The organism is Endozoicomonas sp. ALE010, assembly GCF_049310165.1.
GTDB lineage: Bacteria > Pseudomonadota > Gammaproteobacteria > Pseudomonadales > Endozoicomonadaceae > Endozoicomonas.
This window is the reverse complement of record NZ_JBLYNV010000008.1, coordinates 57,672-115,342: the sequence shown is the minus strand read 5'-3', so window position 1 is coordinate 115,342 and position 57,671 is coordinate 57,672. Positions and strand designations below refer to the sequence as shown.

Annotated in this window: 42 protein-coding genes (2 of these 42 cut by a window edge); 17 read left to right on the top strand and 25 right to left on the bottom strand. The window is 48.8% G+C overall.

The genetic code is table 11. From position 1 onward, the window contains the following. The 3 genes from ACO6UY_RS05885 to ACO6UY_RS05875 form a co-directional block, all read left to right on the top strand. Window positions 1-6,735 carry the 3' portion of an AAA family ATPase gene (locus ACO6UY_RS05885; RefSeq protein WP_422489361.1) on the top strand. 1,182 nt of this gene lie to the left of the window's left edge, so 6,735 of the gene's 7,917 nt are visible here — the last part of the coding sequence; its start codon lies beyond the left edge, outside the window; it ends in the stop codon at window positions 6,733-6,735. A gap of 349 nt (window positions 6,736-7,084) precedes the next feature. Continuing rightward, window positions 7,085-12,097, top strand: coding sequence for a hypothetical protein (locus tag ACO6UY_RS05880; protein WP_422489359.1), 5,013 nt, complete (start codon window positions 7,085-7,087; stop codon window positions 12,095-12,097). Window positions 12,098-12,360: 263 nt separating this feature from the next. Beyond that, entirely contained in the window at window positions 12,361-12,741 is a 381-nt protein-coding gene (locus tag ACO6UY_RS05875; protein ID WP_422443899.1) for a hypothetical protein, read from the top strand. 108 nt (window positions 12,742-12,849) lie between these two features. Here ACO6UY_RS05875 and ACO6UY_RS05870 read toward each other — a convergent pair whose 3' ends face one another. From ACO6UY_RS05870 to ACO6UY_RS05860, 3 genes are read right to left on the bottom strand one after another with little or no spacing between them, the layout of a single operon-like run. Continuing rightward, complete coding sequence (locus tag ACO6UY_RS05870; RefSeq protein ID WP_422443897.1) at window positions 12,850-13,167, bottom strand: DUF3780 domain-containing protein; 318 nt, start codon at window positions 13,165-13,167, stop codon at window positions 12,850-12,852. A 30-nt stretch (window positions 13,168-13,197) separates the two neighbouring features. After that, a complete protein-coding gene (locus ACO6UY_RS05865; RefSeq protein WP_422443895.1) occupies window positions 13,198-13,614 on the bottom strand; it encodes a hypothetical protein in 417 nt (138 codons plus the stop codon). Window positions 13,615-13,617: 3 nt separating this feature from the next. After that, window positions 13,618-13,761: a hypothetical protein gene (locus tag ACO6UY_RS05860; protein WP_422443893.1), complete on the bottom strand. Its 144-nt coding sequence runs from the start codon at window positions 13,759-13,761 to the stop codon at window positions 13,618-13,620. A gap of 736 nt (window positions 13,762-14,497) precedes the next feature. Between ACO6UY_RS05860 and ACO6UY_RS05855 the strand changes: the two genes are divergently transcribed. The 5 genes from ACO6UY_RS05855 (at window position 14,498) to ACO6UY_RS05835 (ending at window position 19,342) form a co-directional block, all read left to right on the top strand. Further along, window positions 14,498-15,271 (top strand): hypothetical protein, encoded by a 774-nt coding sequence (locus ACO6UY_RS05855; RefSeq protein ID WP_422443891.1) that lies wholly within the window; start codon window positions 14,498-14,500, stop codon window positions 15,269-15,271. Between the two features lie 145 nt (window positions 15,272-15,416). Then, window positions 15,417-15,821 (top strand): hypothetical protein, encoded by a 405-nt coding sequence (locus ACO6UY_RS05850; RefSeq protein ID WP_422443889.1) that lies wholly within the window; start codon window positions 15,417-15,419, stop codon window positions 15,819-15,821. A 74-nt stretch (window positions 15,822-15,895) separates the two neighbouring features. Continuing rightward, window positions 15,896-16,588, top strand: coding sequence for a hypothetical protein (locus ACO6UY_RS05845; protein WP_422443887.1), 693 nt, complete (start codon window positions 15,896-15,898; stop codon window positions 16,586-16,588). Window positions 16,589-17,068: 480 nt separating this feature from the next. Further along, on the top strand, window positions 17,069-17,860 hold the full coding sequence (locus tag ACO6UY_RS05840) for a hypothetical protein (protein WP_422443885.1): 792 nt from the start codon (window positions 17,069-17,071) through the stop codon (window positions 17,858-17,860). Between the two features lie 126 nt (window positions 17,861-17,986). Beyond that, a complete protein-coding gene (locus tag ACO6UY_RS05835) occupies window positions 17,987-19,342 on the top strand; it encodes a hypothetical protein (protein WP_422489357.1) in 1,356 nt (451 codons plus the stop codon). 151 nt (window positions 19,343-19,493) lie between these two features. Here the strand turns inward: ACO6UY_RS05835 and ACO6UY_RS05830 are convergent, their stop codons facing one another. From ACO6UY_RS05830 to ACO6UY_RS05800, 7 genes are all read right to left on the bottom strand, one after another. Then, complete coding sequence (locus tag ACO6UY_RS05830; RefSeq protein ID WP_422443881.1) at window positions 19,494-19,856, bottom strand: helix-loop-helix domain-containing protein; 363 nt, start codon at window positions 19,854-19,856, stop codon at window positions 19,494-19,496. A 346-nt stretch (window positions 19,857-20,202) separates the two neighbouring features. Continuing rightward, window positions 20,203-21,756 carry a hypothetical protein gene (locus ACO6UY_RS05825; RefSeq protein ID WP_422443879.1) on the bottom strand — a complete coding sequence of 518 codons (1,554 nt, stop codon included), beginning with the start codon at window positions 21,754-21,756 and terminating at the stop codon, window positions 20,203-20,205. Between the two features lie 100 nt (window positions 21,757-21,856). Then, entirely contained in the window at window positions 21,857-26,629 is a 4,773-nt protein-coding gene (locus ACO6UY_RS05820; protein WP_422461281.1) for a hypothetical protein, read from the bottom strand. Between the two features lie 117 nt (window positions 26,630-26,746). Beyond that, a complete protein-coding gene (locus ACO6UY_RS05815; RefSeq protein ID WP_101748170.1) occupies window positions 26,747-27,391 on the bottom strand; it encodes a TetR/AcrR family transcriptional regulator in 645 nt (214 codons plus the stop codon). A gap of 256 nt (window positions 27,392-27,647) precedes the next feature. Beyond that, the gene (locus ACO6UY_RS05810) at window positions 27,648-31,976 is read right to left on the bottom strand and encodes a hypothetical protein (RefSeq protein ID WP_422461279.1); all 4,329 of its coding nucleotides are present in this window, start codon (window positions 31,974-31,976) and stop codon (window positions 27,648-27,650) included. Between the two features lie 397 nt (window positions 31,977-32,373). Beyond that, on the bottom strand, window positions 32,374-32,568 hold the full coding sequence (locus ACO6UY_RS05805) for a hypothetical protein (protein ID WP_422443873.1): 195 nt from the start codon (window positions 32,566-32,568) through the stop codon (window positions 32,374-32,376). Next, the gene (locus ACO6UY_RS05800) at window positions 32,547-33,818 is read right to left on the bottom strand and encodes a transposase (RefSeq protein WP_422489355.1); all 1,272 of its coding nucleotides are present in this window, start codon (window positions 33,816-33,818) and stop codon (window positions 32,547-32,549) included. Before ACO6UY_RS05800 ends, ACO6UY_RS05805 begins: the two co-directional genes overlap by 22 nt. 174 nt (window positions 33,819-33,992) lie before the next feature. On the opposite strand from ACO6UY_RS05800, the gene ACO6UY_RS05795 reads away from it, so the two are divergent. After that, window positions 33,993-34,184: a hypothetical protein gene (locus ACO6UY_RS05795; RefSeq protein ID WP_422489353.1), complete on the top strand. Its 192-nt coding sequence runs from the start codon at window positions 33,993-33,995 to the stop codon at window positions 34,182-34,184. A gap of 19 nt (window positions 34,185-34,203) precedes the next feature. Here the strand turns inward: ACO6UY_RS05795 and ACO6UY_RS05790 are convergent, their stop codons facing one another. Further along, the gene (locus ACO6UY_RS05790; RefSeq protein WP_422489351.1) at window positions 34,204-35,496 is read right to left on the bottom strand and encodes a metallophosphoesterase; all 1,293 of its coding nucleotides are present in this window, start codon (window positions 35,494-35,496) and stop codon (window positions 34,204-34,206) included. Window positions 35,497-35,820: 324 nt separating this feature from the next. Between ACO6UY_RS05790 and ACO6UY_RS05785 the strand changes: the two genes are divergently transcribed. Further along, on the top strand, window positions 35,821-37,254 hold the full coding sequence (locus ACO6UY_RS05785) for a hypothetical protein (protein WP_422489350.1): 1,434 nt from the start codon (window positions 35,821-35,823) through the stop codon (window positions 37,252-37,254). Between the two features lie 421 nt (window positions 37,255-37,675). Beyond that, the gene (locus tag ACO6UY_RS05780; protein ID WP_269672392.1) at window positions 37,676-38,053 is read left to right on the top strand and encodes a NirD/YgiW/YdeI family stress tolerance protein; all 378 of its coding nucleotides are present in this window, start codon (window positions 37,676-37,678) and stop codon (window positions 38,051-38,053) included. A gap of 26 nt (window positions 38,054-38,079) precedes the next feature. On the opposite strand, the gene cysQ is transcribed toward ACO6UY_RS05780, so the two are convergent. Then, window positions 38,080-38,904, bottom strand: coding sequence for a 3'(2'),5'-bisphosphate nucleotidase CysQ (gene cysQ / locus ACO6UY_RS05775; RefSeq protein ID WP_422443861.1), 825 nt, complete (start codon window positions 38,902-38,904; stop codon window positions 38,080-38,082). A gap of 40 nt (window positions 38,905-38,944) precedes the next feature. Continuing rightward, a complete protein-coding gene (nudE, locus tag ACO6UY_RS05770; protein WP_422461277.1) occupies window positions 38,945-39,523 on the bottom strand; it encodes an ADP compounds hydrolase NudE in 579 nt (192 codons plus the stop codon). A gap of 200 nt (window positions 39,524-39,723) precedes the next feature. Between nudE and ACO6UY_RS05765 the strand changes: the two genes are divergently transcribed. Further along, the gene (locus ACO6UY_RS05765; RefSeq protein WP_422461275.1) at window positions 39,724-40,056 is read left to right on the top strand and encodes a hypothetical protein; all 333 of its coding nucleotides are present in this window, start codon (window positions 39,724-39,726) and stop codon (window positions 40,054-40,056) included. Between the two features lie 183 nt (window positions 40,057-40,239). Then, complete coding sequence (gene hslR, locus ACO6UY_RS05760) at window positions 40,240-40,629, top strand: ribosome-associated heat shock protein Hsp15 (RefSeq protein ID WP_269672396.1); 390 nt, start codon at window positions 40,240-40,242, stop codon at window positions 40,627-40,629. On the opposite strand, the gene pdxA is transcribed toward hslR, so the two are convergent. The 3 genes from pdxA to ACO6UY_RS05745 form a co-directional block, all read right to left on the bottom strand. After that, window positions 40,623-41,699 (bottom strand): 4-hydroxythreonine-4-phosphate dehydrogenase PdxA, encoded by a 1,077-nt coding sequence (gene pdxA, locus ACO6UY_RS05755; protein WP_422443852.1) that lies wholly within the window; start codon window positions 41,697-41,699, stop codon window positions 40,623-40,625. The two genes, hslR and pdxA, sit on opposite strands and share 7 nt — an antisense overlap. A 45-nt stretch (window positions 41,700-41,744) precedes the next feature. After that, window positions 41,745-42,239 (bottom strand): hypothetical protein, encoded by a 495-nt coding sequence (locus ACO6UY_RS05750; RefSeq protein ID WP_422443850.1) that lies wholly within the window; start codon window positions 42,237-42,239, stop codon window positions 41,745-41,747. A 116-nt stretch (window positions 42,240-42,355) separates the two neighbouring features. Continuing rightward, the gene (locus ACO6UY_RS05745; protein WP_422467207.1) at window positions 42,356-42,868 is read right to left on the bottom strand and encodes a hypothetical protein; all 513 of its coding nucleotides are present in this window, start codon (window positions 42,866-42,868) and stop codon (window positions 42,356-42,358) included. Between the two features lie 135 nt (window positions 42,869-43,003). Between ACO6UY_RS05745 and ACO6UY_RS05740 the strand changes: the two genes are divergently transcribed. After that, a complete protein-coding gene (locus tag ACO6UY_RS05740; RefSeq protein WP_269672400.1) occupies window positions 43,004-43,156 on the top strand; it encodes a hypothetical protein in 153 nt (50 codons plus the stop codon). A gap of 154 nt (window positions 43,157-43,310) precedes the next feature. Here the strand turns inward: ACO6UY_RS05740 and ACO6UY_RS05735 are convergent, their stop codons facing one another. From ACO6UY_RS05735 to xdhA, 5 genes are all read right to left on the bottom strand, one after another. Continuing rightward, window positions 43,311-44,072: a DeoR/GlpR family DNA-binding transcription regulator gene (locus ACO6UY_RS05735; RefSeq protein WP_101748183.1), complete on the bottom strand. Its 762-nt coding sequence runs from the start codon at window positions 44,070-44,072 to the stop codon at window positions 43,311-43,313. Window positions 44,073-44,359: 287 nt separating this feature from the next. After that, window positions 44,360-45,283, bottom strand: a complete 924-nt coding sequence (locus ACO6UY_RS05730) for an acyltransferase (protein ID WP_422443846.1) — start codon at window positions 45,281-45,283, stop codon at window positions 44,360-44,362. Between the two features lie 24 nt (window positions 45,284-45,307). Then, entirely contained in the window at window positions 45,308-46,171 is an 864-nt protein-coding gene (xdhC, locus tag ACO6UY_RS05725) for a xanthine dehydrogenase accessory protein XdhC (protein WP_422489348.1), read from the bottom strand. An 8-nt stretch (window positions 46,172-46,179) separates the two neighbouring features. Further along, window positions 46,180-48,513, bottom strand: coding sequence for a xanthine dehydrogenase molybdopterin binding subunit (gene xdhB / locus ACO6UY_RS05720; protein WP_422443842.1), 2,334 nt, complete (start codon window positions 48,511-48,513; stop codon window positions 46,180-46,182). Further along, entirely contained in the window at window positions 48,506-49,978 is a 1,473-nt protein-coding gene (xdhA, locus tag ACO6UY_RS05715; protein WP_422489347.1) for a xanthine dehydrogenase small subunit, read from the bottom strand. Before xdhA ends, xdhB begins: the two co-directional genes overlap by 8 nt. Window positions 49,979-50,307: 329 nt before the next feature. On the opposite strand from xdhA, the gene ACO6UY_RS05710 reads away from it, so the two are divergent. The 3 genes from ACO6UY_RS05710 to ACO6UY_RS05700 all read left to right on the top strand — a co-directional run bounded on the left by ACO6UY_RS05710 (window position 50,308) and on the right by ACO6UY_RS05700 (window position 54,413). Further along, entirely contained in the window at window positions 50,308-51,654 is a 1,347-nt protein-coding gene (locus ACO6UY_RS05710) for an NCS2 family permease (RefSeq protein WP_422489345.1), read from the top strand. A gap of 616 nt (window positions 51,655-52,270) precedes the next feature. Further along, window positions 52,271-53,215 carry a Gfo/Idh/MocA family protein gene (locus tag ACO6UY_RS05705; protein ID WP_422443836.1) on the top strand — a complete coding sequence of 315 codons (945 nt, stop codon included), beginning with the start codon at window positions 52,271-52,273 and terminating at the stop codon, window positions 53,213-53,215. Between the two features lie 100 nt (window positions 53,216-53,315). Continuing rightward, window positions 53,316-54,413, top strand: coding sequence for a DegT/DnrJ/EryC1/StrS family aminotransferase (locus tag ACO6UY_RS05700; RefSeq protein ID WP_422443834.1), 1,098 nt, complete (start codon window positions 53,316-53,318; stop codon window positions 54,411-54,413). A gap of 56 nt (window positions 54,414-54,469) precedes the next feature. Here the strand turns inward: ACO6UY_RS05700 and ACO6UY_RS05695 are convergent, their stop codons facing one another. The 4 genes from ACO6UY_RS05695 to hutW all read right to left on the bottom strand — a co-directional run. Beyond that, the gene (locus tag ACO6UY_RS05695) at window positions 54,470-55,063 is read right to left on the bottom strand and encodes a hypothetical protein (RefSeq protein WP_422443832.1); all 594 of its coding nucleotides are present in this window, start codon (window positions 55,061-55,063) and stop codon (window positions 54,470-54,472) included. 175 nt (window positions 55,064-55,238) lie between these two features. Further along, the gene (locus ACO6UY_RS05690) at window positions 55,239-56,120 is read right to left on the bottom strand and encodes a hypothetical protein (RefSeq protein ID WP_422489343.1); all 882 of its coding nucleotides are present in this window, start codon (window positions 56,118-56,120) and stop codon (window positions 55,239-55,241) included. 236 nt (window positions 56,121-56,356) lie between these two features. Continuing rightward, complete coding sequence (gene hutX / locus ACO6UY_RS05685) at window positions 56,357-56,857, bottom strand: heme utilization cystosolic carrier protein HutX (RefSeq protein ID WP_422443828.1); 501 nt, start codon at window positions 56,855-56,857, stop codon at window positions 56,357-56,359. Next, on the bottom strand, window positions 56,854-57,671 hold the 3' portion of the coding sequence (gene hutW, locus ACO6UY_RS05680) for a heme anaerobic degradation radical SAM methyltransferase ChuW/HutW (protein ID WP_422489341.1). The gene runs 562 nt beyond the window's last position; the window shows 818 of its 1,380 coding nt (coding positions 563-1,380); the start codon falls outside the window, past its right edge; its stop codon occupies window positions 56,854-56,856. The genes hutX and hutW overlap by 4 nt, the downstream gene beginning before the upstream one ends.

Sequence of the window (57,671 nt, the reverse complement as noted above, 5' to 3'; positions counted from 1 at the left end):
CAGGGTTATGCCGTCCCCAATAACCTGCTGGAGCAGCAGATCCGGGCCGGTGGTGCGGTTATTGTCACCGCCCCCCTCAGTACCACGCTCTGGTTCCGGCTATTGGGTGCTTTGCAGGGCATCTGGGAGGCAACGGGGATAAAACCGGTACTGCAGGTTGCTGCCCCACAGTGGCAATCGGAATTACCGGGCAAGTCAGCGAGCACCAGACAGCAAGCGTTACTTGCCGCGCTCACCGGGAACCGGTACTGCGCCACCGTGCTTTACCAACAAGCCCCACAAGCCATTGCCTGGCTTGCCGCTCAGCCGGAACCGCCACTGGTGATTCAGGTCAACGAACAGACCACCCTTAGCCAGCTGTTTGACAATATCCACGTTACTTCAGAGCAACAGGCCCGGTTTGGTCGTTGTCCGACCCGGTTGCACAGGGCCTTGCAAGCAGGAACTCCCGTAGTCTTTCGAGGGCTGGCCAGCAACCCGGAGCTGCTGCAGGCGCTGGAGCCACTCTACTGCGTGCAGCCCCAGCCCCTGTTGGTGAACGGCGAGCTGCTCAGCTACCCGAGAGCCCGCATCACTGTGCTCTGGTCGGCGTCAGACAGTAGTCCGTCACCCTTGCTCAGCGCCGCACTGGCCAGAGCAACGCCGTGTCCCGAGCCGGATATCTGGGCCATCTGTGCCAGGCGGCACGACATCAACCGCGCCGACCTGCCTGAACAGACCATCACCAAACTCTACGAGGCGTTCAGGACGATCCCCCGTACTCTGTGTGAGCCATTGCCCACCCTTACCGAAGGCCTGCTGAACAGTCTGATCCTGGCCGCCCGGCAGGCGCAACACCGGGATAATGCCTCTGCGCTGGCACCCCGGCACTGGCGCAAGGGCATTGACAGCCTGTTGACCCACCGTACCCGACAGACGGCCTCCGTGCGTGATTTCATCAAGGTAGCCTGCCGACGGTTGCTACCCGATGCTGACGGGAACCACTGGGTAGATCCCGGCCGTTTGCAGGGCGTTATTGCCAGTGCCCGGCCACTGGACCGGACGTTTGTCAAAGATCACCTGTGGCAGCTGGCCAGAGCCTTTGGCCCGGCACTGCCTGCCCCCGGTAAAGCTGGATTGTGGTCATTATCCTTTGACGAACCGCTGGATTCCGACTCCGAACAGCAAGTACTTGACCAGTTCTGCGCTCTGCTGGTTGCCCAGGCACCTCAGGCACAGCAACAGGCGATGGCCTGCCAGTTACAGATCAACCCCGGGGACTTTTGCACCCACAGCAACTTGCCCATCCGGCCATCGGCCCAGATCAAACGGCTGGAAGATGCCCTGACGGCGGGCTGGTCTCTGCCTCTGATGTCCGGGCAGACACGCTCTGATGCCATCCACACCCTGGCAAAAGACTGCTTTACCCTGGCCCGGGCGGCAGGCCCCAGCGAAGCGGCATCAGCGCGTATCAGTGAGCAGTTAAGCCGGTCACTGGTTTGGCAGGGTTCCACAGCAGAGCCCTTGCAGGCACTGGCCAGTGATCTCTGTCACGCCCGAACCCACCAGAAGGATCGTGAAAGCCGTCGTCTGGCGCGATTACGGACACGGTTGGCCGAGGCACCGGTGATTTTCCTGCAGGGTGAAACCGGCACCGGCAAAAGTTATTTTGCAGCTAAGATGGCCAGGGCTTGCGGCCCAGTCCGGGTGCTCTCCCTGGGACCCTCGGACAGTGAGCAGACCCTGATGAAATGCTGGCAGTGGCGGCAGCAACCGGACAGTAATGACCGCTTTATGGAGCAGCAGGATCAGGCACTGATGGCGTGGGCCAACACCAAGCCCGGCGCTGAAGGGGAGTATGTTACCCTGGTGCTGGACGAAGCCAACCTGGCCAGAACCGGCCTGCTGGCGGCACTGAACGGATTATGGGAGCCGACCCCCTGTGTCTATGTCGATGGTCATCCGGTCACCGTCAGCCTCAACCACCGGGTGATTCTCACCGGCAACCCGGATCACTACGACGGACGACAGCTGGACCCGACCCTGAAAGCACTCATGCCCACGGTTTACTACCCGCCTCTGGACCGGGCTTTTCTGCGCGACCGGGTGGTGGCCCCTGCCTTGCTGACCTCGCTGCAATGGCATCTGCCCGAAAGCCAGGCAGAGGCGCTGGCACAGCAGGCCGCCGACAGTGTCATGGCTCTCTGGCAGTATTACCCGGAGCTGCTGCCGGATCACGAGTTTACCCCGAGGGACCTGACGGATATCTGCGCCTGGGTGAGTTGGTATCTGGATCAGAGCCAGCCGGTAACCTCCGGACCAGTTACCCCTGCCCAGCTGCACGGGCTGGTCTTGCAGGGCTTCCACGATGTGCTTGACCCGGCCATCAGCGCAACCCACCAGGATGCCCGGACCGCCCTGGCGATCTGGTTTGCCAGTCAATACCCGGTGGACAAGACCCTGACCGAACAAGTCAGGGACAAAACCCTGACTGACATCAACCGGACATTTACCGAGACAGTGGCTAAGTTCAAACCCGAATTTGATACATCCGGGGCTGCCGTTAGTGAACTGGTGCATTGCCTGGGGCAGGATCTGAGCCGTTGCCAGCAGGCGAACCAACAGCAACGGCAACACAGCGGGCGTCTGGCCACCTTGATTGAGGGACCGGCCGGCCGGGGTAAAGATGTTATCCTGCAACTGTTGATCAACAGTTACCGACAGCAGTTAAGCGCACGCCAGCAAACCCTGCCTGAAGTCCACAGCCTGAACGCCTGCGATTGCACCTGGGACGACGTGCGCAACGCTATCGACCGGGCAAAAATCCGCGGTGAGATCGTGGTCATTGCCGAACTCAACCGGATCGGCAGCCAACATCTGGAAGGTGAGCTGAATGATATTCTGGCCGGTGATGCCCAACCGGGCTTTCATCTGTTTGCCACCATCAACCCGCCGCACTACGGTGGTCGCAAAGCCCTGTCACCGGCATTGGCAGGGCGATTCCGCTATCTGCCCATCCGTCAGTACCAGCCAGCGGAACTGCAGGCGATTGCCGGTAAAGTGCTGCCGCAGACCGCGACAGCTGTGGCCGCGTTACTGGCCCGGTGGCACTGTCAACTGCGGTCATGCCTGGAGAAGCAAAAGTTGGCGTTGCGCCCCACCAGCCTGGATCTGCAAAGACTGGCCAGGGCCGTTGCCGAAGGTGGCGACTTCAGCAACAGGGCAATCAGGCAACAGTTCAGCCAGCACTACCAGCTCTATCTACTGGCAGCAAAAACGACACTGGACAAATTATCGGGCCTGCCGGTGGCAACAGAGTATAAAGGTACGGTTGAGCCAGCCCTGTGCACCTGGCTTAATACCACCATACCCAACCTGGAGCGTCCCTGGCTGGTTCGCCTCGGTGCGTGCACCCTGCTCAGGGAAGATCGCCATGAGATCACTGTCCACAGGGATCTGGATGGCACGCAGGCCCGGCAGGCAATCATCGCTCTGCTGGCCCGGGCGCAGTGGCAAGCGTCCGGCCTGTCGTTGGCACCGGATATTACCGACGATGTCCTGACCCAGGCCTGTTACCGATACTGGCAACAACAGTGGTTTAACCACCGCTTCGGGCATACCGGCATGGCCCCGGACACCGCGTTTCTATTAACATCCGCCCAACAACAAGCCATGGCAAAAACAGGGCAGGGATATCTGCCGCATGCTGACCGGTTGATTGCCCATCACGGTATACAGCCGGTTCATCTGTGGCCCGCTTGTTGGAAAGAGCTGCGACAACTGCTGACTCGTCCTGTCAGCCCGCCATCTGATCAGGTCACGCCAGAGACGGTTTTAGCCGCTGGGAAAACCGGAGATAAAACCAAAGACGCACAACCCAGTGGCCATTGCGGACCGATCAGTGAAGCATCAATCTCGGAAAAACAAACCGTCGAAGCCGCTTGCCAATCAGCCCGCAGCCGTCATGCCGGATCCGGAAAAAAGTCCACATTATCGCGCATAGCAGGGGCCTTGACGGTTTTAGCCGCTGGGAAAACCGGAGATAAAACCAAAGACGTACAACCCGGTGGCCATTGCGGACCGATCAGTGAAGCATCAAGCTCGGAAAAACAAACCGTCGAAGCCGCTTGCCAATCAGCCCGCAGCCGTCATGCCGGATCCGGAAAAAAGTCCACATTATCGCGCATGGCAGGGGCCTTGACAGCGAGGCTCATTACCGGTCAAGACAAGAGAAAACGAAAACGCAGAGACAAAATATTGTTGGAATCTTTGCAAATCACACAAGAGCTATTGAACTTAAACACCGATTATGAGCGCCGAATCAAGGCAGACCGGGTGATTGGCAGCTACTTTGCTGACAGCGAATACCATCCAGCAGAGTATCGATTCCGTTGCCTGGATGTCATTGTCTCGGCTGACGGTTCCATCATCATTAATGATTTGCCCCCAGTGCCGGTTAAGGTCACGTTACCCAGGCATCCGGCCAGTGGGAAAAATATGATGACTGGTGTTAATCAAAGCCAGGCACATATCCGCCTGAAAGCGGTCAATGGCCTGTTCAGGCTCCCGGGTCTGAGTGCCCATGAAGACATTATCGATATGAGCCTTGAGCCCGACCTGCCATTCCATCTGCGCAGAGACGACTATTCCGGGCTGCACAGCGTAGTGGTACCTGCTGCCAAAAGAAACGAAACCATAGCCTTTACTTACGTGGTTCAACGACAGTCAAGTAAACGCCATACGTCGCTTACTGGTAAGCAGCTTGTGAAAGACTGGACAGATCGTCCGGAAACATGCTGTTCAAGCACCATAAAAACCAGCATTGATCCCCTGTTTGAGAAAATTCAGGGATTTCCGGAAGGGCTGCGTAAAGACTTGGTTGCTATTCAACAGGCAGAGTCTCCCAGGCAACGCATTGAGGCAATTGCCAATTATTGTCAACAGTTTACCGGTAAGGCCAAACCGGAGCAGAGTAAAGGCTTCTTCCAGTATCTCTTGCAAAATCGGCAAGGGGCTTGCGTGCATCGCTCCGTGATATTTGTAACGTTTTGCCGCTATTTTGGCATTGCCTCCCGATTGGTAAGCAATACCGTCCATGTATTTCCCGAGTACTCCCTGGATGACGGTCGCAGCTGGCAGTCGAGGCAGGATTTGGGTGGTGCCCCTACCCAGTTGGAAATATTAGAGCCCGATAAACCGATTCAAAAGGCAACGCCAAAGAGTTCTCAAATCGAAGAACTGTGCGATCAAGAGGACTTAACCGGGCTGCTCGACAGTGATGCTCTACTGAAACAAATGGCTGCGCAGCTTGGCAATGACATAGTACGTAAGCTCTTTTTCGAAGATGAAGCGGATTTATCTGGTGGGGGAAAAAGGGAAATATTGGCAGATACCTTGCACTCCGGCTTGCACAACAGCATCAAGGACATAGCAGATGGTCAGATTATAAAACGACTCATGGATATCAAAAAACTGTTTATAAATGGTAATAGTGACATTAACGATTGGCTTTCTGCTTTAGACAAAGCACTGGAAGGCGCTGATTTCTCGAAGCCTTCGACTATCGATTTTGTCCGGGAGGCGTTGGCATCCGGTTTACTGGACCCGGACACAGCCTATTGTCGAAACAAAAATGAAATACCGGCGTATAACAACCCTATCCGCTTTCTAAACGGATATCACACATTCCTGGATTGTCTGGAGGGCGTTGATGAACTGAAGCCTTACATAGCCGATGCCCGGAAAAAATGGTACACGTATCTTTATGGCTATGAAAAAACGGGCAAGTCGAATGACCAGGAAAAACTTGAGGCCTTGGCAGAACCCGTTTTGGTTACCCACGGCCACAGTGGGCATTCAGATTCCTTTGAGTCCTTGATCACCTGCTCATCGCTGAATGATTCCTGGACCAATAATCCAACGGGAGTTCCGGATATAGGACGCATGTTGGCACACAAGGCCGCCTTTCCCATGATGCGGGCTGGAAAAAACCATCAGCGCCCAGTGATTATGATCGGTGAACCAGATTGGAATAAAACTAACATTTTTGATATGGCCAACGCCATTTTGCCACGGGTATTTCGGGATAGTTCGGAGTTTGACGAGCTGAGACAAAAGCAGGTGATATTTCATGATCTTGAAATACATCGGAAAGCCAGACTTTGGAACTTGAAAAATAAAGATGAAACGAATGGACTATCGATCTTAAGCGATTTGCAGATTCATGCAATAATGGAAGAATCTGTTATGTCTATTCAGGCTTATCTTGAATTACCTTTGCAAGCAAAAAGATTTCTGTACTCCGTCCATCCCGACTGCGAATGGCCCGACTGGGAATGGAGGCACATGCAAATCTCAAGTGAAGAGGAACAGAAGCTGAAAGATTTGAAGAAACATTGTTGGCAATCTGTCGAACAAGCATTTTTTCAATATCTGTATCACAAGACCAACGCTAATGGTGGGAGCCTGACCGTCTGCTGGGAAGCCAGGAATGGCGATACTCGACTTGGTGATGATCAATTAATACAGGGCACCCGTAAGTTATCTTCTCCAAAGGAACTGATTGGCATAACAAACGTGACAAAAGATGCACGTGTTAAATTATCTCATTCTGATCGCTCCTGTTTACAGCAAGCGCTGAACCTGAGTAATGCCTTGGTGCTGACATCAGCTGAGCTGACAACGATGGCCCGGGAGTTTTGCTCTTCGCTGGATCCGGATTCACTGGCTGCAGAATTGAGCAGGGCAGATAAGTAGTTAACCAAATGAAATCCTGAATCGTGGTAATTGATCCAAATCAACAGAAAGCTTGATTTCTTAGTTTCATGAACAACGAAAAAAAGCGTGAATTCAATAAATGGCATAAACGTCAGTTTTCAGGTAATCGCTGAACCCTTCAAACAGCCGCAGGGGGACCAAAGCAGCAACCGACCGGTGGGGTGCCCAAGTTGCTGGGAATTCGCAAGCAGAGCGACACTTGCAGCTATAGCATTAAGTGCAAGACAAGGTACTCAATACTGTTTCGATGGAACTTTTTCTTTACCTGATGATCAGAAAACGTACAAGTTCTTTAATAACAACAGTTTATAAGTATAAGTATATGTTTATGTCAACAGGTCTTTATTACGTTAGTACCAATATCAGCAATACGGTGGCCGCCAGCAGCGCCAACAATGATCATCACAAGCTTGAGGAAGCCAGAGCTTTCGTCAGAAAAGTTGGTACGGAAAGAGATGTAAAGTCCCTGTACGCCGATCTTTCCAATAATGCTGCCGAAATTAACTCCTCCTTTGGGGGCAAAGCCGGGCATAACAGAACGGTTATTGCTACTGAGCCAGATATCGCTGTGGATGGCCTCAAAAGGTCGACAACCCATACTGTTGGCGACCAGTCGGTCAGAAAAGCAGGCATCATGGAATCGTCCGGGTTATCAACAGACAGCAAGCTCGACAGACAGTGGATCAAAGCCACTGAGACACCAGTAAAAACGGCACTGCTCCAACCTTACAGGCCCGGTGCGACCAGTGGCCAGGAGATTGCCCGGCTTCATCACGGCCTTCAGCACAGCTGCCGGACAGCCACCTGGGCACTGGCAGTACTGCAGCTGCGTAAAGAGCAGCAAGATCGCCCGGCACTGGCATTTCCCGATCGCATGGTACCGCTGCTGGTCAAGGCCTGCCTGTTCCATGACTCCGGCCGTGAGGATGATGGGGAAGACCAGACTGAGTGGGAGCGGGCCAGTGCTGACAACCTGATGGAGCACCTGCGTAATTGTGGCATTGCCCAGAACCTGGCCTGGCAGTGCGGCGAAGCGGTTCGCAATAAAGATTATCCGGATGCCTGTAAGTATCTGCCTGAGGAGATACAGACCCTGCGCAGTCTGCTCCACGATGCCGATTGCCTCGATGTGATGCGGGTAAGAAGCTGTTTTTTTATGAATAAGCTGGACTGTTTTGCTACCTGTCAGAATGAACACGGCCGAAAAGCGTGGCGCCAGCTGGCTGAGGCGATTTGCCAGGTGATTGCCAGCCAGGGTGATTTGTGGCACTCCATATCCCTGAGCGACAGTGCAAAAAAAGGCAGGGGATTTTTCCGGATACAAGGAGTGACCGGGAGTGAGCGCATCAAAAAACAGTTTGAGCACCATCCTTCGCCATTGTGGTATCAGTTTTCCAGCATTGTTGAGGAGTCCGCTGTTATCGGGGGGCTGATCACTCCTTTCATCAACCATCGGGCAGGGCCAGAGCCGGCCTTTTCCCTGAACCAACTGCAGCCGGGCGTGGCAGTGGCAGGATGCCCGCAGTTACAAACACGGTTGGACCCGGTGAGTAACCGGCATTTTTACCTGAACCCGGCACCCTGTGAGCTAAGTGCCTGCAACCAGGTACTAATGGCTAACATCGCCAGACTCCTGGGCATGAACGTACCCGACACCTTTGCCCATCAGGAAGCGGGCCAGTCTTACGTGGTCAGTCATGTAGCCAGTGACTGGCTGGGTAACCTGAAAAGCGCAAAGGAACATCAGCAATCCCTGTCGCCAAAGCAGTGGGCCAGATTATTGCTGATCAATGCCATTGTGGGTAATGAAGATCTCACCTGGGAGAACATGGCACTGACCTCGGAAGGGGAGCCGGTGGTGTTTAACTGGAATCACGCCGGACTGGCCACCCGTTACCCCTGTGCCCACAAACCAGAGCCAGCGCCTGGCGAGGACGATTTTTCCTCCATGCCGTTGCTGTTGAACAAACTGCGGGACCCACAAGTCCCGGCAATGAACTCCCACCCTATTGCCAGTCCCTGCGTCGATAGTATGTCTAAACTGGACGACAACCTGCTGGGTCAGACCCTGAAAGAGCTGCTGCACCAGTTTGACTGGCAGGCCCTGGGCCAGCTGATTGAACAAAGCGGTTATCTGGCCGGTGACCGCAGCTGGTTACGGCAAACTATCCATGATCGCATAGCCTGGCTCACCACCCGCTTGCCAGACACGCTAGAGCCGGGTGAACGGGTATCCATGGCGGAATACCAGGCCATAAGGGCAGCAGGTATCCGTGGGGGCTGGTTGCAGGTTAAAGGCCAGGACATCCGCACTGGCCAGGTCTGCCTCACTCAGTTGCTGGATCAGGATGGTCAGCCAATAACCCGGATGACCCTCAGGCTGTCACGGGATGCAGGCAACAGAGTGGCTGACAATCTGGCGCTGGAGCGAGGGTTGTACCATCTGAGCACCTGGAGCGAATACGTCAGTAAGCATCTGAACGGCAAATACTGCGACTGGCGCAGTGACCTGACCAGTCTGGCCGATGAGTGTGAAAAACAGGCACTGCAGTTGACTCAGGATATAGAGCGGTGGCAAGAAACGGATCGTCAGACCATCATAGATGTTGTAAACAATCTGCACTGCATTACCAAAAGGTGTCGTGCATCTTTAACCGCAGACCAGCCGTCTATTGAAACACTGCCACCAATTCAGACCCCGCTACCTGCACCAGCCTTGCCTGCAAGGGTTAGCTCAAGGCTTGGTGAAGAGAGAGAAGCGCAAGTGCGCCTGAGCGAATTCAGCCACGGTTTTGCCAAGTTGACCGGTGAGAGCGTCAGTTATGTGAATCAGAAACAGCTTGAACACGCCAATCTGACGGCCTCACCGGTGCGAGTGATTGAACTTGCGCCGACCTTCATCGAGAAAGGCAGTATTGAGTTTTATCCCGAGCGTGACCCGAATGCCCGAACCTTTGACCATAAGATGGTGCTGACCGCTCCCGGTCACGAAAAAGCGGTGGTTGAGGCCCTGTTCAGGGAGCTGGCGGAGCTGGGCATCGACCACGGGTGCCCCGATGCTGTTGACCTGGAAGAGCGCTGGCTGGACTCCCTGGCCGACTATCACCGCTGCCTTGGTGACATGAACCGCGCCGTGGCAGCAGCTGGCGATGCGGATGTGGACGCCCGTGTTGTTCGCATCAATGCAAAAAAAACCTTTCTTGCTGAACGGCTGGGATTGAGCCTACGGCCTTGGTATGAAAGTTATCGTATACATGCCGGACGCCTGATAGGTTACCTCCCCGGTCAGCCCCACGGCGTTTCCGGGAGCCCGGCCCGGGGATTTTGCCCGGTACACGGTTTGAACTATACGGCCCTTGGGCAACCAGTGACAGGAATTGTGGCTGGTATGCTGAACAATGAGAGAGCCCTGACTTCCTTCGTACGACGTACTGACATTGGGCTGGAGCCCTTCCAGGAGACTGCTACCACAGCCAATCGGTTTAAATGCGCTATTGGCCATGATGTATATACCCGTATCCAGCCCTGCAGTGAATTCGCCCATAGTCAATACGCGGGGGCATTGTCCATGACGTTCAAACCAGCAGCACTGATGCGCCTGGATGCAGATTTTTTTCTGAAAGTCCGTTCTTTGGACGTTTCTTACCCGGGCCTGAAAGCCATCCGGCCTAATGAGAAAGTCATTGTGCAGTCAGCCGGTGACTACCAGCAATTAATTAAGTGTTGCACTAGTCAGGAGACCCTCTTTGCCCTCCCTCTGTCGTTACCTGATGAACTGGATGTTTTCACTATAGGCTCTGCCAAAGATCAGCTGCAACTGTTGTACATACTCCGTAGGCGCTATAGCCACTGGCCAGACGGTCGCCCACTGGAGCAGATTTTTCTCCACTCCTGGTTAGTCTGTTACCTTGAGCTAACCTCTGGACACAACATGGGGGTTCCAGAAAATGTCAAAACTCTTGTTCAAGCTTGCGGTAAAAAAGGTATCCAGCGCCTGATGCAACAAAATCCGCAGCTGCTGGAGGGAAAACTCAAGTCGCTGGATGGTTTGGAGATTGCTGTGCAAAATCACAATCATGAATTGGAAAAATTGGATTTCAGCGATTGCTCAATGAATGGCACTGTGTTCAAAGCAACCCAATTCAGGGAATGTAAATTCAATATGGAGCCGTTAAACAGTGCGAGTTTTGAAGATGTCAGCTTCATCAACTGCGGTTTTGCAGGGAAGTGCTTTTCACCATCGGTGTTAAAAGGTGCGAAATTTTTTACCTGGGTTGGGAAGCGGAGTCATTTGTCTCAACTTATCTATCAGTCGTGTTTCGCTCAGCAAAGTGATGGCTCTGTTGCCGTTAATGGCATAAATACTGTTGAGACTCGCACTGTTAATCCGGAGCAATGGCTGCAGGTTATGATAAAGAATGATTTTCTGAGAATCTGTAGCAGTGACTCTCTGGATGGTTTTAGTCAGGAAATCCTGGATCAACATCTCAAAAAAATGATTACATCAGATTCTGATGCTCATGTTCTTATTAGGGAGGTTTTGGGATATCAGTTTGAATCCATTTACGGTTCATTAAACTTCGTAAAAAACAACCCTGATTTCCATAGGCAGAAATTTAATGATCTGAGTTTTTTATATTTTGATTTCAAACGTAAATTTTACAGTAATCAATTTTCGTGTGGTATTTTATACTTTTTACAATGCAACAATAGAGGCAAATTATCTGGGAAAGCTACCCTGACTTTGCTTTTAAATTGTCTTGAGTTCATGATGTGGCCAGAGGGCAAAAAATCATACATAGAGTATGGGAATGATTCAAAAATTACGAAGAAGGGAGATAAAAAGCATTGCAAAAAAACTGATCCAGACGAACTTACAGCAGAGAAACTGTCATATATGGAATTATCATCTATCAATAAAAAGTTACGCCTTGAGATGGGCTGCTTTGATGAACTGAACCGCGATTCTCTTAAGCGATTTCTGGACAAAAGTCTGGAAGATTTCCGAGCTGATTTCCATAAATACTGGAAGGACTGTTCAAAAAAGGATCAATTAGCAATAGCTAAAGACTGCCTGGCAACGAATAACATAGCCGTGAGTTACGTGACCACAGTGGCATTTATGAAACTGCTCATTGATAATGGGAAAGGAGCAAAGTGGCAGTCTGCCTTTGTTACCAATATAGCCAGGCATAAAACAAGTAAATACTTTAACGACCTTAGTGACAAAAGAGTAAGTCGGTATTATTGGCCCGCTGCTGATCGTATTGATTTAGATACAGCATTAACTTCTTTGAACCCGGGGCAAAAAAATTGCATGTTGATGTGTAATCTTTTTTGATTTATATCAGTAACGCTCCTCTCGACGCTGGGTGTCACTGGCCGTCATATTCGAACGGGTAACAGACGAGGTTTTCACCGGCATCCCTATTATTTCATTTCCGCCCCCTGCAGGTGTTCCGCCAGAAAGGTTCTGTCCAGTTGGTGGGTGCGGGAAGAAAAGCGTTTGATCACGGTGGCCTCGTTGGTAAAGGGTTATTGCCGGTTTGTCGGCATGAACTTCTGCTATATTCAACGCCCAACCAATAAAAATGAGAAGCTGTTATGAGTCTGGAGAAACGGGTAGAACGGCTGGAATCGCACGTTGACTCTCTTGACAGTGCGGTTCGCAGCCTGGTCAAGATTACAGGCGAAACGCACCAGATTGTTCTGGAAAACCAGCGTGAGAACCGAGTGCGTTTTGACCTGCTTGAACGCAGGCTGGATCAGCAAGACTGCAGGCTGGATCAACAAGATCGCCGTATGGAAAAAATGGAGTTCAGTATTACTGCATTGGCGGAAGCAACACGAGCCGGGTTTGAGCGAGCCGATAAACGACACGACGACTTTGTCAAAGAAACCCGGGAGCGCTTTGATCAACACGATAAGCGCTTTGACCAGCTGGAACTCCTGATTCGCCAGCTGCTTCCCAATGACAGCAACTAAGTAATTAACCTTAGGCTATCCCGACATATTGTACTCACTCCGTTCATCCTGAGCGAAGTCGAAGGGTGACTGGTACAAACTATCATACTGTTGTGATGGTAGTGCTGGTCATGCCAGCCGCAAATTCCGCAACCGACCGGTCAGTATTTCCGCCGCATCCCGCACATCACGGTCCAATGCTTTATTGCTGATAAAGTGGCTCAGGTCCATCAGACAGCGGTCGATCATGGCTGCGTGTTGGTCTTGTGCCTGCATGCCCAGTTGTTCGGTAATCAGCACGGCACCGTGATTCTCTTTCGGGATGATCACCTGCAAGTGATGGGGATTGGCAGGCACCCCGAACCCCAGCGTCGGGTGGGCAAAACGGGATTTGCCCGTCTCGCCTTTGGAAGTTCGCTTGCCGGTGGTGGATGCATTGTCGATCATGAATTACCTGCCATTGGTGCAATCATTGAACTATTGTACATCCTGAATAATATCACCGGGCTTCAGTACCACTCCGCCCAGCTCTGCAAACTCTCTGGCGGCAAACCCGTTATCAAAGCTGACGCCGCTGCTGATAATAATGCTCACCGGTGCCTGCTCCTCTTTCAGCAGGGAGCGCAGGCTGTCGATGGCGTTGGCAATAATGGCCGAGGTGACCTCCCGTTCCGCAAACCGAACACTGACGGTATTTTCCCCGTCACCAATTTCCACCCGGCCCCCTTTCAGGCGCACGTTTTCCCGGTCCCGGAATTTGTTCAGGACACTGAAGACCTTGTCGGTGGAATCCAGGGACACCCGCTTGTTGTCGGCGATACGAGCGGGCTTGCTGTCGTCGATGATGGGGTCGTCGGCAAAATCCCGCAGTACTTCCAGCAGTAACGGGGTCATTTCCTATTGATGGGCGATAACCTGGCGGATAGCTTCCGCCGGGAAGGTGTCGGGTTCAAGGTTGAGAAAGGGCTTTAGCAACGGATGATCGGCAAACACAGCAGTACTCCGGCTCTCTGAATGTTTGGGGAATGATGGTTCAACCATAGCACCGGCAGAGTGCTGTTGGGGTGGTGGTTTACGTTAATCCGGATATTCGAGTAATCAAAAAGTCACCAATGTCTGGCCCGCTTTCAATACGATACCTTGTCAGGGGGAAAAATCAATACCATCAACACCGGCGTCTTTGCGCATGATGTTCTGGATGGATTTGATCACGGAACTGATGGACATAGTTTTTTCTTAAAAGCTGTTTGAACTTTTATATGAAAGAGAGGTCATAGTATGAAACTCAATAATTCAATAATTCAATAATTCAATGAATATGCCTATCTACTTTGCTGGTTTTAATATAGCTGCAGATCACTTTTCTTATTTTCGAGATAGTGCTTATTCGCAGTCTGCCACATCCTGTCAGGCTTTCTTTCGTGAAGTTGTGGACGTAGCAAATTTTCAATGTGCTATGCGTTCTGATGAAACTGTTAAACACCGTCTCCAGCAGCCAAAGGTGCTTTTTAATGATCCATCAGGTGATCCCCGGCTTGAAAAAAGGTCGATACTAATGGTTAGTAGCCATCTTCAAGAAGACCATCCATTTTACTTACCTGTCAGAATACAACCTCGGAATAATGATCATGTTCCCAAATATATTCCTGGTAATGAACGTTTTTCGATCCAGTCTATTTTAGGGTTAGAGCAATCAACCTCACAAAACACATTAGTTGCTAATCCTCAACTGGATAGTGAACAGCTGCAACGAGATACATCGCCTGCAGGAAATGAGTTGGATGATAAAGCTACGGTTTCCGGCTCTGATGAATCTCTGACCAGCACCCATGAGGATGACTGTGAGTCCGAGGAATTAAAAGCTGTCCGGAAGGCGTACGCACAGTCTGAGCGAAAAAAGGCTTATCAGAGGGCTTACCAGAAGGCTTACCGTCAGTCCGAAAAAGGGAAGGCTCGCAGACGAGCATGGGCGCAGTCTGAGAAAGGGAAGGCTTGCGCGCGGTCCTGGAAACGGAGAGCCTACCAGCAGGCTTATCGTCAGTCCAGCAAAGGGAAGGCTTACGAGCAGTCGGAAAAACGGAAGGCTTACCTCAAAGCCTACGAACAGACCGAGAAGCGGAAGGCTTACCTCAAAGCCTACGAACAGACCGAGAAGCGGAAGGCTTACCGAAAGGCTTACCTCAAAGCCTACGAACAGACCGAGAAGCGGAAGGCTTACCGAAAGGCTTACCTCAAAGCCTACGAACAGACCGAGAAGCGAAAGGCTTACCGAAAGGCTTATAATCAGTCCGAGAGAGTGAAAGCTTTCCAGAAGGTTTATCAGAGGGTTTACCAGAAGTCTTACCGTCAGACCGAGAAGTGGAGGGCTTACCAAAAAGCTTACCGTGAGTCTCCGCAAGGACGTGCTTACCTGAAGGCTTACCGTAACGCTTATAATAAGGTTTTAAGGGTTACCGGTGATATTGAACAGGCAAGAATCGCTGGTAGGCAAGCTACCGTCTTTTTAAAAGAATCCAATAAAGCAAACAATAATGAGCCTTTTAGAGAGTAAACAGGTTCTTGATCGTCAGCCAGGAAAAATATTGCACGACAAATGAACTATTGTTTATCCGTGAGTTGCCGACTTTTAAGCAGTTTATATCGCTATGTCAGGCTTTCTCCCGCCAAGTTTCAGAAGTAGCTCTGCTCTATATACTATGCATGCTGATGATACGACTGAAAGCCGCCTTTATCAGCCAATGGCATCTTTTCAAAATATATTTGATGACCCCCGGTTTGAAAAAAGATCGATAGCCATTGTCGATAACGATACTGAAAAAGATCAGCCACTCTACTTACCGGGCAGAACAAAAATGCAGAAAAATGATCATGCCCCCGCCTATATTCCTGATAAAGAGCGTTTTTCTATCCAGTCTATTTTAGCATTAGGGCAATCAAACACAGAAAGCTCATTAGTTGTTGATGTACAAAATCCTTGTGAAATTACTGATCCTCAACTGGACAGTAAGCAGTTGCAACGAAATAGATCACTTGCAGGAAATGAGTTGGATTTTAGCGGTTCTGCTTCTGGCCCCAGTGATGCTCTGCAACATAAATATTAAATGTTGTTGCGTCAGGCCGGAACTTTTATAAGAAGGAGTTGTCACAATAAATAATTCAGTAATTAAACAATTCAATGTCTGATCCGCATTCTAACTTTTATCCCTTGTATTCGGAATTTCAGAAAGCGTATAAGTCTGTTATGTCGAACAGGGGATCGGCTTTTACAGCAAGGGTACAGCAACATGGATCAGTATTCGGGCTGCAAGTTGGTCAAACTGCAACAAGTAATTATATGAATTCCTTCATTCCATATGGTGAAAGCTTTCATAACCCATTAAATGACTCCCGTTTTAAAAAAATGCCAGTCAGGGTTATTTATTCTCAAGAATATGAACAAAGTAAACCGTTAGACTTATCATATAGACTCGGGGCATGCCAGGGGGCTGGTCGAAATACCAGAACTCCTGCCAGCCAGCCGGAATTAAGAACTGATCGGGTTTGGAGTATGGCTGGTGAAAGTTCTGATCCATTGCCTGCTGGTAATGAGTTGGACTTTACAGCTTCTGCTGCAAAATCCGACGAATCTCTAACCATCATTATTGATAATGCTCATGAACAGGACGAGAAACGGAAGGCTGCCCGAAAGGCCTACCAGAAGGTTTACCGTAACTCCGAAAAGGGTAAGGCTGTGCGGAGGGCTTACCAGAATGCCTACTATAGGGCTTTGAGGGATACCCGTGATTTAGAACAGGCAAGATTTGCTGGCAGGCAAGCTGCTGCTTCTATAAAAGAGTCAAATAAAGCAAAAAATAATGCGCTTGAATAAACCTTTAAGTGCCAGGTTAAATATTAAGTTTGGTCTGTCAGATAGGAACTTTTACAGGAAAGCACAGTCCTAATCATGAATTCAACAATCTTATAATTCAACAAATCAATGACTACTCCTTATTCTAACTCACACTCCTTGTATTCAATATTTCAGAAAGCGTATGAAACTGTTGTGACGGGCAGTGGATTGCCTTTTCACGACCGGCCGCAGCAAAGTGGTTTAGTATTCGGGCTGCGAGTTAATCAAACTGCACCAAATAATTATGTAAAACCCTTGATTCCATATAGTGAAAACTTCCATAACCCTTTCAATGATTCCCGTTTTAAAACAGTGCCGGTCAGGGTGGTTTATTCTCAAGAATTTGAACAAAGCCAGCCGTTAGACTTCTTACCTAAACCCAAGGCACAACCGGAGGACGACAAAAATAACAGAATTCTTACCAGTCAATCAGATTCAAGAACTCATCAGGTGTTGGGTATGGCCGGTGAAGCGTGTTCTCACTCATACTTTGTAAATACTGATCATCCTCCACTTACCTCAGCGTTGAGAGAAACTGCTGAAAATGGTTTGGATGCTGAAGCTCCCGCTTCAGGATCTGGTGAATCTCTGGCCGTAGTTCCTGATAAGGCTTGCACACAGTCTGGGAAAGAGAAGGTTCACCATGAATCCGAAAAGGGGAATGCTTCCCGGAAGGTCTGTGAGCAGACCGGGAAACGGAGGCCTCCGAAAAAACGAACCTGGGATCGGTCTGAAGCAGGGAAGGCTTACTATAGGGCTTACCAGAAGGCTTACGTGAAGTCCGAAAGAGGGAAGGCTTTCCTTAAGGCTTATGCACAGAGCGATAAACGAAAAGCTTCCCGGAATGCATACGAACAGACCGACAAACGGAAGGTTGCCAGACGAGCCTGGTCTCAGTCCGAGGAAGGTAAGGCATACCATAGAGCTTACCGGAAGGCTTACCGTCAGTCTGAGAGAGGGAAGGCTCTCCGGAAGGCTTACGATGACTCTGAGAAAGGGAAGGCTAACCGGAAGAATTACCGTGAGTCTGCGAATGGGAAGGCTGCCAGACAGGCCTGGGCAAACTCCGAGAAAGGGAAGGAGTCTAAACGGATATGGAGAAATTCAGAGAGGGGTAAGGCTTACCAGATGCTTTACAGAAGGGCTTACAGTGAAGTTTTCAAGAATACCGGTGATAAAGCGCAAGCAAGAATTGCAGGCAGGCAAGCTACCGCCTTTATAAAAAAATCAAATAAAACAAAAAATAAATGAGCTTGAATCAACCTCAATTATTGATAGCTATGCCTGGCTGACATAAATATGGAGTAGTATCTTTCAGGTAGGAACTTTTATAAGAAAGCATAGTCCTAGTCATTAATTCAATAACTCAATAATTCAATGTCTACTCCGTATTTTAATTCACACTTTTTGTATTCGGGATCCCGAAAAGCGTATGAGTCTGTTATGTCGGGCAGTGGATTCACTGTTAAAGACTGGTCGCAGCAAAGTGGTTTGGTATTCGGGCTGCGAGTTGATCAAACTGCACCAAATAATTATATAAACCCCTTGATTCCATATGGTGAAAACTTCCATAACCCTTTCAATGATTCCCGTTTTAAAAAAATGCCCGTCAGGATTATTTATTCGCAAGAACCTGAAAAAATCAAGCCGCTAGACATATCACATAAACCTGGGAAATATCAGGAGGCCGAACAAAATAACAGAATTCTATCCAATCAATCAGAAATAAGAATTGAGCAGGTTTGGAGTATGATCGATGAAGTGAGCTCTCACTCATACGGTTTAAGTAATCATCCTCCTCCACTTATCACAACGTTGAAAGAAACAGCAGGAAATGAGTTGGATGTTGAAGCGTCTGTTTCAGGAGCTGGCGAATCTTTGAACATCGATCATGATAAGACTTACGTACAACCTCAGCAACGAAGGGCTTCCAAACGAGCCCGTACTGAGTCCGAAAGAGGGAAGGCTTACCGTGAATCCGAGAGAGGGAAAGCTGTCCGGAAGGCTAGCCAGAAGGCTTACGCAAAGTCTGAAAAAGGGAAGGCTAGCCAGAAGGCTTACGCAAAGTCTGAAAAAGGGAAGGCTTGCCAGAAGGCTTACGCAAAGTCTGAAAAAGGGAAGGCTTGCCAGAAGGCTTACACACAGTCTAAGAAAGGGAAGGCTTCCAAACGAACCCGGGCGGAGTCGGAAAGAAGGAACGCTTACACAAAGGCTTACCGTCAATCCGAGAGAGGGAAAGCTGTCCGAAAGGCTTGGTTTCAGTCTGAGAGAGGGAAGGCTTCCCAGAAGGCTTACGCACAGTCTGAGAAAGGGAGGGCACGCCAGAAGGCTTACAAACAGTCTGAGAGAGGAAGGGCTGCCAGGAATGCCTGGTCAAAGTCTGAGAGAGGGAAGGCTTGCCGCAGGGCTTATGCACAGTCTGAGAGAGGGAAGGCTGTCAAACGAGCCTGGGAACAGTCCGAGAAAGGGAAGGCTTACCGTGTGTCTGCGAAACGGAAGGCTACTTACCTGGCCTGGGCACAGTCCGAAAAAGGGCAGGTTGTCTTGAAGTCTTACCAACATGCTTATCATAAGGCTTACTATAAAGTTTTCATGAGCACCGGTGACAGGCAACTGGCAAGAAGCGCTGGTCAGCAAGCTGGCGCTCTTATAAGAGTGTCTGACAAGGCAACAAAAAATGAGCTTGAATCAGATTCTGCTACTTCCGTCTTGCCTGCTTTTAAAACTGACTGATAAGTCAGTAGCAGTATGATATTGGTTAACTGCTTAATTTCTAACCTGATTGAGCTGCCCGGGAGGCTATCCGAGAATAGACTGCCCTACTGCAGCGACAGCAAATTGGTCTAAAAATCCGATTTTATAAGACTAAATGTTGTTTTATAGGTCAGCCTCCAAGTTGGTCTTGTAATTGTTGAATGTATGCCGTGGCTTGTATCAAAATCTCTATCTTTGTTAATTGTTGATTGGATGCTCCGGGAATTTTATTTCGAAGTGCCTGGTAGGCTTGATTCATGGTTTTCCTGCGTCTTTTTTCATTATCGGCGCGCCTGTTTTTTCGTTCAACATAACTACGTCGGGGGGGATTTGTACTTTCCTCTGTGGTTGGTATGGAGTATTGGAATTGAGTGTCAATTTGCTGGACATTAAACTGATTGAAAGTGCATACTGCGGCAGAATTGATTCGACACATGCCATAAGGATTATCCCATGGCATACGAGACTGCATCGGCGCTATTTTAAAGTTCATCTGATGTCATACCTCCTGCAATTTGAACAAGAAACCTTGAGTTCAACATGTGCAAAGTCAAAATAGTCAGCGGCATTGGATTCCTGAATATCGCTTACCTTCTTTTTCTGACAACTTATCAATGGCTTTCAGGTGGCATTGAGGGTTATCGGCGCAATAAAAGAGAGTGAAAAAACGCATCTTGTTCTGATCAAGTGGAACCATAAGGCAAGCCAATTGCTCCGGTAATTGAGCAAGGCCACATATTTCGCAGGAACCAAACTGCAAGAACTGGAAAGTGTTTGACATAACCTGGCCTGAGACAGAAGGTTGAAAGATTCTGATTGAGTTACCGGCGATCAAATATTCAATGAGTTGAGTCTATCCGATGTAGCTCAGGATGCATCATCTTTAACAGTGATGTGATAAATTCCACCTTCTTGATCTCGAAGTCACTTACATGCGGAACCGTCGATAGCCAGCAGGAAACTCTGCATTCAAAATCACTGCGGCAAATATGCCTGCTCAATTTCCTCTGCAGAATCGCAGCAAGTGTACGAAGGCGCTGTTGTTGCGCTTGCAGCTGGCCGTCAGGCTCTTCTTCAGCGAATATGGAGATAAACTGCCTGGCTTTATCCAGGGTAAGCAGCGCGCGAACAAGCAAGCCATAAATACGCTCTTTGCCGTTTTTTGGGAAGCCAAAAAGAATGGTGCGAGGTAACTCAAACGCTGCCCCTTGATTCAGTTCAACTGTCAGCGGGTTAAGGTTTCCTATGAGGTGTTCCAGTGTATCGTTCAGTAACCGGGTTTCTTCAGCAAACGACAAACACCATAACGGCCTCTCAACGCCAGGAACACGAATGGCCAATGGTGCTGAATGTCCATTGATGACTCTGCCGTCAACACTGACCATAAGCCCCGGACCCGGGATGTCTGAGCTGGTGTCTTTAAGATGAATAGTGTAAGCATTTGGTAGTTGAATCGCCCGGCATCCGGGTATTGGGAGGATGAAGAAGTCGTCGTTGGCACCTAAATCCCGGTCAATGTCAAGTGCTTCCATAAGCGCTTGCATCTTTTTAAAGAGTTTCATGGCCGAATCTTCAGTCGAGCAGATAATGTCAATACCTTTGAATGATGCACGACGGTTCTGTAAAAAACGCGCGTATGAACCGGTAACCAGAATGGGGGGCGTGTTATAAGACTCATTGATTTCCTGGATCATCTCCAGTGCTCTGCGAGTTAGCACATTTAACTGCGGAACCTGATTGTCTGATAAGGGAAGCGCTCTTCTAACGGCAGCAGAAGCCTGATGCTGAAAGGTAGAGGCTGCGTATCCTTCAGGATCATGACCCGGGTCGACCTGACGATCAGTATAACCATTTAGATAACGTTTGGTGTTGAAGAGCGTTATCTCCTCGCTGCCAGCCGGACTCTCCATGAAGTCCTTATACACTTCATCCGGTGTAACCTGCTGGCCATTCAACGGCAGCCCCCTCAGGCAACATTCCGCTTTGAAGCGTGCGATGGCTAATTTGTACTCATCGTTTTGATCTGGCTGTCGGTTGAACTCCTGAACGACCTGGTCCGGGGTTACTTGTCGATTGTTATGGGGAATGTTTCGCAGGCAGAGTTTTTGCAGGAAGACGCCACTTCTAAGGGATGTTGTATCATTTCCATAGGCGTTAAGTACCACAGCCGGGGTAATTTGACGTCCTTGTAATGGTTTGTTTTGCCAAAAGGCAATCTCCATACTGATGCGTTCATATGCAGTGGTGGCTGTTCGTCCGCAAGACTCAAGGGTTGATATTTCCATACCGTTAAAGGTGCTTGCAGATCGGCCAGATATCTCGCCTGAACCGGCTCGTTGGTCAACATAGCCAGCGGACTCTGGGGGGGAGAAGGTTGAGGTAGTTGGCTTCATAATATAACCCTGCACACCTGAACGAAAAACATTCCCTTTGACTGAAAAATGATCATTAAGTTCCATTTGGCCAACTACTTAACAATACCGATTTGAGTTATTAAGCGTGCATCATCGCCAGCAGTGCCTGGATAAACTCTTTCTTATCGGTCGGACAATCATTAACAGACTGAGTTGTCGATAGCCAGTTGTTAATTCTGTGCTCAAAATCATTACGGCAAACATGGCTGGTCAATTTCATGTGCAGATTCTCAGTCAGTGCATAAAGCCGTAGTTGTTCTTTTTGCAGCTGATGACTGCGGCAGTCCGGTTTCCCGGGATTGCCTGCACAGTTCAGGGTGATGAATTGCCTGGCTTTATTCAGAGTAAGCAGGCAGCGTAACAGCAAGCCATAAATACGCTCATTGCTGTTTTGAGGGGCATTAAAAAGAATGGTTCGTGGTATTTTAAATACCTCCCCTTTTTGTAGCCTTACGGTGAGCGGATCAAGGCTCTCAGCGAGGTATTCCAGCGTATCGTTCAGTAATCGGGTTTCTTCAGTAAACGACAAACATTGTACAGGTCTCTGAACACCGTGGACGTGAACGGCCAATTGTGGGGCATTTTCATGGACGACTCTGGCATCAACACTGACCTGAAGCCCCATGGCTTTTATCCCGAAATCACCGTCTTTAAGATGAATATTGAAGCCATTTGGCAGTCTGATCTCCTGACACCCCGGGACTTCCCAGATGACAATACTTTTGGGAATGTCTGTACCCTTGTCTGTGATCAGTGCCCGCAGCTTTTCACAGAGTATTCTGGCCGACTTTTCTGTCGCGCAGATAATGTCAATGTCATTAAATACTGAACACATATTCTGCAAACAACGTGCGAAAGAACCGGTAATCAGAATGGGGAAGTCGGTACAGGAAATATTGATTTCCTGAATAATATCCAGTGCTTTAAGTGTGAGTGCGGTTAACTGCGGAACCTGCTTGTCCAAAAAAACCGGTCCATTTGGCCATAGCTGCCGGGTGTGCGCTACACCGGCGTTTGTTGCCTGAGTGGCTACGTATCCTTGTGCGCTGTTACTCCCCGGAGTAAAAATATTTTCCTTTTGAAGCAGTAGATTACCCATTACATCGGCTTCGGATTTGCATTGCTCAAACCAGCAGCCTAAAGCATGTTGCAGTTTGCTGACTTCAGTAAAACTCTGTAGGCACTCCAGAACCTGATCCTTTTCGATTTGATGTCCATTAACCCCATGGCTGGTGAGATAGCAGTAGGCCAGGAAGAAGAAATGCAGCCGTGCTTTCTGAAATGAGTGTCTCAGGGTGTTGATGGATTGCAATACCTGCTCTGCCGACACGCTCTGTTGATCAATGGACAGTTCATGCTGCATAGCCATGAATTTCAATATACATTGCAGTCGGTGTTGCTCATCCCCTTTGACTGATGCGTTGTTCAGGATTTGCCAGGCCTCTTGCAGCAAATCCTGAGCGTCGTTGTTTTCATCCCACCACTGAGAGTGTTTCAGCCTTTCAATCAGGTATCTGGTTTGCCTTGCCGATTGATCCCCGGGGACTTGATTAAACGCTTCCAATACGTCCTTGTTACCCAGATAACGGCCATTCAGTTTTTTCGCATTCAATGCCAGCTGAGCATAAAAAATAGCGATTTCCAGCAATCTGCCAATGCGTTCAAAATCGTTGACTACCGCGTCCGCCGTCACCAGCTGGCCATTCAACAGCAAACCCCTCAGACAACATTCCGCTTTGAAGCGCGCCACCCCCAACTGGCCTTCAGGACTATCCGGGAAGCTCTTAACCACCGCATCCGGTGTGACTGGCTGGCCTTTCAACGCCAGGCCCCTCAGGCAACATTTTTCCTTAAAGTGCGCTATCCCCAGTTTGCCTTCCGGACTGTCCGGAAAATCCTCAACCACCCTGTCCGTTGTAACCTGCTGGCCATTCAACAGCAGGCCTTTCAGGCAACACAGTTCCTTGAAGTGCGCTATCGCCAGTTTGCCTTCCGGACTGTTCGGGAAATGCCTGACCACCTCATCTGATGTGAGCTGCGGGCCTCGCAGAGTAATGCCTCTCAGGTAACATTTCTCCTTAAATCGTGCGATCCCCAGTGTACCTTCCATACTCTCCGGGAACGCCTTTACCACCGTATCCGGTTGGATTGGCTGGCCATTCAATAGCAAGCCCCTCAGACAGCATTTTTCCTTAAAGTGCGCCAGTTGCAGCGTTGCTCTGACTGCCTTATAGCCCTTAACCACTGTATCCGGTGTCAATGGCTGGCCATTCAACGCCAGGCCCCTGAGACAACATTTTTCCTTAAAGCACGCTATCCCCAGTCTGCCTGCGGTACTATCCGGGAAACCCTTCACCACAGCATCCGGTGTGACCGGCTGGCCATTCAACAGCAGGCCCATCAGGCAACACTGCTCCTGAAAGCGCGCTACCCCCAGTTTGCCTTCCGGACTATCCGGGAAACCCCTGACCACCGCATCCGGAGTGGCCTGCTGGTCCTTCAGTGACATGCCCCTGAGGCAACATTCCTCCTTAAAGCGACCCAGCTCCAGTGTTGCCCTGGCTGCCTGAAGATCCTCAATCACCGCATCCGGTGAGACCGGCTGGCCATTCAACGCCATGCCCTTCAGACAACATTCCGCTTTGAAGCGCGCTTTCCCCAGTTTGCCCTCCGGACTATCGGGATACGCCTCAACCACCGTATCCGCTGTGACCTGCTGACCCTTCAATGCCAGGCCCTTCAGGCAACACAGTTCCTTGAAGTGTGCCAGCTCCAGTGTTGCCCTGGCGGCCTGAAAATCCTTAACCACTGCATCCGGTGTGACCGGCTGGCCATTCAATGCCAGGTTCCTGAGACAACATAGTTCCTTAAAGCGTGCCAGCTCCAGAGTGGCTCTGGCTGCCTGAAAATCCCTGGCCACCTCATCGGGTGTGACCTGCCGACCGGCTAATGCCAGGCCCATCACGCAACATTGTTCCTTGAAACGTGCCAGCCCCAGTGGTGCCCTGGCGGCCTGAAAATCCTTAACCACCGCATCCTGTTTCACTGGCTGGCCATTCAACATCAAGCCTGTCAGGCAACATTGTTCCTTAAAGCGTGCTATTCCCAGTTTGCCATCGAGAGTAGTCGGGAAGGCCTTAACCACCGCCTCTGGCGTGACCGGCCGCCCATTTAACAACAAGCCTGTCAGGCAGCATTGTTCCTTAAAGCGAGCCAGCTCCAGTGTTGCCCTGGCGGCCAGATAATCCTTAACCACGGTGTCTGGTATGACTGGCTGGCCATTCAATGGCAGACCCTTCAGGCAACATCGTTCTTTAAAGAGCGCCAGCTCCGTTGTTGCTCTGGCTGCCTGATAGTCATTCACCACTTCATCCGATGTTACCCACTGGCCATTTAACCTCAGGCCCTTCAGGCAGCATTGTTCCTTAAACCGGGTCAGCTCCAGTTGTGCATTGGCAACCTGATAACCCTTAACCACCGCATCCGGTGTGACCGGCTGGCCATTCAGCATTATGCCTTTCAGGAAACATTGCTCCCTGAAACGGGACAGCTCCAGTGTGGCGCTGGCCATCTGATAATGCTTAACCACCACCTCCGGTGTGACGTGCTGGCCATGTATCGGCAGGCCTGTCTGCCAACAGAGTTCGGTAAAGCACGCCAACTCAAGTGTTGCGTTAGCTGCCTGATAATCCTTAAGTACCGCCTCCGGTGTGATCAGACGACCATTCAATGTTATGCCTTTCAGGCAGCAATGTTCCTTAAAGCGCGCCAGCCCCAGGGTTGCTCCGGCGGCCTGAAAATCCTTAACCACCGTTTCCGGTGCAACCAGCTGACCATTCAATGTCATGCCTTTCAGGCAGCATTGTTCCTTAAAGTGCGCCAGATCAAGGAGGACGCCGACTGCCTGAAAATCCTTAACCACCGCCTCCGGCGTAACCGGCTGGCCACGCAACGGCAGGCAATTCAGGCAACATTCCGCTTTGAAGCGTGCTATTGACAGTTTGCTTTCCGGGGTACCCCTGAACCCCTTAATCACATCATCCGGTGTAACCGGCTGGCCATTCAACATTATGCCCTTCACGCAACACAGTTCCTTAAAGTATGCCAACTCCTGTGTTGCGTTGATTGCCTGATAATCCCTGGCCAGCGCCTCCGGTGTGACGTGATGGCCATTCAACAACAGGCCCTTCAGGCAACACATTTCCTTAAAGCGCACCAGTTCCAGTGTTGCATTGGTCACCTGATAATCGTGAACCACCGCCTCCGGTGTGACCCGCTGGCCATTTACTGTCAGGTCTTTCAGGCAACATTGTTCTTTAAAACGCGCCAGCTCCAGGGGGGCTTTGAGTGCCTGAAAATTCTTGACCACCGCATCCGTTGAGACCTTATGACCATTTAGCGTCAGGCCCTTCAGGCAGCATTCCGCCTTGAAGCGTGCTATTGGTAATTTGTGCTTATTATATTGGCCTGGTTGCCGGTTGAATTCCTGAATGACCTGCTCCGGGGTAACTTTTCTATTGCCCTGTAAAATGTTCTGTAAGCAGAGCTTTTGCAGGAAGAAGCCACGTCTCAGAGAAGTCCTGTCATTTCCATAGGCTCTGAGCACTTGAGCCGGGGTGATTTTTCGTCCTTGTAATGGTTTATTATTCCAGAAGTCGTCTTCAAGTTGCTTGCCATGATCCGTGGTGGAGGCTTTATCTCTATGGGACTGCAGTTTTGATACTCTCTGACCATTAAATGTACTTGTGGAGCGGTTTGGAATTCCACTTGATCCGGCTTGGTGACTAACCCGGCCAGCAGGCCTTCGATGGGGGTGGCTTGATGGGGATGCTTTCAGAATAAAACCCTGCAACTATAAATACCGCAGTTTGACCTCAAAATGATTATTAGGTTCCTCTTCTGGCTTTCAATGATATCAACCTTTCATCGCTGGAATGAGGAGAGAAAAGGTCGATGTTGCCAGTTAGGTTTAACGCTGGTTTGGAGTAATACCCAGACCTTTCAGGACTATCCGGGTTAATGTCTCTGTTGCCTGGTCATAGTCAGACTGCTCAAGCGTATCTTTTCCAATGGCCCGGGCTATCTGGTAAGAGAAGTCTGCATAATGCTGTGTGGATGACCAGAGCAGAAAGATAAGATGCACAGGATCGACCGCATCCATTTTTCCCTGGTCAGACCATGCCTTGAACACCTGTGCCCGTCCCCGAAACCACATCTGATAGTCCTCGCCAAAATACTCTGTCAGGTGCGGACCGCCATTGATGATTTCCTGGGCAAAGAGTCTGGAGGCCAGGGGATTCTTCCGGGAGAACATGATTTTGGTATGGATGTAGGCGGCCAGCGCCTCTTCCGGGTCATCCTCAGGACTGAGGCTGTTAAAGCTCTGATCCCATAGCTTGAGGATATGCGACAGAACGGCAGCATAGAGCGAGAGCTTATTGCTGAAGTAGTAGTGAACGTTGGCTTTGGGCAGGTTTGCCCGTTCCGCGATGCGCTGCATGGTAGTGCCTTTGAAGCCATGGGTCACAAACTCCTGTTCGGCAGCGGCCAGAATGCTTTTTTTATTATTTTCCCGGATTTTCCCGGGACGGTATTTTTTCGCAACTGCGTCCATATGCTCATTCAATCCTGTTCGTGGTGGTAACCTCAGGTGATTGAGAGAAGTATTATTCCTGATACCGGCATGGCCCTCAAGGAGTTAGACGTCCTGTCGGACTTAAGACTGTCCTACGCGGCAACTGCTCCGAGCTCCTGCATCCATGCAGTCGTGCGGTTGCGAAATTGGTCTAAAATCCCTGCTTCTTCATTAAATAGCCCCGCTATTCTCCTCAGAATCTGAAATTTTTAGGCTCAATTTCTCGCAATCCTCGCTACAGATGCTTAAGTCTGACAAGCTCCCGGGAATTATTATTGAAAGGAAAACTATCTCTGGACTTTGGCGATGCGGGTTGGTCAGGGACTGGTGCGTTAAATATAGGCTCTACAGAGGACATATCGTCTAAATCAGTGATAATGCCAAGCAGGGAGGGAATAGATTCAAAGTTCCATGGTGTGTCAGCATCTGAAGTGCGAAGGGATGTGGTTTCTAGCCTGGGGAATGGTAATCCGGAGGTATTTAAAGCTGACCTTCTGTATTGTAATTCGTTGGTATTTGGGGCTGACCCGGTGCTCTCCTGCACAGGAGTGCTCATCGATATAGTTGAGAGTTGTCCTCCGGGTACGGGCCACTGTGAACCTGAATTGAAAGTCCCCGGACCACACATTGATAGTTGTTGAGGTGTGACTGTTGCCACTGCTCGTGCTGACTCTGTACCTGCTGAGGTCAATGGTGGCTGAACGATGTCAGGCTCAGATGTCGGGTTTTCGTCTTGCAATAATTGTTGGCATAGGACAGAAAATGCAATACCGGTTTCATTACTAATGCCAGTAGGGCTATTCACCTTAGCTGGGTTGGTGCTGGTCCCGACAGGAACAACGGCCTCAGGATTTAACGGTGCCAGTTGAGAAGGCCCGGGTTGGATTTTTGCTGTCTGTGCATTTGCAGCCAACATCTCATGTAATAGATCAATGGTAATATCTTTCTGCCTGAGGAGTGTTTCCATTCCCGTTTGGTAGTCCAGTAGTTGATCAGGCGTCATCTGGAGAATATTGAGCTGCTGATTAACAGTATGATTGATTGCAGGAACATTTGTTTTCAGGTTATTCATTTCTTTCTTTAATTCATCGACTTCACGACATTTCGCGTCTGCCAGAGCTTTTGTGCAAATGAGTTCTCTCTGTACTTGTTCTAAACGTTGGTCTTCATCCAGCAGTAATGCCTGTTGCTGGATAAAAAGGATGTCCTGGTCTTTCAATTGGCTGTTTTTATCTTGAGTTCTTTCCAATTCATTTTGTGTATGGCTAGACTCTTGACGTATTATTTTAATGAGTTCTGTTTGCTTGGTCAGTGCATCTTGGGCAAGACTCAGGTCTTGCCCAACAGCTTCTTTTTCCAATATTGACTGTTTAAGATCTGATCTGATCTCAGTCAACCAGGTATTAAGTTTTTTATTTTCTGTACTTAAACAATCTTCATGTCTTTTCAGGGAAGTGACTTCTGTTTGCAGTTGTAAAATACTTGCTTTACTCTCTTTCAGGCTATCTATCAGATTATTTTTCTCTATTAGCTGTTCACGTTCATTTGATTCTTTATTGGTAAGCTCAGATTTAATATTTTCTAATTCAGACAAAAGAGAACTTTGTTTGTCTTTTAATGTTTTTAAATCACTCTCATATGCTTTAATACGTCTTTCATATTCCTTTTTCAGGCTACTTACTTCCGATTGTGACTGTAAAGCACTTACCTCAGTCAATTTCAATTTATCTTCTAGATTCTTTTTTTTTATTAGTTGTTCACGTTCCTCTGTTTCTTTTCTGGCTAGTTCGTGTTTAATATTTTCTAATTCGGATAACAGAGAGTCTTGCTTGTCTTTCATTTTTTTCAAATCACTCTCATACACTTTGATGCTTTCCTTAGAACTTAATAGCTCTTTTTTAAGGTGATTGATTTCGGATTCAAACTTGATTTTTTCATCCTGGTTGCTGGATTCTCTGAGTAATTGACAAAGAAGTTCTCTCTCTTTTTCTAAAGTTTTAATATTGCTTTCCAGAACATTAACTTTACCTACTAATTGTTCTGAGTTTGTTCTGTGTTCTGTAATCTGGTCTTTTATAGATGTCAGCCCTTTATCTTTCTCTTTAATATCTTTTTCTTTTTCTTTGATCTTTTTTGAGAGTTCTGTGATTTTATTCCTTAAACTTTTGTACAAAATATCATTGTTTCTTTTTAATTTTGAATTTGCTTCATTGAGATACTGTTTCAGGTTTTTTAATTCATCCTGGTTTGTTTTTTTCTGCTTTTTAAGGTTGTTGATTTCTTCTTCCAGATGATTTATTTTTTTGGTGTAATTTTGTTTTAGTTCTTCTATTTTTTTTGTTCTTGTTTTTATTTCATTTTGATGGTGAATTTTTAACTCCTTTATCTTTGTACTGCTTTCAAGTAATGTATCATTGGAAGCTATACTTTCTTCTCTTGCTGATTGGATCTCCTTTTCCAGTTTTTTAATCTGTTTTTCCCTGTCAGAAAGGGTATCTCTAAATGATTTTGCTTCTTTAATTGACTTTTGGCTTGTGATTTTTTCTTTCATTAATTTTTGTTGCAGATAGGCAGCCTCTTCCTGTGTTTCTCTTGTTATCAAGCACATGGATTCTACCATGTTTTTCATTGATCTTAATGGGGTGGGCGGCTCTTTATCTCCTGATTTATTTTTTTTTGTTTCTTTTTTTTGCGGGTATATTTCACTTATGTTTTTCTTGCATTGTTCTTCAATGCTTTTATGTTCTTCTTCAAGTTTGCCTAGTTTGTCTTTTAGAAATCCTATGGTATCTGTCAGTGATTTTACTTCACCCTCTAACGATATTGCTGACTCTTTTGATAGTTTTAGCTCTTCTGTCAGGTGTTGATTTTCTTTAGTTAATGTGAGTTTTTCTTTAATTTCCTCTTCTTTTTTTAACAGTAATTGATTGGCTTCTTGCAGTTTTTCTTCTGTTGATTGTATTTGTTTTTTATATTCAGAGATTTCTTTCTTGTGATTTTGTAGTTGATCAGTTAATTTTTTGTTTTCATCTTTTATGTCTGTATTATCTGAAGAAAGTAACTCTATTTTTTCTTCCAGATATTTTTTTTCGTTTATAAGATTTGATATATTTTTTTCAGAGTTAGTAAGTCTTGATTCAAGTTCAAGATTTATATTTTTTACTGTGGATAATTCATTTTCTGAAGAAAAACAATTTTTTAAAGCATCATAATTTATATCTTCTCCAATTTCAGGATTTTCACTGCTGGGTATAGAGCTAACACCTGGTTTAAATGAAAGTAGAAAAGGAAAAATACTATGGTACTTATGCTCTTTTTTCCATAATTCATCATTTCTAAATTCTTCTTTACTGGTGTTTCTGGGGTCTACCACGATAAAGTAGTAGTGCTTTAAATTCATTACCGCCGCTAGCAGGAACTCATATTTCTCAATATCCTTTGTCATCAGATCGTATTTTTCAGCATGAATAAATGGATAGATCAATGTAGCAAACGTTTGTTCAGAATTAAGCTTATTAGCTGATGAACTTATGTTAAATTCAGTCGTTGCGATTGTCCTTCTTATAGGCGCTCCAGTTTCAGGATGAAGATCATCTACTTCATCCATACCGGGCATTTCTGGCATTATCTGAATAAAGTCTTTTAATGCCTGGTGGAAAATATCATGAACCTCGGGTGTACAGTTTTCCTGTTGGGATGGTCTATAACCATTGTAGGATGTTGCAATCAGTTTAGTGATTGCTCGCCATTGATATTTACCAAAAAGCTGCAGACCCTTGCTGTCAATGTCTTCAGGTTTGAGAAATTGGTCACAGTGTCTAATACTGATTTTTTTCTTGTCTGATTCGGTTGGCTTTGGGTCTTTCAACGATGAAGTCAGTTTCTCTCTGAGCAATGCTGCTGATCCTTTCCATCCTTTCCGGCTTATGAATTGTGTTAAAAATATGTCCAGACATTCCCATGCAGTTATTGGTTTTTTACCGGTTTTGTATTCAGTTTCATAAGAGAAGTAATTTACACCTTCCTTGATGCCTCGTAAAACCATATTCTTTGCCTGATCCCAAAAATAATTAACCGTTGTGATTTTGCAATAACGATCACCCCAGACAATTTTGACTAACTTCTTGTCATTTTCTCTGGTTATATCTTTGCAGGGCATCCATGCTGCCAGGATATTTTCTTCAATTATGGGGGTATCATCACCATGGTATTGGTTACAGAATGCATCCAGAATACTTTTAAAAGCACCCCAGAAATCCCCAAAAATTTTCTTACCCTTGCCTTGTTTTGGATCTTCGGTCAGATCTGTAAAAATCTGGTCATGGAGAATGTTTGCCTGCATTGTTATGGGCGGAGTAATTTTACGTGTTTTCAATACCTTTGCACGGGGGGAGAGTTGATCTGAGTCCTGAGAGGTGTTGTGACGTTTTCTTGGGTTGGTCGAATTATTGCACTCTAGTGCATAACCCATTGTGGATTTTTTTTTCCCCTGTCGACCCCCAGGCTTTTTTTTCTGAGAGGCTTGTGGAGTGAAAAAATCCTGCTTTGCTGCGGATATATCCATAAGTCCCTGCTTTTCTCTGAATGGCTGCATACATCGCTGATGTATAAATAAGCAATGTAGTGAATTGAACTTAACTTGCTTAGAACTTTCCTATATTAAATGGGTGCTGCTTTTGGTGTGAGTGATGATGGCATTTATAAAAGAGCAGACCGAACGACATTAACTTGCGCCAGATCTTAGAACTCCAAAATGTCAGAAAGTTCCCTGTGTCTGGTTTCCCCTGAAGGGCGCTGGGCGCTCACGACCACCACTCTTAAGGACAGCCGCATGAGGTTAACAAATCAGGAGCAAACCAGAAAGGTCAGGTTGTTTTTCTCGGAGTTGATCTGAGCAAAAATTGGCTCCCAACCTTGGCACAATCAAATAAGACGTACTTTATTACTCGACTCTCAAGTTTTTAATGCACGAGTGTTTGATACTCCGGCAAACGGTACTTGAGTGAGGCAGTTGGCATCATTCTCCCCAGCTCCCTGCCTGCCATATGCTTGCTGGATATTCTCAACGGGCGATAGTCTTCGAGAGACTCCGTCAGTTTCTTGAGCTTCTCTTGAGGATTTTCTGACTCCACAACTATCTTGATGATATCCAGCAACGCATCAATTCTGAGTTTCTCGACCAGGCAGCCAACGGTAAGCGCTGGCTACCCGCCCGGGGCTGTTTGTGTTCCAGGCAGGCAGATTGTTCAGGATGAAGGAGCAACATATGGTCACACAGCACGCTCAGGATCACGCCACGCTCAGACCCTTCAATGCCTTGCTGCAAGGCTCTGTTGCACCAGCCTTCATGAAGTTTCCAGTCCTCAAAGAACACCTCGATCAACCACCTCAGCGTGTGAAGCCGGGCAATATCATCATGACGCCAGGAAACATCCGTGGCGGCCAGATAGCGATAGTCGTCCTCTCCCTCATATTTCAAGGCAACAACAAATCGCTTCTGCCCATGGGCTTTGACCTTAAGCCGGGCAGATAGCACCGTCACCTTTTGCTCTTTTCCACCTCGTATAACCAGCGTTTTTTTGACACCAGGCCCAAGGTAACTGTCAAAATAGGCCTTCAGCTTCACTTCTTTGTTTTTGTAGATCACCAACTGGTTCCAGCGTAACTGGCTAACCACCTGTATTCCCGAGAAGACCGAAGAAGCTCTATCCATAAAATTGGCATCCCCATAAAGAGCATCCGCCAGAATGCCAGTGACGTTTATATTGGGAAAGTGTCGCTGGTAAGCCTGGATCATATCCAGTGCCAGCACCTGTTTTGTTGGGTACTCACTGTTGGGTTTTGGCTTGGGGGGCCGATCCTTTGGAGGAATCCCCTGTTTTTTTAACAAGTCTCTTGTTTTCCGCCATTCGGTCATCTTCGGGTCGGGCATGTAGAACCTGAAGTCAACAGGAACGGTTACCAGCGGAGTCTGTAAAACCAGAAAGACCAGCTCCTGACCGTTGATATACCCATTGGTCTTTTTCTCCTTGATCTTGTGGGTTTTGCCAATCTTTTTGGTCCGCTTGGATCGTGAGCGCCCAGTGTCGTCAATAAGAAGATTTCCCTCTGATAAGCCATAACGATCAATGATGACCAGAACACTGATGCGTAGCAGTAGATGCCAGACAATTTCGGATCGATAAAACATCCACCATAAGGCGGCTGATGTGTATTGGCCAAGACTTCGACGCTCCATGGTTGCCCAGCAGAGCTTTTGAGTCAGAATCATTGCTGAAATGACAAATGCAAAAAAATAGCGTTGCTTCATAGTCAGTCGCTGAGCATGCGGAGCCTGACGTAAAGCCTGGTCAAGATGATCAATAAATTGGGTAGCGCAGGGAAGAACACGTATAAGCATGGTCATATAAAAGTTGCCAATACATTACTTTGCAACCAAGCTTGGTACAGCAGGCCTCCTGTTGCCACGATGAAGGCTTTGCGCAGCCGTGAAGCCTGAGTAGCAGCAGTGAGACCTGCTCAAATTTAACTTAATGGTCAGGCAAAAACTTTAGAGTCGAGTGATACAAATTTTTTCTGAATGGACACATTGCAGCACGGTGTGCCATCAGCAGCAGAGGTGGTCACTTTTGAACAGCAGGCCGATCCATTTTGGGCAGTGCCACTATTGGGCGACCTGAGCGGCGCATTATCGCGGAAAATTAATATTCAGCACCGGCTGGTTTACCAGGTACTGAAAAAAGAGAAAACCGTTAAAATCATCAGTATGTAGACACATTACGAATAACGACTTAATAAAGGGGATATACACCCTCACTCTCCAACTCGTAACTTGCGCCCTGATCACTTTTCACAATACTGACCTCAAATTGATCTTCCTCAAATCGAACCAGCATGTATTTCTGGAACGCCGTTGCGCCTCCCAGAAACACAGGGAGGTGCTCACCTGGTCCGTAGAAATCCCACAGGGTGTGAAAATCAACCTGGCCTACAAAAGAGTGCAGGTGACCGGCAAAAATGGCAGAAATTTTATATCGCCGCAGGATATCTCTTATCTCATTGGTAAAACCAGATATGTGGTAGTTCAGGATAATATGTTTGCCTTCACTGCTGGCCTGATCCAGGTCATTGGCCAGCCACTCTCTGGCGGATTGGATATCAAAATAATCCCTTCGGGTCCTGGCAAAGTTCCAGCCATCCCATTGTGCCGTATAGGTTGGGTAATTATTGAGTTGAACGAAATGGATGTCACCAATATCCCAGGAATAAGCAAAGCTTTTACTGAATTTTTTTTTCAGTAATGGAAACTCGAAATAAGTCCCCGTGCTGTGATAGTCAAAACTGCGGACATTCAACGTACGCACATGATCCCGTAAATACAGCATCATTCTGGAAGCACAGTTGTTCAAAAAGCAGCCATCAACATTGTTGGAAATATCATGATTACCCAGGCCCGGATAGACGTTCATTTTTAATTCGTTGTGGTATAGCCGGTAGTAGGCATCGAACTGCCAGTCATAACCAAACGCGGTCAGGTCGCCATTGATGACGACGCCGGCCAGTTGCTCTTTACCCAGGTCATCCATTAATGCATTCAGGCTTTGCACATAATTCATATTTTCCTGCCAGGCTTTGTCCTGGTCATCACAATTTTCTTTTGATGATTGACATGACCATGGGTACTGAGGGTCTGACATAAATGCCATATAAAAATCGTGATGGTTGAACGGAATCAACCGCGCAAAGGAAAAATTGTCTTCCAGCGCTTCTGCCACATTGCCGGTAGCGTTGAAATAGGTTCTGCACATGCCACTGCCATCCGGTTCATCACAGACCTCCAGTGCCTGATCGGAGGCCAGTTGGATGGGTGTGGCCGAATCATCGGCTTCACACAGAGGCAATAGCTGTTCAGAGTAGTGTTGGAGTTCATGCAGGTTGGTGCAGTCTTGTTCTGAAGCCAGGCATTGATTCATGAACACTATGCCCAGAACGAGAGAGATCAGGCTCTTGAATGCATTCCGGATGGTAAGGTGGGGCATAATGGGCCTCATATTATTGCGAAGTGACTGCGTTATGATGTCCAAATCAATTTTAATTAACTAACACTATGAAAAGGTTAAAAATATATCGACAGATGATGGTTGGATTTGAACAAACAATGAATAGAGAAAGGTGAGGTGGATGATATCCATTATGTTTTTTGATGGTTAGCTACTTATCAGCCAGTACGAGAAAGTCAGGATTTATCAGGCTTTCTTTCAGGTTATAACTGAACTGCTGCCAACCGGGAGAGTTTGGGAACAAAATTCTAGTCCTGTTGTCCATAAAACTGATCAGTCAGTCAACATATCGCTTTTAATCTGGTCAATCACAAGAATTTCGTTTTCATTCTACGTTCAGGAGTTTACATGGCGAATTCCATCCAGCCACAAACATCTATCCAGTGCACTGCCGTCGGCGGTGCTGATCAATTATCGTTCGGCACTACACCTGCAATAGCCGGGAAGTTTGATTCCCGGCACACCACCACCTCATCTGAGCGCCTTCAACTGAAGATGCTGGGGTATTCTGAGAAGGATATTATTACTGGAGAGACGGCGCTATATGAACGGGAAATTAAACCAACTCCGGCTGATATTATCCAGGAGCTTGCCGGCAAACGCGTTGATATAACCTCCGCATTTCTCATCATCAAAGAGGCGATGGACAAGACTCGCGGCTTCCGTAATCAATCTCAAATAGTCCAAGAGGTCGTCAGGTTTGCCGAGTCACTGAAAAAAAGTCTGGACAAAAAAATTGACGAACACCTTACCTCTGCGTGGCCGGAGCAGCAAAAAGTGGCCGAGATTGTCAGCAATTGGCCAGAGTTCCTCAAGGAGTCGGCAACCTACATCCGTTATGGCTGGCCAGTTCTGGCTATTGGTTATGATCAACAGTTCTTATGTGACTTCGGGTCTGCCACAGAAGTCTGCACTCACTACCGTGAATCATACCCGGGTGCCCATCCGCGGATATTTCCTGGTCATGCAAATCTTCATTATCATAGTTTTGATCCAAACAACTATAAGAATTATTCTTCAGATGACTATCAACGCTATTTTGGTGAGTTTGCCCAACAAGTTCAGGAGTTGGTTAATAACCCTCCGGCAGATTTTCCCAAAATCGATGAATGTTCATTCCTGGAGTATCCGGTCTTTTTCCGTCTGGTCAAGGATATTTGGCTTGACGCATTATCGACTAATAAGACCGGAACCATGGAAAGGGTCAGTCATTTGATGGTGTCGTATACGAAGGTCTTACACAAAATGTCTGAATATTGTTCCAAACCCAAACACCACGACTCTCTGGATGACCAGTTAAGTAGCGCCCATTCTCATAAATTGGGATATGAGGATTTGTTAATTTTAGCCTTTCAGCTGGCTACGGCCCCTGATAAATGGGAGGAAAACTATAAAGATATTTTCCAGCAGTTGATCAGCCTTGAACTTTCAAGTGAGAAAAGCGAGCTAATGAGAGGTTATGACCAATGGACGGAGGGTCGCGTTCAGCAAATGCAGGTCAGTCATTGGGTAGAGTCAATGTTTATTCCTAAGACCATCAAAACCTTGCACTTTCTGCAAGATATTATCAACTATATTGATCAGCCATGTGAGAATTTAAGGGGTGGCCCTCGTTCGGTTGTGGATAGTTTCCAATGGAATGACAAAGACTACTTCGATGCAGATACCAGGCAGCTACTGAAACCCATCATTGCAAAAGACCTGGGGAATTTAGGTCCCCTGGAGGAAACTCAAAAGGTGCTTGATGCTTTTTTCAGCAACAAGGTACCCAAGTTAGCATAATTAAGTAGCTGGCCATATGGAATCATATATTTCTGGCTACTTATCCCGTTGCGTTCAGAAAGAACTGCACAAAAAAGGATCGAATTTACTGTAATGGTACCCCAATATTTTTAATGGGTTTTGGAATTGGATAACCACGAAGTTCAAAAAGAGCACAAAGAAATCTTTTCTTTGTGCTCTTTTTGAACGGTTCCGTCTTCGTTTGTTTAACTATTTCGATAGATAATTATTGGCTTTGAACAAACCCGGAAAGCATTTGCTATTATGAATTGGGTCTTAATTAGCATGGATCTTATTTATGATTAGCTACAGAAAAAATAGCTACGAAAATAAATAGCGTTTTTAACAGGGTTAAATGGATATTGCATCATAATCCGGCACTGCCGAATAATCACATAAGGATTGAATAGAGATAAGACTTATGACGAAAGGAAAGTTAGCAGGAGTAATCCTGTCAGGTTTTATTGCCTCGGCCTGCTCTCAGGAAACACGTTTTAATCTTGACCAGAGCGATACGTCCGAAAATCCCATGTATCACAAGCAAAGTGTTGAAGAAATTCTGAACACCTCAGACGATGAAGAACTGGTTCGGATTTCCGGTGAAATTGTTAAGAAAATCAAAGGGAAAATATACCTGTTTCGTGGTGAAACCGGTGAGATTAAAGTACTTATTGATGATTCAGCCCTGCCCGATCAGGAGGTTAAGCTGAACTCTCCCACCATTATTAAAGGTGAGGTGGATAATCCACCCGACAGAGCCCCCAGGGTTGAGGTGGATGATATTCATTATGTCTTTTGATAGCTATCTGCCGCTCATACAGTCCCTCAGGAACGCGGCGGCCAGAAATTATTCCATTGAATCGTTTTATCAGCCAGTACGAGAAAGTCTGGATTAATCAGGCTTTCTTTCAGGTTATAACTGAACCGCTGGCCATCCGGATTAAGAAACAATCCGCCTGCCCCTTCAACAACTGCCTGAACAGCTCCGGTATCCCATTCCGATGTAGGGCCAAGTCTGGGATAGATATCAGCCTGACCCTCAGCAATCAGGCAGCTTTTTAATGCACTGCCAACTTTCCTGGATATCAGGCCCGGATACACCGCTTTCAGTGCGTTAAGGTAGTGACTGGCCTGTTCTGTGCCATAACTGCGGCTGCCAAGAACGATGACTTCCTTCTGGGGAGCGAACTTTCTGGGGCGGATTTCATAAGCAACACCATCGTTAACCTGTTTCCACGCGCCCAGACTTTTACCTCCCCAGTAAGTGGTATCCGTCGCGGGAATATGCACGATGCCAAGGAGCGGGTAGTTATTCTCAATCAGGGCAATATTGACTGAGAATTCACCATTGCGGTTAATAAACTCTTTGGTTCCATCCAGAGGGTCAATCAGCCAGTAACGCTGCCAGTTTCTTCTTTCCTGCCAGGAGGGATGATCCGACTCTTCAGAAAGCAGAGGGTATGTTACCGGCAAACCTTCCAGGCCATTAACGATGACTGCATTGGCCGCCAGATCAGCCTTGGTGACAGGCGTGGTATCCGCCTTGGTTTGTACCCCGAGATCATCCTGCTGATAGACGGCAAGAATACCTTTTCCTGCCTCTCGGGCAATGTGTACTAACTCAGGAATTAAAGACTCAGGATTGCTCATATCTCGCACTCTGGCAAAGGTGGATCAGGCCGGTTAATGGTCAACCCAGTAACCCGGCTTGAAGTTGCTCGCGAACCATAAACAGGGCTGCGATCACTCTTGCTTCCGTAAAGTCCGGCCGGGCACACAGCGTCATTAACTGATCAAATGAAAACGTCTCGACTTCCAGGGGTTCTGGTTCATCGCCCTCCAGCGTCTCTTCATAAAGGTCCTGCGCCACCATTATATGAATACTGCGCTTCATGTAGTTGGGTGAAAGGGTGAAGTCGCCCAGGTGATGCCAGCGTTGAGCACCAAAACCGATCTCTTCCCTCAGCTCTCTGTTGCCCCCTTCTTGCAGGGTTTCGCCGGGTTCGGCAAGGCCTTTCGGGAGGGTGAGCTGGTAATCTTCCGTTCCGGCAGCGTACTCCCTGATCATCATGAAATGCTGGTGATCAACCAGTGGCACAACCATCACGCCCCGGTGTCCTGTCTCAAACTCACCCAGACGTTCATAAATACGCTCTTCACCGTTTGCAAACCGGATATCCAACTCTTCCACCCGGAACAGGCGGGTTCGGGCGATTTCCCGGCATGCGCGAATCTCTGGCTTATTTTTCTGTGGAATGTGTTCCGTCATGGTTTCCTGATGGTACTGGCTGGAAATACCCGGTCATTATAGTGGGCATAGGCTCCTGGTATCCATTGATGCCGGATCACTTTTGGCCTTGAAAGCACGGAATTTCATTCACATTATGGCACTGGTAAAATGGCCGGAAACGTTCAGATAGGACCTGATACCCCCTGAATTCCCCAACATTCTCTAGCTGAGACGCCCTCATGATTGACTGGACCAAGATCATCACAGTGCTGCTGGATATGGATGGCACGTTATTAGACCTCCATTTTGACAACTATGATAAGTTAATCAGTTCCCATGACTACGGCTATCCCAAGGAGGGTCAGAGTTTCTGGCGTGCACTGGAAGACGATATTGCCCTCGATAAGGCGCATGCACTGTTTATTGATGACAATATCGGCATTCTTGATTCAGCAAAGACCTATGGTATTGCCGAGCTGCTGGCCATCCGTTATCCCGACAGTCAAAAAGGGCCTTGGGACACTGGTACCTACAATGCGGTTGAGGATTTCCGGGAACTGTTTATTTCCTAGTACATGGTTTCAATGAGTTTGACGGGTTGTCGTGCCTCCGCACTCCGTTCGTCCTGAGCCTGTCGAAGGGCGGAAACTCCGGACTCTGATAGATCGTGCCAAGCACCCTTCGACTCCGCTCAGGGTGAACGGAGATTGTACACGTCAAACTCATTGAAACCATGTACCAGTAAGGGGGACCGAATGAGTAATAGTGAAAAGATCAGACTTGATAAATGGTTATGGGCAGCCCGCTTTTATAAGACCCGCAGTATCGCCAAGGAAGCCATAGACGGTGGCAAGGTGCACTTGAATGGTCAGCGGTGCAAGCCAGGCAAAGAGCCCCGGGTGGGTGATGTGATAAAACTTCGTGCTGGCTGGGATGAGCGCATTGTTATCGTTAAGCAGCTCAGTGATAAGCGGCAGAAGGCTGAACTGGCCCAGCAGCTCTATGAAGAAACACCTGAGAGCCTTCAGGCCCGGGAAGAGGCCGCCGAGAATCGAAAAGCCCTGCGAGGTGCCATGCCCAGACCCGATCACCGTCCGGATAAAAAGCAGCGTCGTGAGATCCTGAAGCATAAGGCGGATTACTGATTCCGGTGGGTTCCATCGGTATATTGTATGGCGACTTTGATCGCTTCCGTCAGGCTGACTTCGCTGGCCTGACCGGTACCGGCGATATCATAGGCGGTTCCGTGATCCACCGAGGTTCTCAGAAATGGCAGGCCACAGGTAATGGAAACCGTACGTTGAAAGTCCACCATCTTGGTGGCGATATGGCCCTGGTCATGATACATGGACAGCACCCCATCATAATCGCCGTTAAGCGCCTGATGGAACACGGAATCAGCGGGAATGGGGCCAGTGATATTCCACCCTTCCTTCCTGGCCCGCATCACCGCAGGCTCAATGGCGCAGACTTCTTCATCTCCAAACAGCCCGTTCTCGCCACAGTGGGGGTTCAAACCGGCCACAGCCAGTGATGGCGAAGGGACGCCCAGGGACTTGAGAATCTGGTAAGACTTGACAATGCCCTTGAAAACCCTGTCTTCAACAATGGCATCACAGGCCTGTCTGAGCGACAGATGGCGGGTAAGAAAGAAAACCCTGAGCCCGGCAACCTGGAAGAGCGTAATAGGGTCATGGGTGTGAGTCAGTGATGCCAGTATTTCCGTATGGCCGATATGAGGAATCTTTGCCGCTTTGAGCGACAGCTTATTGATGGGTGGGGTAACGATGGCACTTTTTTTCTGCTGTTGAACATAGTGAACCGCCTGCTCAATAAACTTGTATGCTGCCACTCCGGTTTCTGCAGAGATTTTTCCGAACATAATGTGGTCGATATTCGTGATCGGGCAGTCAAGCAGGTTGATTTGTCCGGGCTGATGCAAGTCAGGAGTCGTTTGTTGAAGCAACCGGAAGCTGACCTTCTCCCTGCACAGGCTGGCGGCCTGTTCCAGCCATCGAACATCCCCCATCACCACTGGCCGACAGGTTCCGGCAAGCTCCGGGTCACATAGTGATTTGATAATGATTTCTGCGCCGATACCGGCAGGGTCACCCATGGGGATACAGATCAGGGGAGGCATTTCGGCTATCGGCCACACCGGGCCGCCTGCAAGGCTGGAGACTTCAATCAGCTTAGCAGCAATGCTGAGTGTCACAAATGTTCATGACCGATTCGTCGGCCACCGGGCATGATGAAACGATTAGGAACCTGTGCCATTGCCCTGCCCGGGTGGAGTGAGGCAGCCCTGGGCAGCACGGTTTCGGACAGAACTTGCGCCTGGTTGTAACGTGAGCACCTGGAATTGTGTAGGTGGATAGATGTCAACTACAGGCTTTTCAATGACATCAGTTTCACCAAAGCCATAATTATCCCACTCGCGGGCATGAGATTGATATGGCAAATGATCAGAATGACAACACTTCCGTTCTTTCAGGCACTTGTCCACCGTACTTTCGGCCTTGTTCAAGCAACGTACTGCGCAAGCGCCGGTAAATGCTGCACTGTATAAACAGGCCTTCGGGGCGGGAGTAACACATCCCAGAGTACAGCATCCTGTTACGCACATTGCCGTGCTGTATGCCATACAGACAACCTGCTGCAAATTGTCACGTTCTTTCTCACAGAAGTCACAGTGCTGAACATTGTTTCCCCACACGGCCTGTGGTCCGGGCTGGTAATTGATTACAGTATTCATGGTTCGTTAACTCCAGTTTTCCAGATCGTCGGACCGGGTTTATTGGTGATAGTTCCCGGGCAAGGCCGCTTTAATGTGACCTTCCTTACAGGCTCCTGGGAGAATCTCACTTATCTTTACTTCCTGGCCTGTGTTCCGTAACCGATGAGAAAATCTTCCATTATGTCCACAGCAACAAAGTCGGCTTTTGTCTTCTTAACTGAGTCGGCTGGCACATCGTTGTTATCATTCTCCTGGATGAGTGAATGATCGGGTGAAATGAGGATGCCCGGAGCTGCACGGTTGCGGACAGAGTTTGTGCCTGGTTGTACAGTGATCATCTGGAATGGTGTCGTCGAATGGCTGTCACCTGAAAGCTTTTTTCTGGCATCAGTTTCACTGGCCCCGGAACTATTGATCTCGCCAGAATCAGGCTGATACGGCAGATTATCAAAATGACAACATTTCCGTTCTGTCAGGCACTTGTCAATACTCCTTCCGATGTTGTTCCAACAACACAATGTAAAGCAGCCGATACATGACGCACCAGTTAACGAAGAACACGCGACGGAGCAATTGCAAATTAGTCCCGAAAAAAAGCCTACAATAAAGGTTGCTGCGCTGCATGGCACCCAGATTGCCTGCTGCAAATTGCTCCGTTGTTCCTTACAGGACTGACAGCGCTGATCACTGTTTCGGCTCATGGCCTGGGGAAGGGGTTGATAATTGCTTAAAATATGCATGGTTCGATAACTCCGGTTTTTCTGGTTCGTCGGACCGGGTTTATGGCCGATGGTTCCCTGCAAAGGCCTCTTTTTTTATCTGAATATTTTTCAAAAGAACCTGAAATAAACAACCAGCGTTTAAAGATTTTGTTCCTGTTTGTTCTGGGAAATAACCAACTTGTTATTACTAATTTTTTAGAAAAGCTTGTGTGATGCAGTAAGAAGAAGACTGGAAACTCAATCGGCAATAAAGAAACATCGTCGCTAAATACTATCAATGAGTTGACTACAAACTCATCACAACTGAAATCAGGGATTTTCACGGCAAAAAAAGGGAGCCACAGGGCTCCCGGAAGATGATCTCTGGTCAGGACGGCAGAATGATATTGCCACCGGCTTCGCGGATTGCGGCCAGGTTCTCTTCATCAAACTTGCTGTCGGTGATAATGCAATCCAGCTCTTCCAGACGGGCAATGGTTTTCATGCTGGAGGCACCAAATTTACTGGAATCCGCCAGCAGAACGGTTTTATTGGCCCGTTCCATCATTTTGCGACGGATATAGTAATGATCGTTGGATGCCGTGGTCACGCCATTGTTCAGGCTCCAGCTGTTGGTGGCCAGGAAGGCGATATCCGCATTAATGCTGTCCAGGAATGACAGGGCCGCAACATCCGTGTGCGCCTTGGTGATGGCACTGACATTACCCCCGGTGGTGAACACCTTAACCGTTGACGAGTCTGACAGCTGCAGGGCAATTTTCAGGTCAGTGGTGATCACGGTGACCTTCATGCGCATCATCAGTTTGGCCAGCGCCATTGTACTGGTACCAGAGTCCAGCAGAACGATCTGCCCTTCACGAATCTGCTTCAGGGCTTCATGGGCGATGGATTTTTTCTCTTCGATATTCACCGCGTTTTTCTTTTCGTAAGGGATATCTTCCATCAGGAAGCTTTTGGACACAGCACCGCCATAGGTCACGCGCAGCTTGTCTTCTTGCTCCAGGGTGCGAATATCACGACGGATGGTCATTTGGGAGACATCGAAACGTTCGGCCATTTCTTCGATGTTGGCACAGCCTTTTTCTTCAACAAAAGCAAGAATATGTTCGCGACGTTCAACCGGAAGCATAGTTGTTCCTCATTAAATGGAGCATGATCAGTTTGCCCTGTTGATCAACTGGCACATCAGGTTCGCAGAACTCGACCAACGGTAATGATGCTTGCTGCCGATGAGTATTCAGAAAAGTAATGTCCCGTAAGAGGGGCTTACGGGGTTACCGTGCGGTAATGAACTGATGGCACTCGAATGCAGAAGACCGATCAATGGGCATTTGGCGCGGGATTATATCACCAGAATGATGAACTATTACTAACTTTTGCAAGTTATAAACCGGGAAGTTAATTCAGGACCATTCCTTACTCATGCTCAACCGCCACTGCTCTGGCGTGGCTTTCCCTGACTGACAGGATCAGCTGGTCCTTTTCAGTCCACAGTTCATTCACCCAGTTCTGACACTGTTCCCGAAATACCTCATCATTACTGTAATCCCGACCAAGATAAGCGTCAGAAATTGTCTGTTTTTCAATCCTGACGTTGATGGCATCGCCCCGGCCGCAGAGGAAATCCCAGAACGATGGCACTCCGTCCTGGTAAACAATGGTGATATTAATCAAAGTACGCAGCTGTTGATCCATGGCTCCAAGCACAAAACCAACTCCGCCGGCCCGTGGCTTCAGCAGATGTTGAAAAGACGACTTCTGTTGCTTGTGTTTGGCATCGGTAAAGCGGGTTCCTTCAATAAAGTTAAAAACCGATACCGGAACATCCCGGAACTTTTCACAGGCTTTTCGGGTGGCTTTAAGATCTTCACCGCGTTTCTCCGGATGCTTTTCCAGATAGGCCCGTGAATAGCGTTTCATAAATGGGAAGTCCAGCGCCCACCAGCATAAGCCGATAACCGGTACCCAGATCAGCTCCTGTTTCAGAAAGAACTTCAGCATGGGAATTCTGCGGTTCAGCAGGTGCTGGACAATAAAAATATCCGCCCAGGACTGGTGGTTACAGGTGACCAGATACCATTCATCTTTCTGCAGGCTGTCCAGTCCTGCAATTTGCCACTGCATCCTCCGGGTCAGTTTCATCCAGCCACTGTTGATGCTGATCCAGCACTCAGCAATAGCGATGCACAGGCGGGTACACAGTTTTTGCCACGGTTTGATCGGTATCAGAAAACGACTAACACTGAATGCCAGTAAAGGTATGCTCATAATCAGGGTGTTTATTGCGAGTACACTCGCGGATAGGCAACCCCTGAGAAAAGCCGGGATAGATGACAGCATAGTATCTACACACGTTAGTTATTATCATTGGGCAACTTCATGCTGATGAGAATGTAAGAGTTTTTTCAAGCCTTGCCAAGGGATACCTTCGCGCTTTTTATGGTTCTCACCCCGGTTGCCATTTTGTATGGACACAATTTCAGCAGCAATCGCAATGGCTATTTCAGCAGGCTTTCGGCCCCCAACATTTTCCAGTCCAACCGGACAGCGTAGATGCTCAATTTGGGCTGGCGAGAAACTGCCTTTGTGTTCCAGTCGCTGACGGAAACGCTTGGCCTTGGTTTCTGAGCCAATAACACCCAACCAACGACTTTGTTCGTGTTTCAGTGTTGCTTCGGCAATGGCGAAATCCAGCTGGTGGTTGTGGGTGACCACCAGAACAAAGGTATTATCAGGCAGGTTTTCTACCTCCAGCTCCGGCTGATCGCTGATGCAGACCCGAACATTTCCCGGCAGCTGTTCAGGAAACAGTGCTTCCCGGCTATCGATCCAGGTAATCTGGCAATCCAGAGGAGCCAGAACATTCACCAGCGCATGACCCACGTGACCGGCACCAAACAGGGCGATACGAAAACCACAGGTGGTGATCGGTTCCAGCAGCGCACTGACACTGCCGCCACAGCACTGCCCAAGCTTCGGGCCAAGGGGAAAGTGCTCCAGAAGCGGCTCTGAGTGGTGGTTAAGCAGAAGTTCCCGGGCTTTCTGGATCAGCAGAAATTCCAGCTGCCCGCCACCGATGGTGTCAAAGCACTGGTCAGCCGTGACCACCATTTTACTGCCAGATTTTCTGGGGGCAGAACCTGCCGACCCCAGAATGGTCACCAGTACACCGGACTCGCCGGTTTGCTGAAGCCTGGCCAGGGCATCAATCCACATATCCTCTCCCATCACACGGTTTATAGCGCGTTCTCTTTTATGGATGTGACGGCCGTCAATACCCTTTCCGGGGTGGCAGGCACATCAATTTGTGGATTAACCTGATAATCCGAAAGGCTGGATACGGCATCCCGTATGGCACACCACACCGACATACCCAGCATAAAGGGGGGCTCGCCTACCGCCTTGGAGTGATAGATGGTGTGTTTCGGGTTTGGCTGCTGGAACAGCTCAACATTGAATACCGGTGGCATATCTTCAATGGTGGGGATTTTATAGGTAGCCGGGTTATTACTCAGCAAACGTCCACTGTCGTCCCATACCAGCTCTTCGGTGGTCATCCAGCCCATGCCCTGGATAAAACCGCCTTCAATCTGACCCCGATCAATCGCCGGGTTCAGTGAATGGCCCACATCGTGAAGAATGTCCACCCGATCCACCTTGTATTCACCGGTCAGCGTATCCACGGTGACTTCTGACACGGAAGCACCACAGGCAAAGTAGTAAAACGGTCTGCCACTGGCGGTTTCCCGGTCGTAGTGAATTTCCGGCGTGCTGTAGAAACCACTGCTGGATAGGGAAACCCGGTGCAGATAGGCCGCCTGAATAAAGTCAGCAAACGGCATTTGACGTTCACCAAGACGCACTTTGTCATCCTGGAATGACACTTCCTGCCCTGAGACGCCATAGTGCTCAACCGCAAAATCAACCAGACGATCCCGGATTTTCTGGCAGGCATCCTGAGCGGCCTTGCCATTCAGGTCGGTACCACTGGATGCCGCAGTGGGTGACGTGTTGGGTACTTTGTCGGTGCGGGTAGACGTCACCTGCACCCGTTCCAGAGCAACACCGAACTCGTTGGCCACGATCTGGGCGACTTTGATATAAAGACCCTGACCCATTTCGGTACCGCCATGGTTGATCTGGATACTGCCATCGGTATAGACATGGACAAGCGCACCGGCCTGGTTCAGATGTTTTGCGGTAAAAGAGATACCAAATTTCACCGGTGTCAACGCCAACCCTTTTTTCAGTACCGGGCTTTGCTGGTTGAATGCGCGGATGGCTTCCCGTCGTTGCCAGTAGTCTGAGCTTTCTTCCAGCTGGCCGATCACCTCATGCAGTACGTTATGTTCCACACGCTGGTGGTAATGCGTGGTATTTCGGTCAGTGATGCCATAGAGGTTTCTCTTGCGAACCTCCAGGGGGTCCAGACCGGTTGAACGTGCAATGTCGTCCATAATCCGTTCAATAACCAGCATGCCCTGAGGTCCGCCAAAGCCTCGGAAAGCGGTATTGGATGCGGTATTGGTTCGGCAGCGATGGCCGATCACATGGGCGTTATTGAGATAATAGGCGTTATCAGAGTGGAACATGGCCCGGTCGACAATGGCGTCGGTCAGGTCCGGAGAGTGCCCGGCATCACCGGCCAGCTCGATATCAACACCGGCCAGCAGGCCCTGCTGATCAAAACCCACGGTATAGCGATGGCGAAAAGGGTGTCGTTTACCGGTAGAGAGCATATCCTGCTGTCGATCAATGCGAAACTTCACCGGTCTGCCGGTTTTTACCGCCAGAAGCGCCGCAATACAGGCCGGGGCGGCGGCCTGGGTCTCCTTGCCACCAAAACCGCCGCCCATACGGCGTACATCGGCCACCACTTTATTCAGTGGTATGCCAATGACTTCAGCGACCAGCTTTTGCACTTCCGAAGGGTGCTGGCTTGAGGTATAGACATGGAGCTGACCGTCTTCCAGGGGAATCACGCTGGCAATCTGTCCCTCAAGATAGAAGTGCTCCTGTCCACCGTTCGACATCTGTCCCGATAGCCGGTGATCGGCATTATGGATGGCCTGTCCGGCGTCGCCTTTTTTCATGGTGTGGTCAGGCCGTACAAAGGAGTTTTGCGCCATGGCCTGATCAATACCCAGAATGGCCTCCAGCGGACGATATTCAATCACAGCTTTGCGGGCTGCGATTTTCGCCGCTTTATGGGAGGTGGCTGCCACGGCAAACACCGGTTGGCCGATATAATCCACCCGGCCATCGGCCAATAGCATATCGCCGGGAAAGACAGGGCCAATATCTTTGTGACCCGGAATATCGTCTGCGGTGATGACCGCAATAACACCGGGCGTATTCCAGACTTCCTCAACATTGATGCTGACGATATCTGCATGGGCTTCTGTGGAAAGACCAAACCCGGCATGCAGTTGGTTGGCCATTTCCGGGCGGTCATCAATATAGAGGGCTTTACCCGTCACATGCAGATGAGCACTGTCGTGTTTAGCCGAGCGGTTTCCGCTTATAGGACTTTGCTGCTGTTCACTGGCCAGATCCGGTAGTTTACGCATGACAGATAATCCTTACATTCTGGCCAGACAGTTCCATAAAATAACGCTCCAGCAAATTGCAGGCGGCTACAAGACGATACTCGCTGCTGGCCCGGACATCGGACATCGGGCTGAACTCCTGACACAGAGCGGCCTTGGCCTGACTGAGTGTTTCCTGGTTCAGTGGTGATCCCGTTAAAATCTGCTCACACAAGTCTGCACGCCTGGGGATGGCCGCCATGCCACCCAATGCCACTCTTGCCCTGGTTATGTGTCCATCGTCGTTGGTCTCCAGATTGATCGCGGCCAGGACGGTGGAGATATCATCACCATAGCGTTTGCTGAGCTTATAGACTTTCAACTGGTGAGGGGTTGTGGGAATACGGATTCGGGCAATGTACTCGCCGGATTTAAGCTCAGTCTTTTTGTAATCCAGGAAAAACCGGTTCAGGGGGATATTTCGAAGGGTATCTCCGTGACGAAGATCCAGAGAGGCATCCAGCGCCAGTAACACAGGGGGAGTGTCGCCTATGGGCGAGGCGTTGCCGATGTTACCGCCCAGAGTTCCCTGATTGCGTATTTGCTGGGAGCCCAGCCGGTCCAGCATCTGTGCAAACTCAGGAAAGTACTTCGACAGTATGGGTTTCAGGCTCCGATAAGTAACAGCCGAACCAATCACCAGCTCATTGTTTTCCTCGTGTATGGTCTGCAGAGAAGGAATACGCTTTACCAATACCAGTTTGTTTATTTTCTTCAGCTGTTGAGTCACGTCGAGCCCAAGATCGGTGCCACCGGCCAGAATTCTGGCGTCAGGGTTTTCCACCAGGTACCGGGCGAACTCATCTTCACTGGCAGGAATAAATGCACCGTTACCGCTGACACTGCCCTGTTGTTCTATGGTTTGCAGTCTGGATAAGGTTTCTGCCCGGTGCCTGAAGAATTTGTCATCCGGTTGCCCATTGGCCAGGCTCTCAGCGGCATCAATCAGGGGGCGGTAGCCAGTGCACCGGCACAGGTTGCCGCCCAGGGCCTCAAGAACATCCGGTTGGTTTTCTGCAGGTTCATGGTGAAGCGCAAATAACGACATCACAATGCCCGGGGTACAGAAGCCACATTGCGACCCATGGTGGTCAACCAGTGCCTGCTGTACCGGGTGTAACTCGCTCTTGTTTTGGTTATCTTGCGGGTGGGCCGAGCCTGCCAGGTCTTCTACGGTCAGTAGCTGCTTACCATGCAGCGAAGGCAGCAGCGCAATACAGGCGTTCATGGTATTATATTTCAGCCGATCGCCCTCTGGTTCACCCACCACAACAGTGCATGCGCCACAGTCACCTGAGCAGCAGCCCTCTTTGGTGCCGGTACGCTGTTCAGTGGCAGGCTTTGCAGAGCTGGTTTCAGCGTTGCCTCGAAGATAATCAAGAACCGTGGTATCTGAAGCGGTGTCCTCAACTTCGACGAGCCGATCGTTAAGAAGAAAGCGAATCACGATGGCATGTCCTTTTCTTTTTATTTTGTCTTTCTATGCCATGACAGGCCTTTTGCAACAGACTCTGAAGCTCCCGTTGGGCGGGCTGTATGGCATTTCCAGCCTGTTAATTTGCATTAATTTGACTATCTGGTCAGTAAAATAGCAAGCCACCAACTGTGAATTTTATTGACTATATAGTCAGAAATTTGCATTGTTCCAGTCCAGGTTGTTAGTCTTGCCAGGCTGGGTAACGATTTTCACGACAGAATACAGGTACCTGAATCCGGGAGGCTCTGCTTCCGTATGACCGGGATCTTAAAATTTTCTACAACAGGATTAGAGCCTCTATGAATAGAGCGGATACAAGACCACTGCCTTTGGCCGATGAGAAGCCCACGTTTCTCGAGCGGTTATTCAAGCTTAAGGAACATAACACAACGGTAAAAACCGAGCTGGTGGCCGGTTTCACCACCTTTGTCACCATGTGTTACGTGGTGTTTGTGATACCGGGTATGCTTGCCGATGCCGGTATGGATAAAGGTGCTTTGTTTGCGGCTACCTGTATTGTCGCCGGTTTGAGCTCCATCGCTATTGGCCTGTATGCCAACTGGCCCGTAGGCCTGGCACCCGGTATGGGCCTGAATGCGTTCTTTGCCTATGCCGTTGTGCTGGGTATGGGCTACTCATGGGAACAGGCGATGGGTGCCGTTTTCTGGGGGGGTATCGGTTTTATGCTGCTGAGCCTGTTCAAAATCCGTGAGTGGATTATCAACAGCATTCCGAAAGGTCTGCGAGTGGGTATTACCGCCGGTATTGGCCTTTTCCTCGCACTGATTGGTCTGAAAAATGCCGGTATTGTGGTGGCCAGCCAGGGTACTATTATCACGCTGGGTGATATTACCCAGTTCAGCCCGGTGATGGCCTGTTTGAGCCTGCTGTTGATTCTGGGGCTGGCTTACCGTGGCTTCAAGGGAGCGGTGCTGACGGCCATTGTCGTTGTTTCGGGCATAGGCCTTCTGGCTGGGGATATCGCCTTTCAGGGAATATACTCCGCCCCACCGAGCCTTGAACCTGTGGTTGGTAAACTGGATATCATGGGTGCCCTGAAACCCGAGATGCTGGGCGTTATCGTTGCTTTCATGTTTGTGAATTTGTTTGATACCACCGGAACGTTGATTGCCGTTGGCGATAAAGCTGGTCTGGCTGACGAGAATGGCAAGATGCACAACATGAACCGGGCGATGGTTACCGATGGCACCGCTTCCTGGGCAGGTGCCCTGATGGGAACACCGACGGTGACATCCTATGTAGAAAGTGCTTCAGGTGTCGCAGCCGGTGGACGAACAGGCCTGGTAGCCGTCACTGTGGGTGTTTTGTTCCTGCTCTGCATGTTCCTTTCGCCACTGGCGGCCATGGTTCCCGCCTATGCGACAGCCGGTGCCCTGATTTATGTTGCCGTGCTGATGGCAGGCAGTCTGGCAAACATTGACTGGAATGATCTGACGGAAGCGGGTCCGGTACTGATTACCGCCATTATGATGCCGCTGAGCTTTTCCATCGCTAACGGCATTGCTCTCGGGTTTATCGCTTACCCACTGGTAAAACTGCTGGCGGGAAGGACCAGTGAAGTCAGTATCAGTATGTGGATTCTGGCCACATTATTTGTTCTGAAATTTATTTTTTTCGGGATTTGATTGAGTCATACCCGGCCATGGGCAGTCAGTGAATATGGCTGCAAATGGTCGGGTGGTTACGTGTTGTAATCTCTTTTCATAGCAATAAACCGCCGTATTTCTGGGTGTCTGCTCGATGGTGACCGCGTCATCAACAAGATTGAGCTGGACTACAGAACTGCTATCGGTGGTCATAAACATGCCGAGGTGAGCGTATAAGGCAAGCGCAGCTGATTGCGGCAGTCTATTCTTGGTCAGCATCCTCACCCGGATATTTCATAAACGTGCTCTCACTCTCGCTTGTCCTTTGTCGCTCTAAGGGAGTTTTGCTCAGTCGACCGTACTCCCCGGTACGGCGCTCCCTCACAAAATCCCTTAGAGCGACAAAGTCCGGCGCGAGATTCGGGGCAGTTTATGAAATATCCGGGCTAAGGCAGCGTGCCTCGCTGCCTTTCACTTTCTGCCCCATTTCTTCCTCTTCTTCTAGCAGAACTGCAATTTCTGTCTATCTTTTCTTTACTGCTTCTATTCATCGACAACCTTGATCAGGGAATATCGTTTTAATACCAATTCCATAACCGGGTCAATACTGTTCAGAGTGGCGGCGTTCCCATAAGCCAGAGAGTGATGCCAGCAAATGCTACGAACGGCAGTGATTGGAGCGGGTTATCTCGGTAAATTTCATGCTCAGAAGTATGCCCGGCTGGCATCCAGCCACCTTGTGGGCGTTGCCGATATCAACGAGACCTGTGGCCAGCAGGTTGCCAGCAGCTGCAACACCCATTATTTCAGTAATTACCGGGACCTGATCGGGCAGGTTGATGCCGTCAGTGTTGTTGTTCCTACCGCCCTGCATCACGCCATAGCCAGTGACTTTCTGAAAGCGGGCGTGCATGTGTTGGTGGAAAAGCCCATTGCCAGCAATGTACCCCAGGCTGAAGAGATGATTAAGCTGGCCAGGAAGCAACAACTGATCCTCCAGGTTGGCTTTCTGGAGCGCTACAACGCAGCACTGCGGTGCGTTGCCGACAAGGTTAACCAGCCCCGGTTTATTGAGTCTCACCGCCTGTCCAGCTTCAAGCCACGATCCATGGACATCAATGTGATTATGGATCTGATGATTCATGACCTGGATATTATTCTGAATATGGTGGATTCCCCGATACTGGATATTGCGGCCAATGGCAGTGCGGTTTTGTCAGACACCATTGATATTGCCCAGGCCCGTTTGTCGTTTGCCAATGGCTGTGTTGCCAATGTGACCGCCAGTCGAATCAGTCAGAAAAGCAAAAGGAAAATGCGGATTTTCCAGAAATGCTCCTGTATCTGCGTTGATTTTCAAGCGTTGAAAGTCAGCCATTTCTTCAAAGGTGAAGGGGAGTTGCATCCGGGGGTTCCGGCCATCGAATGTCAGGAGCAGAGTTATGAGGGCAGTGATGCGCTCAGGCTGGAGATTGAAGACTTTCTTCTGAGTGTTATTGCTGCAAGCCCCCCAAAGGTCAGCGGTGAAGATGGTCGAGATGCGTTGCATGCCGCGAATAGAATTTCGGAGATTATTCATAAGACGGGTGTAAGCCTCTGACAGCAAACGTTGAACGGCTGGCAAAGGATAAAATAACCATATAGCGAATAATCGGTACCGTTTTATTGAGTGTAAAAGGGGCACCATGAATCAAAAAAAAATGAATACTATCCCAATGGTGGATGTGCAGGCATGGCATCGGCCAATTCAGGCGCAGTTAGAAAAAAAAGCGCTGGAAGTATTGCGCAGTGGTCGTTTTATCATGGGGAAAGAAGTGGAGCTTTTTGAACAGGAGGTCGCTCATTACCTCGGAGCCAGGTACGCCATCAGTTGTGCAAATGGTACCGATGCACTTGTTCTTGCTCTCCATGCTGCCGGTATAGGGCCGGGAGATGAGGTATTAACCACGGGTTTTACCTTTTTTTCCACAGCGGAGGCCATTATCCAGGTGGGGGCAACGCCCGTTCTGGTTGATATAGACTCAGAGACATTCAATATTGACCCCCTTGAGCTGGAGCGAAGTATCACTTCCCGTTGCAGGGCTGTGCTGGTTGTCCATCTTTTTGGTTTACCTGCAGCGCTTCGGGAGATTCAGGCCGTCTGTGATCGTCATGGTTTAATCCTGCTGGAAGACTGTGCACAATCCTTTGGTGCTGGTTATCAATCCCGAAAAACCGGCAATTTCGGTTTGCTCGGTACTTTCAGTTTTTTCCCCAGTAAAAACCTTGGTGGATTTGGTGATGGTGGTCTGGTCATTACCAGCGAATTAAAAGTCGCCGAAACGGTACGGATGCTACGAAATCACGGCAGTGCATACCAGTACCACCATGAGTGCCCGGGCTACAACAGTCGTCTGGATGAAATTCAGGCGGCCCTGTTAAGAGTCAAGCTGGAGCATATAGAGGTGTTTAATGCTCAGCGACAACAGGTGGCACAATGGTATCGAGAATTCCTGAACGATAGTGAGGTACTCTTTCCTCATGGGCAGCAGGAACATATTTATCATCAGTTTACGGTTGTTTTGCCCACTGGCCGGGATATGGTCAGGAAGCGCCTTGCCGGTGAAGGTATTGCCAGTGCTATTTATTACCCGTTGCCTCTAAATAAGCAAAGGGCATTGGCAGGGAAGGACGGTGAACATGAACTACCCGTATGTGAGCAGTTATCCGAACACTGTCTTTCACTGCCAATATATCCTGGTATGACCAGAAGCCAGACCAAGACCGTTGCCAGCACATTGATTAAAGTGATGCATTAATTATTTAAGCATCTCAGTTATGGCAAGAGAGCCTTTTCGTCAAGTCAAAGCAGACCCTAAGAAATTGCCCCCTGCTGATCCCCCTCCCACGATACCAGAGGCTGTTTGAAAACTTGGAATGAGTCATCAAAAGAACTCTGCAATCCTGGCTGAGACTGAATGGGAGCTGTGCATTTGCTACAAACGAACGAATACGATGAGGGATCTATGAAGATGAATGCATCTCCCTCTCCCGGATACGGTGGAGGAGCCATGCTGTTGGGATCCCAGTATGGTGGAGATGATACCGATGGTTGCTCCGAGCTCTGTTGCTTGTCACCAGTGTGGGAGACTGGTTCAGTACAGATGGCGATCTGTCGTTCCGGAAGTTTCTTGACGCAAGCGCAGTGACTAGAGATGCCAATAAAGGTGGCTACAGGACAGGCAAGACTGGCAAAACCAATAGGTATGCCGAGGAAGGCATAAGCGATTTGGCACTTGGATATTAATGCACCCCCCATGTAACCGCCGAAGGCACCGATAGCACCATAGCCACTCGAAATTTTAGCAGTTTCTTTAACAGCGTGAAAATCACAGCCATAACCGGCCGACCGATGTTCCACTTGTTGTGGCTGTTTGATCACCGGTGGAGTACGATGAGAGACATTCATATGTCTTATATCCTCAGAATATTAGTTATTTATATCCCACAATTTTTATGGCAGTAATGCTGCGGCAAACAGGGGATACGTCTATTTGACTGAATTATTTTGCAAAAGTTCATTTAGAATTGCTTTTTAATATGATTTCATTTGGTTAACTACTTATCTATTGGCAAAACAGGGATCATTCTGGTGACGCATTTTTTTGTGCTTTGCGTAAGCGGTATCTTCGTGACGCTTCTCTTCTGCGCTCTGCGAAATCAGGATCATTGTGGTAGCGCAGCCTTCTGCTCTCCCTTTGGCGCTCCCTTAGGCGCTCTCGGTAAGCGGGATTATTCTGGTAGCGTTCCCTGTTTTTCTTCCTTTCGAATTCTACATAAACGGGATTTCTGCGAAGCTTTCTTTTGAGCTCCCTTTTGTGTTCTGCGTAAACGGGATCATTGTGGTAGCGCTCTCTTTTGCGATCCCTTTGGCGCTTCCTTTGGCGCTCTGCGTAAGCGGGATCATTTCGGTAACGTTCCCTGCTTTTCTTCCTGAGTTGCTCGGCGTAGGAAGGGTCATTTTTATAGCGCTCCCTTCGGTGCTGTGTATCGGTGAGCGCTTTACGAGGCTCCTTTTCGTGCTCAATGGGTAAGGAGCAACGTTCATCAGACTCATCAACTCTTGCCAAGGCTAAATCGTCTGATGAATGAATTTCACCCCCTAACCCTAACAGAGAATAGATTGAAAACCGTTCATTTTCAGGAATATACACGGGGGCAGGATCATTATTCTGCGATCCTGTTGTTGCCGGTAAGTGACGTGGTTGATCTTCTTCATTATCGCTATAAGCGATGACGATCGATCTGTTTTCAAACCGGGAATCATTCAATGCATTGTGAAAAGACTTCGTTGGCTGCTGAAGGTGGTGTTCATTAGTTTTATGAGTACCCATGGCACATAGAATATTTGCTGCTTCTGCTATTTCACGGAAGAAGAGTTGACCCGATGTACCAGATCCAGACGAAGCGGTATCTTGAAGACAACAAGAAATAGCGTGTGAATCAGAGCAGGCAGGTATATCCATTAGATTATGGAATTATTGAATTCTGCCTTAAGACTGTTCTTTCTTTTAAAAGTTCCTCCCGGACACCATCCTTGCAATATTTGAGTCAACCAGACATTGGGTTCCCAGGTTTTGCTGCAAATTCGCAGGCTATTCCCGGCCAGCCTCCGGGTGGTGACGGAGGCCTCAGGAGGAAGATCACAGACGCAAGTTTTAAATCCCGGTAACCAGCAGTACCCGTGTTACCAGGGAGATCATCAGGCGGCAGAGAGTCTCTTCAACGCCTCAAATTTTTCCAGCTGTTCCGGCAAAAAGTTCTGCTCTTTATCCCGACGCAGGTAAACTTTGAACAACATACGGCCCTGTTTGCTCAGGAATTGCACCGAGCGGGTTGCTACACCATGGAAGGGCTTGCTGACCAGGGCGATCACCGCAACATTATCCAGCTTCAGGTGTCCTTTCAGCGGTGTCCGGCGGTCGCTCAGATTGTAATAGCCGAACTTTTCACCCCCTTTCGGGAAATGGCCAACCATTTCAAAAATTGAACCATCCACATCAATCACCAGCGTCAGTTCGCCCCAGGTTTTGATATCCCGCAGGACATCCAGGTAATGGCTGGCATCAATCAATGTCACCATGTCAGCGGGCATGGCCTGAATCACGTCCAGTTCGCTGGCATTGAGCTGGTTAGCTATATCTGCCGGTAAAATGGCCGGGTTTCCGGTCAGAATATCCTGTACCTGTTGAGCCAGAGTCATGCGGCTTTCTCCGTGTTTTGTCCAGCAAAAGGATGTTGTTCAAGAAAATTAATCAGGGCCTGGTGCATGGTGACGTTCCAGAATTGCCCGGGCAGCGTCAAATCGAGAATGCCATGGTGAATGGTGGCCAGGCCATTGTCCTGCCAGGCGTCAAACAGCGGCATGCAGTGCTCGCTCATGCCTGCACCAGCAACATGGTCAAGCTTGCCGATTTCCAACCAGCCACGGTCAAAACCCGAGCCGATGGTGCCCAGCAGCGGTTTATTACCCGTGGCTTTGCTCATCATCATCAGGGGCTTTTGGCCAGCATCCAGGGCCTCGTAATAGGCGGGCAGTGTTCTCAGGCTCATGGCATTGTGCCCGGCAAAGTTACCACCGGCACCGGCACCAAACGGCATGATTTCGGCACCGGATTTTACCCCGTGGTTGTAGATATTCCGCTCCCGGGTATCCCGTCCCCAGTGGCTGACAGTCAGTCGACCCACTTTGTGGGAACTGAGGATATCAACTCCCCGGCGGAACATTTCCGCACGCTCCGGTGAGCTGGCCGGCTCGGGCATGGAGCCATTGTCAATCGACTGCTTCATCCGGCTGGAACCCAGCAGAATGAGTTGATAAAGATCGACACCATGGGCTTTGGATTGCAGGAAGGTGTGCAGATCCTGCTCCCAGTCATCCAGGGTTTGGCCCGGCAGACCGAACATCAGGTCTACGACGACGGCTGCATTGTTCAGACTGCTGACATAGTCCAGCCTTTCCAGCAGGAATTCACCGGAGTCGATCCGGCTCATGCGGCGACGGATGGTGGTATTAA

Excerpts from the sequence above, each read along its gene's own strand:
- ACO6UY_RS05710 (WP_422489345.1), top strand. The coding sequence starts at position 50,308 with ATGAATAGAGCGGATACAAGACCACTGCCTTTGGCCGATGAGAAGCCC.
- ACO6UY_RS05875 (WP_422443899.1), top strand. The coding sequence starts at position 12,361 with ATGAGTCTGGAGAAACGGGTAGAACGGCTGGAATCGCACGTTGACTCT.
- ACO6UY_RS05850 (WP_422443889.1), top strand. The coding sequence starts at position 15,417 with ATGCATGCTGATGATACGACTGAAAGCCGCCTTTATCAGCCAATGGCA.
- cysQ (WP_422443861.1), bottom strand. The coding sequence starts at position 38,904 with ATGAGCAATCCTGAGTCTTTAATTCCTGAGTTAGTACACATTGCCCGA.
- ACO6UY_RS05825 (WP_422443879.1), bottom strand. The coding sequence starts at position 21,756 with ATGAAGCCAACTACCTCAACCTTCTCCCCCCCAGAGTCCGCTGGCTAT.
- ACO6UY_RS05815 (WP_101748170.1), bottom strand. The coding sequence starts at position 27,391 with ATGGACGCAGTTGCGAAAAAATACCGTCCCGGGAAAATCCGGGAAAAT.
- ACO6UY_RS05860 (WP_422443893.1), bottom strand. The coding sequence starts at position 13,761 with ATGGTTGAACCATCATTCCCCAAACATTCAGAGAGCCGGAGTACTGCT.
- ACO6UY_RS05765 (WP_422461275.1), top strand. The coding sequence starts at position 39,724 with ATGATTGACTGGACCAAGATCATCACAGTGCTGCTGGATATGGATGGC.
- ACO6UY_RS05795 (WP_422489353.1), top strand. The coding sequence starts at position 33,993 with ATGGACACATTGCAGCACGGTGTGCCATCAGCAGCAGAGGTGGTCACT.
- hslR (WP_269672396.1), top strand. The coding sequence starts at position 40,240 with ATGAGTAATAGTGAAAAGATCAGACTTGATAAATGGTTATGGGCAGCC.
- ACO6UY_RS05785 (WP_422489350.1), top strand. The coding sequence starts at position 35,821 with ATGGCGAATTCCATCCAGCCACAAACATCTATCCAGTGCACTGCCGTC.
- xdhB (WP_422443842.1), bottom strand. The coding sequence starts at position 48,513 with ATGCGTAAACTACCGGATCTGGCCAGTGAACAGCAGCAAAGTCCTATA.
- ACO6UY_RS05880 (WP_422489359.1), top strand. The coding sequence starts at position 7,085 with ATGTCAACAGGTCTTTATTACGTTAGTACCAATATCAGCAATACGGTG.
- xdhC (WP_422489348.1), bottom strand. The coding sequence starts at position 46,171 with ATGGGAGAGGATATGTGGATTGATGCCCTGGCCAGGCTTCAGCAAACC.
- ACO6UY_RS05810 (WP_422461279.1), bottom strand. The coding sequence starts at position 31,976 with ATGGATATATCCGCAGCAAAGCAGGATTTTTTCACTCCACAAGCCTCT.
- ACO6UY_RS05700 (WP_422443834.1), top strand. The coding sequence starts at position 53,316 with ATGAATACTATCCCAATGGTGGATGTGCAGGCATGGCATCGGCCAATT.
- ACO6UY_RS05870 (WP_422443897.1), bottom strand. The coding sequence starts at position 13,167 with ATGATCGACAATGCATCCACCACCGGCAAGCGAACTTCCAAAGGCGAG.
- ACO6UY_RS05865 (WP_422443895.1), bottom strand. The coding sequence starts at position 13,614 with ATGACCCCGTTACTGCTGGAAGTACTGCGGGATTTTGCCGACGACCCC.
- ACO6UY_RS05695 (WP_422443832.1), bottom strand. The coding sequence starts at position 55,063 with ATGAATGTCTCTCATCGTACTCCACCGGTGATCAAACAGCCACAACAA.
- ACO6UY_RS05780 (WP_269672392.1), top strand. The coding sequence starts at position 37,676 with ATGACGAAAGGAAAGTTAGCAGGAGTAATCCTGTCAGGTTTTATTGCC.
- ACO6UY_RS05835 (WP_422489357.1), top strand. The coding sequence starts at position 17,987 with ATGTCTACTCCGTATTTTAATTCACACTTTTTGTATTCGGGATCCCGA.
- hutX (WP_422443828.1), bottom strand. The coding sequence starts at position 56,857 with ATGACTCTGGCTCAACAGGTACAGGATATTCTGACCGGAAACCCGGCC.
- ACO6UY_RS05705 (WP_422443836.1), top strand. The coding sequence starts at position 52,271 with ATGCTACGAACGGCAGTGATTGGAGCGGGTTATCTCGGTAAATTTCAT.
- ACO6UY_RS05800 (WP_422489355.1), bottom strand. The coding sequence starts at position 33,818 with ATGACCATGCTTATACGTGTTCTTCCCTGCGCTACCCAATTTATTGAT.
- ACO6UY_RS05730 (WP_422443846.1), bottom strand. The coding sequence starts at position 45,283 with ATGCTGTCATCTATCCCGGCTTTTCTCAGGGGTTGCCTATCCGCGAGT.
- ACO6UY_RS05750 (WP_422443850.1), bottom strand. The coding sequence starts at position 42,239 with ATGAATACTGTAATCAATTACCAGCCCGGACCACAGGCCGTGTGGGGA.
- ACO6UY_RS05735 (WP_101748183.1), bottom strand. The coding sequence starts at position 44,072 with ATGCTTCCGGTTGAACGTCGCGAACATATTCTTGCTTTTGTTGAAGAA.
- ACO6UY_RS05830 (WP_422443881.1), bottom strand. The coding sequence starts at position 19,856 with ATGAACTTTAAAATAGCGCCGATGCAGTCTCGTATGCCATGGGATAAT.
- ACO6UY_RS05740 (WP_269672400.1), top strand. The coding sequence starts at position 43,004 with ATGGCCGATGGTTCCCTGCAAAGGCCTCTTTTTTTATCTGAATATTTT.
- nudE (WP_422461277.1), bottom strand. The coding sequence starts at position 39,523 with ATGACGGAACACATTCCACAGAAAAATAAGCCAGAGATTCGCGCATGC.
- ACO6UY_RS05845 (WP_422443887.1), top strand. The coding sequence starts at position 15,896 with ATGTCTGATCCGCATTCTAACTTTTATCCCTTGTATTCGGAATTTCAG.
- ACO6UY_RS05690 (WP_422489343.1), bottom strand. The coding sequence starts at position 56,120 with ATGGATATACCTGCCTGCTCTGATTCACACGCTATTTCTTGTTGTCTT.
- ACO6UY_RS05840 (WP_422443885.1), top strand. The coding sequence starts at position 17,069 with ATGGCCGGTGAAGCGTGTTCTCACTCATACTTTGTAAATACTGATCAT.